Raw genomic sequence first — 56,262 nt, forward strand, 5'->3', positions numbered from 1 at the left:
CGCGGCGGAACACGGCCACCGACAGGTCGGGATCGGCCACGGTCAGCCAGGCGGTCAGCAGCGCCGGCATATCCTTCATCACCCCCTTGGTACGGGCGTAGACGGCGGCCTGGGCCACGAAGCGCGGGTCAACGGTCTTCGCCACGGCCAGCACCTCGGCCAACTGGGCCTCGGCCGTGCCGTAGAAGCCGTCATTCAGCGTGCCGGTGGCGGCCAGCTGGGCCAGCGTGTGCTCCGGACCATAGCTGTAGGCCGGCGCGCCCTCGCGGTTCCGCGTATCCGGCATCAGTTTCGCGATCATCGACGCGAACAGCTGCTTGTTGGCCATGGTCCTCGCTCCTCTCTCCTGGGGGCTGTCGCCCCAGGGGCCGCCGGCACATTCCGGCGGCCCCGATCCGATGCAGGGATATAGAGCAACGGCCGTGCCAGAGAGCGGCGATAGGATGAAGAAATTTTACATCATATTGATAATCAACGATTATTCATCGATCATTCAAAATCAGCTTCCGTAAAGCCTCTTTTGGTGATCAAGAAAATCGGATATTAAACGATACGACTTTATAAAAACGGATAAGTCCTGTGTCCCGCCCCCTCACCGTCATCGGTTTCCTGGGCTCCACCCTGGACGCCGCCAAGTTCGGGCCCAGCCGCTGGCAGAAATGGCGGCCCAGCGTGGGTATCTGCATGCATGAGGATTTGCGGGTGGACCGCTTCGTGCTGCTGCATGGGGAGCGGCACGGTCGCTTGGCCGAGCAGGTGGTGGAGGACATCCGCACCGTCTCCCCCGAGACGACGGTGGAACAGCGCACCCTGGGCTTCACCAACCCGTGGGACTTCGAGGAGGTCTACGGCAAGCTGCTGGACTTCGCCCGCGCCTTCCCCTTCGAGCCGGAGCAGGAGGACTATCTGGTCCACATCACCACCGGCACCCATGTCATCCAGATCTGCCTGTTCCTGCTGACGGAGGCGCGTTTCCTGCCCGGCCGCCTGCTGCAGACCCAACCCTCCCGGGGCGAGGGCCTCAACCCGGCGGGGGAGTGGAGCGCCATCGACCTGGACCTGTCGCGCTATGACAGCATCGCCACCCGGTTCGCGGCGGCGGCGGCGGAGGGCTCCTCCTTCCTGAAGTCCGGCATCGAGACGCGCAACGCCGCCTTCAACCGCATGGTGGATGAGATTGAGCGGGTGGCCCTGCGCAGCAAGGCGCCCCTGCTGCTGATGGGTCCCACCGGCGCCGGCAAGAGCCACCTGGCCCGCCGCGTCTATGAGCTGAAACGCCTGAAGCATCAGGTGGCGGGCCCGTTCGTGGAGGTCAACTGCGCCACTCTTCGCGGCGAGGGTGCCATGTCCGCCCTGTTCGGCCACCGCAAGGGCGCCTTCACCGGCGCCGTCAGCGACCGGCCCGGCCTGCTGCGCGCCGCCGACACCGGCATGCTGTTCCTGGATGAGATCGGGGAACTGGGCCTGGACGAGCAGGCCATGATCCTGCGCGCCATCGAGGACAAGCGCTTCCTGCCCGTGGGCTCGGACAAAGAGGTGGCGTCGGACTTCCAGCTGATCGCCGGCACCAACCGCGACTTAGGCTCCAGCGTGGCCAAAGGCGCCTTTCGCGACGACCTCTACGCCCGCCTGAACCTGTGGACCTTCACCCTGCCCGGCCTGGCCCAGCGGCGGGAGGATATCGAGCCCAACCTGGACTATGAACTGGACCGCCATGCCCAGCGCGACGGCCAGCGCGTGACCTTCAACAAGGAGGCGCGGGCGCGCTACCTGGCCTTCGCCACCGGTCCCGACGCGCCCTGGCCAGGCAACTTCCGCGATCTCGCCGCCAGCGTCACCCGCATGGCCACCTTGGCCCCCTCGGCCCGCATCGACCAGGACATGGTGGAGCAAGAGATCGCCCGTCTACGCCGCCTGTGGGGGCCCGCCGCGCCGGATGACGGCTTGGCCACCCTACTGGCCGCCGACATCCTAGCCACCCTCGACCCCTTCGACCGGGTGCAACTGGCCGAGGTTATCCGCGTCTGCCGCAACTGCCGCAGCCTATCGGAAGCCGGCCGCACCCTGTTCAGCGCGTCGCGCACCCGCCGCGCCTCATCGAACGACGCCGACCGGCTGCGGAAGTATCTGCAGCGGTTCGGGTTGGAGTGGGCGGCCCTGGGGGCGGACTGAGTCCGTCACCACGGCAGTTCCCGCCCGTCGTACGCCCAGAAGCGGCCGGTGTCGTCCGTGGTCAGGCGGTCCAGCATGTCCAGGATCTGCGATGCCGCCCGGTCCGGCTTGCGCACCTCCAGGCCGGTCTTGGCGAAGGGGGCCGACAGGGGCGTGTCCACGGTGCCGGGGTGGACGGCGACGCAGAGCGACAGGGGACGGGTGCGGGCCAACTCGATGGCCGCGGTGCGGACGATCTGGTTCAGCGCGGCCTTGCTGGCGCGATAGGCGTACCAGCCGCCGGCGCTGTTGTCGGCGATGGAGCCGACCTTGGCGGACAGGGCGGCGAAAACGCAGCGCCGGCTGGCCGGGAACAGGGGCAGCAGGTGCTTGGCCAGCAGCGCCGGGCCGATGGTGTTGACGGCGAAGGCGTGCGCCATGTGGGCGGGGTCCAGCTGGCGCCAGGTCTTCTCCGGGGCGAAGGGCTGATACGGCTCCGGCCCCGGCCCGTGCAGGAAACCCGTCGCGACGATGACGGTGCGCAGGGACAGGCCCGTGTCCCACACCCGCCGGGCCAGGGCGGCCACCGCGCATTCGTCGGTGATGTCGCAGGGCGGGTCCTCCCGCCTGCCGGTCAGGATCACATGGGCATGGGCGCCACGTTCCTCCAACGCGACGGCCAGGGCCCGGCCCAGCCCTCCTGCCCCGACCACTACAGCGCATCCGTCCGGCGCCGAACCGTTGTAGCCCATCATCCCGTCACCCTCACGCATCCCGACCACGCCACTAGGCCGCTGGCCCGGGTGGACCAGAGGTCGTGAGCGGTACGCGTAAGACGGCGAAAAGGATCAGTCCCTAGCCTTAAGGTGAGGTCGCCTGCGCCACCTGCGGGGCCAGCCCCCCGCCGACAACGGCCTAGCCGCCCTGCCGACGCCGACACGCTTGACGCCCTCGCCCTCTTCGACCGCATGCGGCTGGCCGAAGTCATCCGCGTTTGCCGCAGCCTGTCAGAAGGCCGGTCGCGCCCTGTTCAGCGCCTCGCACATCCGCCGCGCATCGTCGAATGACGCGGATCAGTTGCGGAAGTACCTGCAGCAATTTAGGCTGGAGTGGGCGGGTATCACGAGTTAAACGATCTTCAACAGGGCAAAGCAGTCATTTGAGCCTTCACGGCCCTGGGCTTGGTCTAATCCTCAGGGAGGCCGTCATACTCTCCTGTACCAAAGGGCTTTTCGTAGCGGCGGCAATAGCCTTGGTCACGCTGAGCAGCCCGGCATATTCCCAATCACCCGCGCCCTTTGTGCTTCCGGGATCTTCCCAGCAGGGAGCCATGGATTTCGCCTTCCGACCCCTGACCAGCGCTGCGGCCCTGATCCACGGTGATGGACACCTCATCCTGTCCATAAACAATAGCGTCCCCACCCCCTTGCGGGAGCGTCTTCACACTGTCGGCCACATGCCGGAACAGGTGGACACCATTCTTCTGAACTTCGCCCACCGGAATAATATCGATGGGCTGGTGCAAGATGGCGCCCGGGCCTTCCCTAATGCCATCATTTACGTGGATGCTTTTTGGCTTTCCGCTGGCGCTAACGACGGCCTCGTCGACGATACTGGACCGTGCCTATGTCCGCCGTGTGCTGGCTCCCTACCTGAACGTCGGCAAGGTGAACGCCTTCGATAAGGACATACTTATTCTTCCCCATATCACCGCCCATGCACGCCATGTCGCCAGCGAATTCACTGCTGGCAGCAGCAGCTTCCAAATGAACTTCCCCAAGCTTGGCATCGTCGGTAGCGACTTGTTCCTGGACGATTGAAAAAGGACCGATCCCACCGGACAGGCCCCTTCCCCGATCACTCCTTCAAATACTTGGCCAGCCAGTCCCCCACCTCCTGGTAGAAGTGCCGGCTGTCCTCGGGCTTGGTGATCCAGTGCCAGGCGTCGGGCCAGACCAGCAGCCGGCTGGGCACGTGCTGGTGCTGCAGCACCGCCCAGGCCTCCAGCGTGTTGCCCAGGGGCACGCGGTAGTCGCGCTCGCCGATGCTCATCAGCATGGGCGTCTTCCAGTTGGCGGCGTAGGTGATGGGGCTCTGCTCGCGCCAGATGGCGTTGCCTTCCCAGGGCGGGCCGCCGTTGTTGACCTCGCGGTTGTAAATGCCGTCGCTCTCGCCCCACTGGGTCAGCAAATCGACCTCACCGGCGTGGCTGACCAGGCAGCGGTAACGGGTGGTGGTCGCCTCCAGCCAGTTGGTCAGGTGGCCGCCATAGCTGGCGCCGCCGGCGCACTGGCGACTGGCGTCGATGAAGGGGAAGCGCCTGATGGCCTCGTCCGCCGCCTGGTTGATCTCATCGGCCGGGGTCTTCAGCGGGTCCAGCTTGATGGCCTGGGCGAAGGCCTCGCCGAAGCCGGTGGAACCGGTGTAGTCCGTCATCAGGACGACGGTGCCGCCCGCGCTGGCCGCCAGCAGGTGATAGTTCCAGCGCAGGCCGATCTGGTCCGGGTTGTTGCTGGCCGCCCCGCCGTGGATGAAGACGAACAGCGGGTACTTCTTGTTGGGATCGAAATGGGGCGGCAGCACGATCATGCTGTGGATGGTCCGCCCCTTGGCCGAGGTGACGGTGAAGTGCTGCGGCGGCTGCCAATCGATACCGGCGGCGACAGCGGTGTCGATGGTGGTCAGGTTGGTATGGCCCCCCTTCTCGCCTTCCATCCCGCTGGCCTTCCCATTGGGATCGATCTTCACGATCTCCGCCGGGTTCACCGAGCTGCCGTACTGGGCGATCAACTGGAGCTTGCCCGACTTGGGCAGGGACAGCGCGGTATAGCCGCCGACCTTGGGCTGGGCCACCAGGGCGGGTTTACCGCCCTCGGCCGGCACGCTGTACAGGTTCTCCGACGCGCCGTCGGGCGCCAGCAGATAGACGGTGCGGCTGTCGGGCGACAGGGCGTACTGCGTCGGTTGGCGGTCGAAGTCGCGCGCCACCAGGGTGGCGGCACCACCGGCCGGCCAGGCCACCCGGGAGAGGCGCGGCAGGTTGTACACCTCATCGTTCTGCGGCATGTGGGTGAAGTAGAGATTCTTGCCGTCCGGGCTGAAGGCCGCGTGGCCATAGCCGCCGGGCGCCGCCGTGATCTCTCGCGGCTCCGCCCCGCCCGCCGCCGGGATGCGGTAGAGATGATAGGGCACATGGGCGAAGGCGGCGTTCCAGCGCGCCTGCGTCGCCTCGAAGATGATCTCGCCGCCGTCCGGGCTCCAGATGGGGGACAGCGACACACTGCTCTCCCCCTGCATGCCGCTGAAGCCGTCGGTGTGGGCGAAAGCCGTGGGCGACAGGACGTCCCGGGCCACGGCACCCGGCTCCAGCCCCTGCACCATCACCGTCGGCTGCCGGTCGTCCAGCCATTCGTTCCAATAGCGCACCGGGAAATGCTCATAGGTGCGGACGTTGTATTTCCGCGCCTTGCGCTCCGCCGCGATCTTCTTGTTGGCCTCATCGTCCGTGGCGCCGGGAAAGACGCGGCTCTCGAACAGGATGGCCTTGCCGTCGGGGCGCCATTGGGGATGGCTGGCACCGGTGGAAACGGTGGTGACGCGCCGCGCCTCCCCGCCCTGGGCCAGGTCCAGCACGTAGATCTGCTCGACCTCATCGCCCTCCCGCTTGGCGGCGAAGGCCATGCTGCCGCTGTCGGGCGACCAGACGGGGTCGTTCTCGCCGCCCTTGGTGTTGGTCAGGCGCCGGGGGGCGGCGCTGCCGTCAGTCGGCACCAGCCACAGGTCGGTAACCGACTTGTCCTGCTCGTACGAGGGCTCGACCACGGAGAACAGCACCCACTTGCCGTTGGGACTGGTGATGGGCGCGCCCACGCGCTTCATCATCCACAAGGTCTCATGCGTGATCGGCTTCTTTTCAACCGTCTGCGCCGAGGCGCCCAAAGCGGTGAAGGCGCAACCAGCCAACAGCGCGCCCGCCAGCACGCGCGTCACAGAATGCCTCATTCCCATCCCTGCCTGTTTATGGTTCCCACGTTGGGGGTAACCATACCAGGGAGGTGAGGCTGTATCAAAATTTAAGCCTGGGTTAAGTCGTCGCGTCCAGACCACCTACTCGGTCCGATGCACGATGGCTTCGCGGTTCGCCTTCAACAACGCAATGAATTTGAGACGGATCGTGTCCATCAAGCTGTAAGGCAACAGCCCGTAGACAACGCTGGCTGCGTCGCCGGGACGTAGTGGCCGCAGATCGGGCCCCGGCCAGACAAAGCGGTTGGCTTCGGTAAGGACCACCCATGACCGCTCGCCATCCAAGCCCAATCGGTGCTTCGTGGCGGGTGGAATTTCAACTGCGTGATCGGGGTTGGAAGGGAATGAATGCGTGACCGGGAGAACCGTCACCACTTCATCGCCGTCCTGCGTGGTCGTCACAAGAATGACAGCACACGGCCGATCTTTGCTGCCTTCATCCTGGCCGCGCAAATACTCCCGTCGCCACAAATAACTGTAGCGCAGCACCAGCCCCTGCGTCGGTTTTGGAAAAGCCACAGATCAATGAGGATTTTCAGCGTCGAATGTCGCGGCCCGTGGGTCGGGACGCGAGCGCTCCAACGCCTCAATGTCGGCATCCGTGAAGTCACTCAGCGCGAGTACTTGCCGATCGCGTCGTTTGAGACGTGCATATTCCTCAGTGGAAATCAGAATGGTCGGCTCCCGGCCGTCACGGATGACCGCCACCGGTTCACGCTGGGCGATGTCCTGATAGCGCCCAATATCGCGCTGAAAGTCAGTCGCCGATACCTTTAGCATTTCCACCGCTCCCACCGCGTCGATCTGAGCAGTTTATGCAATTTGCCCATAACGAGCAAATGGGTGGGACGCCCTGAACAGTCAATCAGTCCGAAAGTCCGCCCCGCCTTAGACGGCGTTCACCGGCCGGCCGCCGGGCGCGCCGTACAGCTGGTGCGCCCGGGCCTCGAAGGCGGCGACCATGCGGCGCACGGCTTCGCCGAACAGGGCACCGATGATCTTCTGCAGGATGAGGTTGCGGAACTCGAAATCCACGTAGAAGTCCAGCAGGCAGCCGTCGGCGTGCGGCTCGAAGATCCAGTGGTTGTTCAGGTAGTGGAACGGACCCTCGGTATAGGCCACGTCGATGCGCCGGCCGGGCTCGCTCAGCACCACCTTGGAGGTGAAGCGCTCCCGCACCATCTTGAAGCCGATCACCAGGTCGGCCCAGAAGGTGTTGCCCTCGCGGCGACGGATGCGGGCCGCCACCGCCCAGGGCAGGAACTCCGGATACTTCTCCACGTCCGCCACCAGCTGGAACAGCTGTTCCGGCGTGTAGGGCAGGACGCGCTTCTCGGCATGCGTGGGCATGAGGCTTACTCGGCGGCGGCTTCGGCGGCAGCTACAGGCAGCGGACGGCCGGCCAGCTTGGCCTCGCGGGCTTCGCGCAGCTTGACGAAATCGTCGCCGGCGTGATGGCTGCTGCGGGTCAGCGGGGAGCTGGACACCATCAGGAAACCCTTGCCCCGGGCCATGGTTGCATAGCTGGCGAACTCATCCGGGGTAACGAAACGGTCCACCGGCGCATGCTTGGGCGTGGGCGCCAGGTACTGGCCGATGGTGATGAAATCCACATCCGCCGCGCGCAGGTCGTCCATGACCTGGCCCACCTCTTCCTTGGTCTCGCCCAGGCCGACCATGATACCGGACTTGGTGAAGATGCTGGGGTCCAGCTCGCGCACCCGCGACAGCAGCGACAGCGAGGTGAAATAGCGGGCGCCGGGGCGGATGCCCGGGTACAGGCGCGGCACCGTCTCCAGGTTATGGTTGAAGACGTCGGGGCGGGCCTCCACCACCGTCTCGATGGCGCCCTGCTTCTTCATGAAGTCGGGCGTCAGCACCTCGATGGTGGCCTCTGGCGCCTCGCGGCGGATGGCGCGGATGGTGCGGGCGAAATGCTCGGCACCGCCGTCGGGCAGGTCGTCGCGGTCGACGGAGGTGACCACGACGTGCTGCAGCTTCAGCCGCGCCACGGCCTCCGCCACGTTGTCGGGCTCATGCGGGTCCAGCAGGTCCGGGCGGCCGGTGGCCACGTTGCAGAAGGCGCAGGCGCGGGTGCAGACGGCGCCCAGGATCATGAAGGTGGCGTGGCGCTGCTTCCAGCATTCCCCAATGTTGGGGCACGCCGCCTCCTCACACACCGTGTTCAGCTTCAGGCCGCGCATCAGGTTGCGCGTCTCGTTGAACACGCCGCCGGCCGGGGCCTTCACCCGCAACCATTCCGGCTTGCGCTGAATGGGGTTGTCCGGGCGGTTCTGCTTTTCCGGATGGCGGATCTTGTCGGCGGTCATGGGCATGCAGCCTTTGAAACGAATGTTTCCTGAAACATAAGGGGGCCGGAGCGGAAGGCCAAGTGCGCCGGGCGAACCCCACGCATGCACCACCCGCCCCGGCCCCCAATATCAGAACCCCCAAGCCCCAGGCCTCACACCAACGGCATGAGGCGGAACCTCATGCCGTTGTAGGATGCGACTGCATCCGCCGGAAGTTTTCGGGGAACGCAGTGGACTGAAAACTGAGGAAGCCAAGCCCGCGGATGCGGGCGCCCGGCATCTGAGGGAATGCTTAATAATGAATCGCGCGGCCGTAGGCGGCCAGCACCAACTCATGCATCATTTCCGACAGGGTCGGGTGGGCGAAGATGGTGTGCATCAGCTCGGCCTCGGTGGTCTCCAGGGTCTTGCCGACGACGTAGCCCTGGATCAGCTCCGTCACCTCGGCCCCCACCATGTGGGCGCCCAGCAGCTCGCCGGTCTTGGCGTCGAACACCGTCTTCACCAGGCCCTCGGCCTCGCCCAGGGCGATGGCCTTGCCGTTGCCGATGAAGGGGAAGCGGCCGACCTTGATCTCATAGCCGGCGGCCTTGGCCTTGGCTTCGGTCAAGCCGACGCTGGCCACCTGCGGGTTGCAGTAGGTGCAGCCCGGGATGTTCAGCTTGTCCATCGGGTGGACGTCCTTCACGCCGGCGATCTTCTCCACGCAGATCACGCCTTCATGGCTGGCCTTGTGCGCCAGCCAGGGGGCGCCGGCCACGTCGCCGATGGCGTAGACGCCCGGCTCGTCCGTGCGCAGGTAGCCGTCGGTCACGATGTGACCGCGGTCCAGCTTCACCTTGGTGTTTTCCAGGCCGATGTTCTCGGTGTTGGCCTGGATGCCGACGGCGGTGATGACACGCTCCACCGTCAGGGTCTCCACCTTGCCGCCCACCTCGACATGGGCGGTGACCGTGGTGGCGCCCTTGTCCAGCTTGGTCACCTTGCCGCCGGTGATGATCTTCATGCCCTGCTTTTCGAACTGCTTGCGGGCGAAGGCGGAGATTTCCTCATCCTCCACCGGCAGGACGCGGTCCATGACCTCCACCACCGTCACCTCAGCACCCAGGGTGCGGAAGAAGCTGGCGAATTCGATGCCGATGGCGCCGGATCCCACGACCAGCAGCGACTTCGGCATGGTGTCGGGGACCAGCGCCTCCTTGTACGACCAGACGAACTTGCCGTCCGGCTCCAGGCCCGGCAGGGAACGGGCGCGGGCGCCCGTCGCGATGATGATGTGCTTGGCCGCCAGGGTCTGGCTGGCACCGTCCTTGGCGGTCACGGTGACCTTGCCGCCGCCGGCCAGCTTGCCGGTGCCGTCGAACACCGGCACCTTGTTCTTCTTCAGCAGGCCCTTGACGCCGGCCGACAGCTGGTTCGCCACCTGGCGGGAGCGCTTCACCACCTTGGGCAGGTCGAAGCCCACGCCGCTGACGGTCAAGCCGTAGGCGTCGGCGTGCTTCATGTAGCCGTAGATCTCGGCGGAGCGCAGCAGGGCCTTGGTCGGAATGCAGCCCCAGTTCAGGCAGATGCCACCCAGGTGTTCACGTTCCACCACCGCGGCCTTCAGCCCCAGCTGGGCGGCGCGGATGGCGGCGACATAACCGCCGGGGCCGGCGCCCAGGACCAGCACGTCGAATTCGGTATCGGCCATTTCGGTCTGTTCCCTTCAAAAGGCGCCGGGACCGCCCAACCCGTGGGGCGCTCGCCCTGCGCTTTTGGTCAACGACAGGAGAAGTCCCCGGAAGCGGCGGGCGCTTCCGGGGATGCGGCATCACAGCATCAGCGTGATGGGGTCCTCGATCAGCTTCTTCAGGACTTGCAGGTACTTCGCACCCACGGCCCCATCGACCGAGCGGTGGTCCACCGTCAGCGTCAGGCTCATGACCGTGGCCACGGCCAGGGCGTCGCCCTTCACCACCGGCCGCTTCTCACCGGCACCCACGGACAGGATGCAGCTCTGCGGCGGGTTGATGATGGAGGTGAAGCTCTTGATCCCGAACATGCCCAGGTTGGACACGCTGAAGGTGCCGCCCTGGAACTCCTCGGGCTTCAGCTTGCCTTCCTTGGCCTTGGCGGCCAGGGACTTCACCTCGGCGGAGATGGTGGCCAGGCCCTTCTGGTCGGCGTTCTTCACGATGGGGGTGATCAGGCCGCCGTCGGTGGCCACGGCCACGGAGACGTCCACGCCCTCGTACTGCAGGATGCCATCCTCATGCCAGGAGACGTTGGCCTCCGGCACCTTGCGCAGGGCGACGGCCACGGCCTTCACGACGAAGTCGTTGACCGACACCTTCTCGCCCGACTTCTCGTTCAGCTGGGCGCGCAGCGCCAGCAGGGCGTCGATCTCGCAATCGACCTGCAGGCCGAAGTGGGGGATGGTCTGCCAGGCCTCGGTCAGGCGCTTGGCGATGGTCTTGCGCATGCCGCTGTTGGGCAGGACCTTGTACTTCATGCCCAGCTTGTCGGCCAAAGCCTTGGCGTCGATGCCCTTCGGAGCAGCGGCCGGAGCCGGCGCGGCGGCGGCCGGAGCGGTGGGGGCAGCGGCGGCGACCGGGGCGGCCTTGGCGGCCCCACCCTTCAAGGCGGCTTCCACGTCGGCCTTCACGATGCGGCCGGACGGGCCGGTGCCGGAGACCTTGGCCAGGTCCAGGCCGGACTGGGCGGCCATGCGGCGGGCCAGCGGGCTCGCGAACACGCGCTTGCCGTCATGCGCCGGAGCGGCGGCCGGAGCCGGAGCGGCGGCGGACGGGGCGGCCTCGCTCTTGGCCGGGGCCGGGGCGGCGGCTTCGGTCTTGGCCGCCGTGGGGGCAGGCGCCGGCGTAGCGGCGGCCTTGGGCGCGGCGTTCAGGGCGTCGGCGCTCTCGCCTTCCTCCAGCAGAACGGCGATCTTGGCGTTCACCGCCACGCCCTCAGTGCCCTCGGGCACCAGGATTTTGCCCAGCGTGCCCTCGTCCACGGCCTCCACTTCCATGGTGGCCTTGTCGGTCTCGATCTCGGCGATGACGTCACCGGCCTTGATCGTGTCGCCTTCCTTCTTCACCCACTTGGCCAGCTTGCCCTCGGTCATCGTGGGCGACAGGGCCGGCATCAGGATATCGATCGGCATGGGTTTGATCTCCCCCAGGGGGCCGTGGCGTCAGGCCAGGCGCCCCAAATCTCTGACGGATGCGGCAGAAGGCGCCCCTTCCCATGACAGGGTCGGGGCGCCTTCCCGGCCGGTTCAGCGGTACAGCACGGCCTTGGCGGCGGTGACGACGTCATCCACCTGCGGCAGGGCCAGCTTTTCCAGGTTGGCGGCGTAGGGCATGGGCACGTCCTTGCCGTGCACGCGCACCACGGGCGCATCCAGGTAGTCGAAGGCGTGTTCCATCATCACCGCAGACATTTCCGCGCCGATGCCGGCGAAGGGCCAGCCCTCTTCCACCGAGACCAGGCGGTTGGTCTTCTTCACGCTTTCCACGATGGTGTGGACGTCCAGGGGACGGATGCTGCGCAGGTTGATGACCTCGGCGCTGATCCCCTGCTCCGCCAGCTTGTCGGCGGCGGCCAGGGCCATGCCCACCTGCAGCGAGAAGGCGGTGATGGTCACGTCCGTGCCGGCGCGCTCGATCTTGGCGCGGCCGATCGGGATGATGAAGTCCGGATCGGTCGGCACCTCGAAGCTGTGGCCGTACAGGATTTCGTTTTCCAGGAAGACCACGGGGTTCGGGTCCCGGATGGCGGCCTTCAGCAGGCCCTTGGCGTCGGCGGCGCTATAGGGCGACACCACCTTCAGGCCCGGAATGTGCGCGTACCAGCTGCTGTATTCCTGGCTGTGCTGCGCGGCCACGCGGGCGGCGGCGCCGTTGGGGCCACGGAACACGATGGGGCAGCCCATCTGGCCGCCGGACATGTACAGCGTCTTGGCGGCGGAGTTGATGATGTGGTCGATGGCCTGCATCGAGAAGTTGAAGGTCATGAACTCCACGACCGGGCGCAGGCCGCCGAACGCCGCACCCACCGCCAGGCCGGCGAAGCCGTGCTCGGTGATGGGGGTGTCGATCACGCGGTCGGGGCCGAACTCCTGCAGCAGGCCCTGGGTCACCTTGTAGGCGCCCTGGTACTCGGCCACTTCCTCGCCCATGACGAAGACGCTGCCGTCCTTGCGCATCTCCTCGGCCATGGCGTCGCGCAGGGCCTCGCGCACCGTCATGGTCTGGGTATTCTTGAAGAAGCGGTCCTCGTCCGACGGTGGCGGGGCCACCGGGGCCTTCACCGCCGGGGCGGCGGGGGCTGCCTTGGACGCCTCCTCCTTCGGGGTGACGGCGGCCTCGCCCTGGGCGGGCTCGGTCTTGGGCGCGGACGGTGTGTTGGAGGCGCCCTTGGCGGCGCTCACGTCGCTGGCGCTCTCGCCTTCACCGGCCAGCAGGGCGATGGCGGTGTTCACGGCCACGTTCTCGGTGCCTTCCGGCACCAGGATCTTGGCCAGGGTGCCTTCGTCGACCGCTTCCACTTCCATGGTGGCCTTGTCGGTCTCGATCTCGGCGATGACGTCACCGGCCTTGATCGTGTCGCCTTCCTTCTTCACCCACTTGGCCAGCTTGCCTTCGGTCATGGTGGGGGACAGGGCCGGCATCAGGATATCGATGGGCATTTTCTTATTCTCCGGCCAGCGATCAGGCTTCGACGAGGATATCGGTCCACAGCTCCGACGCGTCGGGCTCGGGGCTGCTGGTCGCGAAGTCGGCGGCCTCGGTGACGACGGCCTTCACATCGCGGTCGATGACCTTCAGGCTTTCCTCGTCGGCGTAGCCCTTGGTGAACAGCAGCGACTTCAGGTGGTCGATGCAGTCATATTCCGACCGCATCTTGTTGACCTCTTCCTTCGTGCGGTATTTGGCCGGGTCGGACATGGAGTGGCCGCGGTAGCGGTAGGTCTTCATCTCCAGGATCATGGGGCCGTTGCCGCCACGGACGTAAGCCACGGCCTCGTCGGCGGCCTTCTTGATCTCCAGCACGTCCATGCCGTTGACCTGCTTGCCCGGGATGCCGTAGGCGCTGCCGCGCAGGTACAGCTCACCCGCCGAGGCGCGCTGCTGCGAGGTGCCCATGGCGTACTTGTTGTTCTCGATGACGTAGATCACCGGAAGCTTCCACAGGGCGGCCATGTTGAAGGACTCATAGACCTGGCCCTGGTTGACGGCGCCGTCACCCAGGTAGCAGACGTCGATGCAGCCGTCCTTCTTGTACTTGTGGGCGAAGGCCAGACCCGTGCCGATGGGGGTCTGGGCGCCGACGATGCCGTGGCCGCCGTAGAAGTTCTTCTCGCGCGAGAACATGTGCATCGAGCCGCCCTTCCCCTTGGAATAGCCGCCCGCGCGCCCGGTCAGTTCCGCCATCACGCCCTTGGCGTCCATGCCGCAGGCCAGCATGTGGCCATGGTCACGGTAGCTGGTGATGACGCTGTCGCCCGGCAGCTGCGCCGCCTGCATGCCCACCACCACGGCCTCCTGGCCGATGTAGAGGTGGCAGAAGCCGCCGATGAGGCCCATGCCGTACAGCTGACCGGCCTTCTCCTCGAAGCGGCGGATCAGCAACATCTCCTTGTAGTAGTGGAGGAGCTCCTCCTGGGTCGGCTCCGGCGCTGCGTTCTCAGCGGGCTTGGCACGGCGTCTGGTGGTCGTGGCCACTGGCGTCTCCCTTCTCAAGCGTGGGCGTTTAGCGTCGCAATTCCCTTGGGGGGCAGCCCCGGGGCATTCCGGGCCGGGTCGGCCGGCACGGCATCACTGCTAACCGCAAGTGCAGCGCAACGCAAGGAGTGTGCACTGCAATACATTGCTGCAAAAGGATTATTTACGATTAACCGGATTTAAGCTAATCGGTGGATTATCAGCGGTTTACGGCGTTTTGGCCGGCGCGTCCTTATCTTCATGCGGGGCAGGCTTGCCCGGAAGAAGGATCACGAGGTCATCCGGACGGGAGAAATCCAGCACCTTGCGGGACTCCTCCTCCAGCATGTCGGGGTCCAGATTGTCGGGGTGCAGCAGGCGCGCGCGCCGCTCCATGGCCTCGCGTTCCGCGCGAACCTGGTCCAGCTGGGCCTTGGCCTGTGTCACCTGGGTCTGCAACTGGGTCAGCGCCATCAGCCCGCGTTCGCCCTGCACCGTGTGGTAGGCGAAATATGCGACAACGGACGCCCCCACCACCGGTGCGACCACCTGGCGTAGGGCGCGGTTCAATGCGGTACGGAAAGAACGGGCGCCAATCATGGGGGCCATGGTTCCACAAGGGTTCCGCAACCGTCAAATGGAAAGCGGCGTCTAGTCTGTATGCCGTATTTAATTCACGTGAATACCAACCGCCGGTCGACGTTAAATCACGACTTCACAAAGAAAAAGGGGTGGAAGCCACGCCTCCACCCCCACTTTCCGCCTATTCCGGACGATACCGGAACGATGCCCGGTTTCAGCCGCGCTTCAGGGCGCCACGGCCCGGGAACACGGCCGCCAGGTCCAGCGCCTCTTCGATACGAATCAGCTGGTTGTACTTGGCGATCCGGTCGGAACGCGACAGCGAGCCGGTCTTGATCTGGCCGCAGTTGGTGGCGACGGCCAGGTCGGCGATGGTGGCGTCCTCGGTCTCGCCCGAGCGGTGCGACATCACGGCGGTGTAGCCGTTGCTCTGGGCGATGCGCACGGCCTCCAGCGTCTCGGTCAGGCTGCCGATCTGGTTGACCTTCACCAGGATGGAGTTGGCGACCCCCTTCTTGATGCCATCGGTCAGGCGGGCCGGGTTGGTGACGAACAGGTCATCGCCCACCAGCTGCACCTTGGACCCGATGGCGTCGGTCAGGGCCTTCCAGCCGGCCCAGTCGTCCTCGGCCATGCCGTCCTCGATGCTGACGATGGGATAGCGGCCCACCAGGTCGGTCCAGTAGCGGACCATGGCGTCCGGATCGAGGGTCTTGTTCTCGCCGGCCAGCACGTACTTGCCGTCTTTGAAGAACTCGGTGGAGGCGGCGTCCAGGGCCAGCACCACGTCGTCGCCGGGCTTGTAGCCGGCGGCCTCGACGGCCTTCATGATGAAGGACAGGGCTTCGTCGGTGGAGGCGAGGTTGGGGGCGAAGCCACCCTCGTCACCCACGGCGGTGTTGTGGCCGGCGTCCTTCAGCTTCTTCTTCAGGGCGTGGAAGATCTCGGCGCCGATGCGGATGGCGTCGGCGCAGCTCTCCGCGCCCACCGGCATCACCATGAATTCCTGGATGTCGATGGGGTTGTCGGCGTGGGCGCCGCCGTTGATGATGTTCATCATCGGCACCGGCAGGATGCGGGCGTTGGTGCCGCCGACATAGCGGTAGAGCGGCAGGTCCAGCTCGGCCGCCGACGCCTTGGCCACGGCCAGCGACACGCCCAGGATGGCGTTGGCGCCCAGGCGGGCCTTGTTGGGGGTGCCGTCCAGCTCGATCATGGCGGTGTCGATGGCCACTTGGTCGGTGGACTCCAGGCCGCCGATGGTGTCGAAGATCTCGCTGTTGATCAATTCGACCGCCTTCAGCACGCCCTTGCCCAGGTACTTGCTCTTGTCGCCATCGCGCAGCTCAACGGCCTCATGGGCACCGGTCGAGGCGCCGGAGGGCACGGCGGCGCGGCCGAAGGCGCCGGACTCCAGCCGAACGTCAACCTCCACGGTCGGGTTGCCCCGGCTGTCGAGAATCTGGCGGCCCTGAATATCGATGATCGCGGACATGGGTTCTTCCCTTTATGCGTCGTGACGGCGAATGCGTCGTGGCGGGACGGTGCCCGTCATAGCCTTTAGGGCCGGCCCCAGGCAAGACCGGCAGGCGCGGTATCGCCTATGACGATTTGAAGGCTGCGGTTGTGAGGCGGACGCGCATCGGCGGCTGTGAAGCGGCAGGCGCCCATCCAGCCATTAAAGACAAGCACAGCAACAGCGCCATCTTCTCAACCTATACAGACGCCGCAGCCCTTTGCCTGCTGAAAGCGAGCGCCAGTCCGGAGGGACACGACTTCAATGGCCGAACATTGGCAAACGTCGCGACAGAATTTCACATGAGCGGCACTCTCCGTCGGCTCAAGGTTCATCGAAAAGTCCCGCCCACTAGCCCGAAATGAAACACCGGCGGCAGGTGGCCCCGCCGCCGGTGTCCGGTATTCATACGCACGCGCCTGAAGCCGCCGATCAGAAGATCGGGTTGGCCTTGGCGATGCGGTCGATGGCGACCATGGTTTCCAGCAGGGCCGGCAGGTCCTTCAGCTTGACCATGTTGGGGCCGTCGCTGGGGGCGCAATCGGGGTTCTCATGGGTTTCCATGAAGACGGCGGCGACACCCACGGCCAGGGCGGCGCGGGCCAGCACTGGCACGAACTCACGCTGGCCGCCGCTGGTGGTGCCCTGCCCGCCCGGCTGCTGCACGGAATGGGTGGCGTCCATCACCACCGGATAGCCCGTCTGCGCCATGATGGGCAGGCTGCGCATGTCGCTGACCAGGGTGTTGTAGCCGAAGCTGGCGCCACGCTCGCACAGCAGGATGTTCTCGTTGCCGGTGGAGGCGATCTTGGCCGCCACGTTCTTCATGTCCCACGGCGCCAGGAACTGCCCCTTCTTCACGTTGATGACCTTGCCGGTTTCGCCGGCGGCCAGCAGCAGGTCGGTCTGACGGCAGAGGAAGGCCGGGATCTGCAGCACGTCCACCACCTCGGCCACGGGGGCGCACTGTTCCGCCGTGTGCACATCGGTCAAGACCGGGCAGCCGAACTTCTCCCGCACCTCGGCCAGGATGGGCAGGCTCTTTTCCATGCCCAGGCCGCGCGCGGTGCTGACCGACGTGCGGTTGGCCTTGTCGAAGCTGGTCTTGTAGACGAGGCCGATGCCCAGCTTGGCGGTGATCTCCACCAGGGCGTGGCTCATCTCCAGCGCGTGCTCGCGGCTTTCCAGCTGGCAGGGGCCGGCGATCAGCATGAAGGGCTTGTCGTTGGCCACGTCCAGGGCGCCGATGCGGACGGTGCGGATGTCGGTCATCTCGATAATGCTCCCTAAACCAAAAGGGCCGCCGCTGACGATGCGGCGGCCCCTGGGGACTGATACGGGCGTTGCCGCTTAAACCAGCCGGCTCTGCGCGATGGCGGCGCTGATGAAGCTGGTGAACAGCGGGTGCGGCTCGAACGGCTTGGACTTCAGTTCCGGGTGGAACTGCACGCCGATGAACCAGGGATGCGACGGGATCTCGACGATCTCCGGCAGCTCGCCGTCGGGCGACAGGCCGGAGAACTTCAGACCCACCTTCTCCAGCTGGTCCTTGTAGGTGATGTTCACCTCATACCGGTGGCGGTGACGCTCCTCGATATGGTTGGCGCCATAGACCTCCGCGACCTTGGTACCCGGCAGCAGCTGGCAGGGATAGGCGCCCAGCCGCATGGTGCCACCCAGGTCGCCCTCGGCGCCGCGCTTCTCCATCTCGTTGCCGCGCACCCATTCGGTCATCAGGCCGACCACGGGATGCTTGTACTTGTGGCCGAACTCGGAGGAACCGGCGTCCTCCAGGCCCGCCAGGTGGCGGCTGGCCTCGATGACCGCCATCTGCATGCCGAAGCAGATGCCGAAATAGGGCACGTTACGCTCACGCGCGAATTGGGCCGCGCGGATCTTGCCTTCGGACCCGCGCTCGCCGAAGCCGCCGGGAACCAGGATGCCGTGCACCCCTTCCAGCCGCTGCACGGCGCCGCCGCCCTCGAAGATTTCGCTATCGATCCAATCCAGCTTGACCTTGACGTTGTTGGCGATGCCGCCGTGCGTCAGAGCCTCGGCCAGCGACTTGTAGCTGTCCAGCAGGCTGGTGTACTTGCCGACCACGGCGATGGTGACCTCACCCTCCGGCTGGCGGACGCGGGCGGCGATCTCCTTCCAGCGGGAGAGATCCGGCGCCTCATCGGCCGGCAGGCCGAAGTAGCGCAGCACCTGCTCGTCGAAGCCCTGCTCGTGATAGCTGACCGGCACGTGGTAGATGGTGTCCACGTCCAGGGCGGCGATCACGCGCTCCTGCCGGATGTTGCAGAACAGGGCGATCTTGCGGCGCTCATTCTCCGGGATGGGACGGTCGGAACGGCACAGCAGGATGGACGGCTGGATGCCGACCGACAGCAGCTCTTTCACCGAGTGCTGGGTGGGCTTGGTCTTCAGCTCACCCGCCGACGGGATGTAGGGCAGCAGGGTCAGGTGGATGAACAGCGCCCGCTCTGGCCCCAAATCGTTGCCCAGCTGGCGGATGGCCTCCAGGAACGGGGTGCTCTCGATGTCGCCGACGGTGCCGCCGATCTCGCACAGGATGAAGTCCTCATCCTTCACGTCGCCCAGGATGAACTCCTTGATGGCGTCGGTGACGTGGGGGATCACCTGCACGGTGGCGCCCAGGTAGTCGCCGCGGCGCTCCTTGGCGATCACGTTGGAATAGATGCGACCGGTGGTGATGTTGTCCGTCTGCCGGGCCGAGACGCCGGTGAAGCGCTCGTAATGGCCCAGATCCAGGTCGGTCTCGGCACCATCGTCGGTCACGAACACCTCACCGTGCTGGTAGGGGCTCATGGTGCCGGGGTCGACGTTCAGGTAGGGGTCGAGCTTGCGCAGGCGGACCTTGTAGCCACGGGCCTGGAGCAAAGCACCCAGAGCGGCCGACGCCAGTCCCTTACCCAAGGAAGAGACCACGCCGCCGGTGATGAAAATGAAGCGCGTCATGGAAGCCTAGTTTAGCTAAAGGCCGCATGTCGGGCCAACGCGAATGCGCCGGCCCCCCGAATTGAAAGAGGCGGCTTTCGCCGCCTCCGTTAGTGTCGCCCGCCTTTACTGGCCGGTCGGAACTTTGGGCTCGCCAGAGGCGGGAGCCGGGGAGGTGGTCGCCGGCGCCGGCTGCTGCGCCGCCGGAGCGCCCGAGGGAGCCGCCGGCTGGTCACCGGAGGGGACCGCGCCAGGCGTGGCGGCCGGAGCGGGCGTGGCCGGAGCGGGTGCCGCGGCGGCCGGCAGCTTGTCGAACACCGAATCGTGGTGCGTGGCCGCGCGGTTCAGCAGGGCCAGCACCAGGCTGGTCACCAGGAAGGCGCCGAAGAGGATGGAGGTGGTGCGGGTCAGCAGGTTGGCGCTGCCCCGGGCCGTCATGAAGCCGCCCATGGTGCCGCCGCCCATGCCCAGCCCGCCACCTTCAGAGCGCTGGACCAGGACGACACCGACCAGCGCGATGCCGATCAGAATGTGCAAAACCAGGACGACGGTGGACATCGAAGCAGCAATCCTATCCAGCAGGCCAAACAATGGTTATGGCAAAACATGAAATAGCCGGCCGCCCCGTCCGGGGGCGGCCGACCTGCTCGCGCATCTCTTTACCCAGTCCGAACCCGGGGCGCTAGCGGCAAGTTTCCGCGATGGCCCAGAATTCGTCCGCCTTCAAGCTGGCGCCGCCAACCAGGGCTCCGTCCACATCATCGATGTGCAACAGGCTGGCCGCGTTGTCCGGCTTAACGGAACCGCCATATAAGATGCGCACCGCGTCCGGCTGATCAACCAGCGTTGCGAGACGGCGCCTGATCATGGAATGCATGGCTGCCACGTCCTTGGGCGTGGGCGTGCGCCCCGTGCCAATAGCCCAGACGGGCTCATAGGCCACCACAGTGTTAGCCGCCGTGGCGCCTTCGGGCATGGAATTGTCCACCATGCGGGCAATGACGTCCATGGCGCGGCCGGCGTCGCGCTCCGCCTCCGTCTCACCCACGCAGACGATGGCGACCAGGCCGGCGCGGTGGGCGGCGGCGGCCTTGGCCCTCACCTCCACGCTCTGCTCGCCATGGCCCTGCCGTCGCTCGGAATGGCCGACGATGACGTACCGGCAGCCGGCGTCGGCCAGCATGGGGGCCCCGATGTCCCCGGTGTGGGCCCCCGAATCCTTGCCATGGCAATCCTGGCCGCCGACGCTGACCGGCGCGTCGGACACGGCTTGGACCACGGTGTGGATCAGGGTGGCGGGCGGGCACAACAGCATGTCGAAAGCGACGTCACCCGCCCCCAGCATGCGGCCGGCGAGGTCGGAGGCCAATGCCGTCCCCCCTTCCCTCAGGCCATGCATCTTCCAATTACCGACAATGAATTTGCGGCGCATTTCCTTTGTTCTCCCCGAGTTTAACGCACTCAAAAGGGAAGCATCCGCGCGGGGGCCTTTTAGGTTTGGGTGGCCCGCCTTGTCACGGTCGTCCCTGTCGTCATGCTGTAACAGTCATGGGCCGCCATTTCCATGATTCAGGCCGTGACAAGACCGTGAGTCGGCAGGGTCCGGCCCATGCGCGTCGCCCGCCCAACCATCTATTGCCGCCCCCGCCCCCTGCTTCTATGATGCCGCGCCCTGATGGGAGGGTGGGATATCCAGGGCCCAGGCCCCGTTCCCACTGACAAGCAATTCGCAAGACGCAGCAGGCACATGCTTCAGTTCATCCGCAAATTCTCGGGCTCGTGGTTCTCCAAGATCCTGTTCGTGTTCCTGATCATCAGTTTCGGGATCTGGGGCGTGGGCCGGGTGGGCACCACCGTCAGTGACCAAGCTGTGGCCCGGGTCGGCAGCACCGAGATCACTCCCCAGGATGTGGACCGCGCCTTCCGCCAGCAGGTGAGCCGGCTGCGCCAGACCATGGGGCCGGAGCTGACGGCCGAGCAGGCCAAGCAGATGGGCCTGATGCGCGCGGCGCTGCAGGACGAGATCCAGCGCGCCCTGATCAAGCAGGCGACGCACGACTTCGGCCTGCGCGTCTCGGAACAGGCGGCGGCGCAGAAGATCGCCGAGATGCCGGTGTTCAAGGACAAGTCCGGCCAGTTCGATCCCCTGCTGATGCGGGCCCTGCTGCGCCAGAACCAGCTGACCGAGGAAGAGATCGTCGGCGAGGTGCGCGAGGACATGGCCCGCACCGAGGTGACGGAGGCCCTGGCCGCCGGCATCCGCGTGCCCCAGACCCTGGCCCGCCACCTGGTGCGCTATCGCGGCGAGCAGCGCGGGGCGGAGACGCTGTTCGTGGCCGACAAGGCCATGCCGGACCCGGGCACGCCCGACCAGGCGGCGCTGGAGGCCTTCCACAAGGCCCAGGCCGTCCGCTACACCGCCCCGGAATACCGGGCCCTGACCGTGGTCACCCTGTCCACCGACGCCATCGCCAAGACCGAGGAGGTCAGCGATGAGGACCTGAAGAAGGCCTATGACGCCCGGTCCAAGGAATTCGTGAAGCCGGAACGCCGCGACCTGGACCAGGTGCTGGTCGACACCAAGGAACAGGCGGACAAGGTGGCGCAGGCCGCCGCCGGCGGAAAGTCGCTGGCCGACGCCGCCAAGGCCGCCGGCGTGTCCATGCTGCCGCTGGCCAACATCACCAAGGCGGACCTTCCGGCCGAGTTGCAGGACATCGCCTTCTCCCTGCCCCAGGGCAAGGTGTCGGCCCCGGTGAAGAGCGGCTTCGGCTGGCACGTCGTCGCCGTCACCAAGATCGTCCCCGGCAGCACCCAGACCCTGGACCAGGTGAAGGCCCAATTGGTGGAGCAGGTGAAGGCCGAACGCGCCACCGACCAGCTGTACGACCTGTCGAACAAGCTGGACGACGCCATCTCCGGCGGCGCCTCGCTGGAAGAGGCCGCCAAGAAGGTGGACGCGGCGGTGACCAAGATCGCCGCCGTGGACCGCGAGGGCAAGGATCCCGCCGGCAAGCCGGTGGCCGGCCTGGCCGCCCCCATCGCCAAGGTGGTGCAGACCGCCTTCGGCCTGGCCTCGGGCGACAACAGCAGCACCACGGAAGGCGAGCGCAACAAGAGCTACTTCGCCGTGCGCGTGGACAGCGTGCAGGCCCCGGCGCTGAAGCCGCTGGACCAGGTGAAGGACCAGGTGATCGCCGACTGGAAATCGTCCAAACGCGACGAGGCCGCCAAGGCCAAGGCCAAGGACATCGTGGAGAAGCTGAAGGCCGGCGCCACGCCGGAGCAGGTGGCCAAGGAGACGGGGGCCGTCTACACCCGCCAGCCGCCCGTGGGCCGCACCCCGCCCAAGGATAGCCCCCTAACGCCGGAACTGGTGGACGCCCTGTTCACCCTGAAGCCGGGCGAGGTCACCACCGGCGCCGCCGCCGACGGCCAGATGGTGGTGCGCCTGGCGGCATTGGTGCCCATGCCGGAACCGCTGCTGGCCGACCGCGCCACGGTGGCCGCCAAGCAGCTGCGCGACGGCGTGGCCGGCGACCTCTACGTCCAGTTCCTGGACGCCCTGCGCCAGCGCTATCGCATCACCGAGAACCGGACGCTGCTGCAGCGCCTTGAACACCAGGAGTAAGGCGTCGTGACCCCCTTCCCCGATGAGACGGCCTTCGGCACGGCATACGCCGCGGGCCAGGCGCAGGTCGTCTGGACGCGGCTGGTCAGCGACCTGGAGACGCCCGTCGCCGCCATGCTGAAGCTGGCGCAAGGGCGCCCGTTTTCTTTCCTGCTGGAATCGGTCACCGGCGGCTCCGTCCGCGGCCGCTATTCCCTGATCGGGCTGAAGCCCGACCTGATCTGGAAGAGCAAGGGGACCCAGGCCTGGATCAACCGCCGCGCCGCCACCGACCTTGCGTCGTTCGAGCCGCTGTCCGCCGCCCCGCTGGACGCCCTGGCCGACGTGCTGGAGGAGAGCCGCATCGACCTGCCGGCGCACCTCCCGCCCATGTCGGCCGGCCTGTTCGGCTATCTCGGCTACGACATGGTCCGGCTGATGGAAAAGCTGCCGGAGAAGAACCGGGACGCACTGGGGGTGGAGGACGCCGTCCTCATCCGCCCCACCATCATGGCCATCTTCGACAGCATTGAGAACGTGGTCACCCTGGTGACCCCGGTGCGGCCGCAGGCGGGGGTTTCGGCGGAGGCGGCCTACCTCGCCGCCAAGGAGCGCCTGGCCGACGCCATGGCGGATCTGGACCGGCCCTTGCCGGTGGGGCATGACGCGGGCAGTGAGATCGAGGCCCTGCCCGACCCATCCTCCAACATCAGCCGCGCCGACTACCACGCTATGGTGGAGAAGGCGAAGGAGTACATCCGCGCCGGCGACATCTTCCAGGTGGTGCCCAGCCAGCGCTTCTCCGTCCCCTTCGCCCTGCCGCCCTTCGCGCTGTACCGCGCGCTGCGCCGCATCAACCCCTCGCCCTTCCTGTTCTTCCTGGATTTCGGCGACCTGTCGGTCGTGGGCTCCAGCCCGGAGATTCTGGTGCGGTTGCGCGACGACACCGTCACCATCCGCCCCATCGCCGGCACCCGCCGGCGCGGCAAGACCCCGGCGGAAGACAAGGAGTTGGAGGCCGATCTGCTGGCCGATCCCAAGGAGCTGTCAGAGCACCTGATGCTGCTGGATTTGGGCCGCAACGACGTGGGCCGGGTGGCCGAGGTGGGCACGGTCACGGTAACCGAGCGCTTCACCATCGAGCACTATTCCCACGTGATGCACATCGTCTCCAACGTTGAGGGCAAGCTGGACAAGTCCCGCTTCAATGCCATCAACGCCCTGGTGGGCGGCTTCCCCGCCGGCACGGTCTCCGGCGCGCCCAAGGTGCGCGCCATGGAGATCATCGAGGAGTTGGAAGGCACCCGCCGCGGCATCTACGGCGGCTGCATCGGCTATTTCGCCGCCAACGGCACCATGGACACCTGCATCGCGCTCCGGACCGCCGTCATCAAGGACGGCGTCATGCACGTCCAGGCGGGCGGTGGTGTGGTGGCGGACAGCGATCCGGAAGCCGAATACCAGGAGACCGTGAACAAGGCCAAGGCCCTGTTCAAGGCCGCCGAGGAAGCCGTGCGCTACGCCCAGGAAAAGCGCTCGACGCGGAACATCTGAGGCTTAGGTTCAGTGTTTTTGGAAAGGGCGGTCCCAACGGGCCGCCCTTTCTCGTTCAAGTCGCCGCCAACGCCGCCAGCGCGCCCTTCAACGGCCCAGCCAGGACCGGATCGGCGGCGATGGCCGGGGCATCGAGGGTGGTGTTGAGCAAGGGCAAAGCGACACAGGCCGCCTCCACCAGGTCGGCCGACATGGTCACGAGGATTTCACGGAGCGCATCCTGGGCATGGTGCGCGCGCGGGCTGGCGTTGATCAGGGCCACGCGCTTGCCGGGGAACTCCACGCCGCTGACCAGCCAATCCAGCGCATTCTTCAGCACGCCAGGCACACCGTGGGCGTATTCCGGGCAGGCGATCAGCAGGGCATCGGCCGCCTGCACGGAAGCGCGCAGGTCCTGGGCGATGGGCGGCACGCGAGCGGCATCCACGGTGTCGTCCAGGTCGGGATTGTAGTGCGGCAGGTTGGCCATGCCGTCGTAGAGGCGGACCTCCACCCCTGCCGGAGCCAGCAGGGCCGCCGCCTTGAGCACGGCGGTGTTGGACGAGGCCGCCCGCAAGCTGCCGGACAGGGCCAGGATACGCATGGTGCCGCTCAAGCGAACTGTCAGGCAGGGCCGATGAAGTCGAAGCCGGCGTCCTCGACGGCATCCTTCACCTGGTCGCCGTCGGCGGGACCGGTGACGGTCACCACGCCCGCCTCCACATCCACGGCGACCTCGGCCGACGGCGCCACGGCCTGGATGGCCTTGGTCACCGAGCGGGCGCATCCCTGGCAGGTCATGCCGTCGATTCGATAAGAGGCGCTCATCTCATTCTCCAACTGCCGGAAGTCCGTCGCATCTCGTTGGCTTAACTAAGGACTTCACGGTGCGCGGCTTATTTATGACTTCGTTTTTAGGTGCCGCCGGGCGTGGCCGCTATGACGGCCGTCAATGGCACCAGGGTGAACCCCTTGGCCGCCAAGGTGGGCAACCAATGCTCCAGGGCGGTCAGGGTCACGTCATGCGGGTGGCCGATGGCGACGGCGGTGCCGTGGCGGCGCGCCACCTCCTCCACTTTGGCCAGCATGGCCTGCACCGCCTTGGGCGACTGGTCGTCGTCCAGGAAGACGTCGCGGCTGACCAGGGGCAGGCGGTAGCGCGCGGCCAGTTCGGGCCCCTTGGTGTCCGGGGTGGTGCGGCTGTCCAGGAACATCAGGCCCCGGCGGGACAGTTCCGCCAGCACAATGGACAGCTTGCCCTCATTGGCCGTGAAGCGGCTGCCCATGTGGTTGTTGATGCCGACATAGCCGTCGAACGACGCGAGGTCGGCCTCCAGCCGCCGCTGCACCTCTTCGTCACTCAGGTTCACGGTCAAGGCGCCCGGGCCGGGATCGGCCTTGCCCACCGGCTCCATGGGCACATGCACGATCAGTTCATGCCCCGCCGCCTTGGCGGCCCGGGTCTGGTCGGCCAGGTCGTGGGCATAGGGCAGCCAGGCGGTGGTGACCGGACCCGGTAACGCCACGGCGCGGGTGGAGCGCGGCCGGTCCACCCCCAGGTCGTCGATCACCAGCACGATGCGGGCATGCGCCGCCCCCGGCGCCGGAGCCGCCATCTGGGGCGACGGCACGGCGTTGCGCCGCCAAGCAGCCCCGGCCTTACCCGGCTCCGCCTTCGGCGGTTCGGTCTTGGGAGGAGAAGCCGGCGGCACCGGCGCCTCGGCATGCTGTTCCGGCGGCGGCACGGTTGGAACCGGCGGCGCGCTGGGCAAACGGGGGCTGGTCTTACCCGTCCCCGATGGCGGCGGTGCCGTCGCTACCGTGGGCTTGTGTGGGTGGCGGTTGCCCAGCACATAGGCGCCCAGCAGGGCCACGATGGCCGTCAGGCCGACGATACCGGCCAGCTGCGCCCGGGTCAGGCTGATCCTGGCGCCCTTGCGCCGCCGGGCGAGCGGGCGCTTGGGGGTCTTTTGTCCCGGCCGTCCCAAAGGCGGCGGCGGGGTGACGCGGCGAGGCATCAGCGAGACCGTCTGTTATGAAGAACGGATACGGTGGAAACGGTCATGACTGTCCCCTTCGCGCGGATGGCCGGTTGTGGTTGAGGGCCGGCCACCAGTACTGCTACAGCCCCGCTGATGCTGGCAATCTCCTAGGTGGGGTATGCCGCCTAACACACCCACATGTCGGCATATGCCGCTTATCGGACCCGCGCCCAATCCGGTTGCCCTGCGCGCGGCCTCGGGACTAGTGTAGGCCACCTTTGGCCACGTCCAATTCCCCCTAAACGGGTTCCCAGATCATGCTGCTGCTCATCGATAATTACGATAGCTTCACGTACAATCTCGTCCATTACATCGGCGAGCTGGGCGCCGACGTGGCCGTTTGGCGTAACAACGCGCTGAGCGTGGACGACGCGCTGGCCCTGAAGCCGGAGGCCATCGTCCTCTCCCCCGGCCCTTGTGATCCCGACAAGGCCGGCATCTGCCTGCCCCTGATCACCGCCGCCGCGGAACGGCGCATCCCCCTGTTCGGCGTCTGCCTGGGCCACCAGGCCATCGGCCAGGCCTTCGGCGGCCGCGTCATCCGCGCGCCGGTGCCCATGCATGGCAAGGTCAGCCAGGTCACTCACCAGGGCGAAGGCGTCATGAAGACCCTGCCCACGCCCTTCGCCGCCACCCGCTACCACTCCCTGATCGTGGAGCGGGAGACCCTGCCGGCGGAGCTGGAATCGGTCGCCTGGATCGCCGGTGGCCCCGAGGATCAGATGATCATGGCGCTGCGCCACCGCACTTTGCCCATCCATGGCGTGCAGTTCCATCCCGAGAGCATCGCCTCCGACCACGGCCACCAGATCCTGGCGAACTTCCTCGATTTCGCCGGCGTGGCACGCAAGGCCGTCAAGAAGACCGGCCTGGCGGCATGAGCGGTGACATCGGGGACATGAAGGCGCTGCTCGGCCGCGTGGCCGAGGGCAAGCGCCTGTCGGAGGATCAGGCCCTGGCCGCCTTCGACATCATCATGTCCGGCAACGCAACCCCATCGCAGATGGGGGGCTTTCTCATGGCGCTGCGCGTGCGCGGCGAAACGGTGGATGAGATCACGGGCGCGGTGCGGGCCTTGCGCGGTCGCGCCGCCCGCATCGACTGCCCGCCGGGCACCATCGACACCTGCGGCACCGGCGGCGACGCCAGCGGCACCTACAACATCTCCACCACCGTCGCCTTCGTCCTGGCCGCCTGTGGCGTGCCGGTGGCCAAGCACGGCAACCGCGCCCTGTCCTCCAAGTCCGGCGCCGCCGACGTGCTGGGCCAGCTGGGCGTGAACGTGGAGGCGGAGCTGGAGGCCGTGCGCGCCGCCCTGTGGCAGGACGGTATCACCTTCCTGATGGCCACCCGCCACCACGGCGCCATGCGCAACGTGGGTCCGACGCGGGTGGAGCTGGGCACCCGCACCATCTTCAACCTGACCGGCCCCCTATCCAACCCGGCGGGCGCCAAGCGCCAGCTGATGGGCGTGTTCGCCGAGCGCTGGGTGGAACCGCTGGCCCAGGTGCTGAACCGCCTGGGCACGGAGGTCGCCTGGGTGGTCAGCGGCGAGGACGGGCTGGATGAGATCACCACCACCGGCGCCACCCACGTGGCGGAGCTGCGCCACGGCGCCATCCGCCGCTTCCAGGTGACGCCGGACGACGCCGGCCTGCTCCGCGCCCGGCCCCAGGACATCCGGGGCGGCGACGCGGTGGAGAACGCCCGTGCCCTGCGCGCCGTGCTGGCGGGGGAAAAGGGCGCCTATCGTGACATTGTGCTGATCAACGCGGCCGCCGCCTTGATCGTCGCCGACAAGGCCACCACCTTGCCTGATGGCGTGGCTCAGGCGGCCCAGGCCCTGGACGACGGCCGCGCCGCCGCCAAGCTGGCGGCCCTGGCCCATCATTGCCCCCTGCCGCCCCCCGTGGCGGAAGAGCCCCTTGCCGCCCCCGGCGGCGGAAGAGATTGAAGGAGCGCGCGCATGAGCGACGCAGCAGACGTCCTGGCCCGGATTTGCGCCGACAAGCGTGAGCATATCGCCGCCCGCAAAGCCGCCCGCCCCCTGGCCGAGGTGGAACAGGCGGCGCGCGACGCCGGCCCCACCCGGGGCTTCGCCCGGGCCTTGCAGGCCAAGGTCGACGCCGGCCTCTACGCCCTCATCGCCGAAATCAAGAAGGCCAGCCCCAGCAAGGGCCTGATCCGGGAGGATTTCGATCCCCCCGCCCTGGCCCGGGCCTATCAGGAAGGCGGGGCCGCCTGCCTGTCGGTGTTGACCGACGTGCCCTATTTCCAGGGGGCGGACGAGTACCTGGTGGCGGCGCGCGCCGCCTGCGACCTGCCGGTGCTGCGCAAGGACTTCATGCTGGACACCTATCAGGTGGCCGAGGCCCGCGCCCTGGGGGCCGACTGCATCCTGCTGATCATGGCGGCGCTGGACGACGCCCAGGCGCTGGAGCTGTATGGCGCCGCCACCGGATGGGGCATGGACGTGCTGGTCGAGGTGCACGACATCGAGGAGATGCGCCGCGCCCTGGCCCTGCCCGGCGGTCTGCTGGGCGTGAACAACCGTAATCTCAAGACCCTGTCCATCGATCTCGCCACCACCGAGATGCTGGCCGGCATGGTTCCCCCCGGCCGCCACCTGGTGGCGGAAAGCGGCCTTTATCATCCCCAGGACCTGCTGCGCATGGAAATCGTGGGCGCCCGCCGCTTCCTGGTGGGTGAGTCGCTGATGCGCCAGGCCGACGTGGCGGCCGCCACCCGCGCCCTGCTGGGCCTGGACCAGGCGGTGGCCTGAGATGGCCGAGACCAGCGGCCTCACCCATTTCGACGCCGCCGGCCGGGCGGTGATGGTCGACGTTTCCGACAAGGCGGAGACGGAGCGCCTGGCGACCGCCCGCGGCCGCGTGACCATGAAGGCGGAGACCCTGGCCCTGATCCAGGCGGGCCAGATGGGCAAGGGCGATGTCTTGGGCGTGGCGCGGCTGGCCGGCATCATGGCGGCCAAGCGCACCCCCGACCTGATCCCCCTCTGCCACCCGCTGGCCCTGACCAAGGTGACGGTGGACCTGACCTGCCTGCCTGAGGACAACGCCGTGGAGATCGAGGCCACGGCCAAGCTGAAGGGCCGCACCGGCGTGGAGATGGAGGCGCTGACCGCCGTCAGCGTCGCCGCCCTGACGCTGTACGACATGTGCAAGGCGGTGGATAAAGGCATGGTCATCGCCGATATCCGCCTGATCGCCAAGGACGGTGGCAAGAGCGGCCCCTACCGTGCGGAAAACTCCTGACCTGCAGGCCATCCATGATCCCCGTTGATGAAGCGCTGGCCCGCATCCTCTCGCAGTTCCAGCCCCTGGGCGGCGAACTGGTGGGGGTGGGCGAGGCGCTGGGCCGCGTGCTGGCGGCCGATGTCGTGGCCCGGGTGACGCAGCCGCCGGCCGCCGTCTCCGCCATGGACGGCTGGGCGGTGCGGGGGCCGGACCTGGGCACTCTGCCCGTCACCCTCGCCCGGATCGGCGAGGCGCCGGCCGGTCGGCCGTTCGCCGGCGCGGTGGGCCCGGGCCAGGCCGTGCGCCTGTTCACCGGCAGCGTCATGCCCGAGGGCGCCGACACCGTGGCGCTGCAGGAGGACTGCGACGACCTGGGCGACAGCGTGCGGGTGCGCGAAGGCAGGCCCGGCCGCTGGGTGCGCGCCGCCGGCCTGGACTTCACCGCCGGAACCGTGGGCCTGAAGGCCGGCCGCCGCCTGACCGTGCGCGACCTGGCCCTGGCCGCCGCCATGAACCACCCCTTCCTCACCGTGCACCGCCGCCCCCGCGTCGCCATCCTGGCCACGGGCGACGAGGTGGTGATGCCGGGGGAGCCGCTAGGCCCCGGCCAGATCGTCAGCAGCAATGGCCTGGCCCTGGCCGCCCTGGTGCGGCGCCATGGCGGCATCCCGGTCAACCTGGGCATCGCCCCCGATGACGCCGACGCCCTGGCCACCCTGGCGCGGGGGGCCACCGGCTGCGATCTGCTGGTCACCACCGGCGGCGCCTCCGTCGGCGAATACGATCTGGTGCGCGGCGCGCTGGGCGGCGAGGGGCTTGAACTCGACTTCTGGAAGATCGCCATGCGGCCGGGCAAGCCGCTGATGTTCGGCCGCCTGGGCGGCACACCCCTGCTGGGCTTGCCGGGCAACCCCGTCTCCAGCCTGGTGTGCGCCATCCTGTTCCTGGTGCCGGCGCTGCGCCGGATGCGAGGGCTGGCCCCGGCCGAGTTGCCCAGGGCGCGGGCCGTGCTGGCCACCCCCCTGCCCGCCAACGACCGCCGGCAGGATTATCTGCGTGCCGCCCTGGTGCCCGGCGATGGCGCGTTGCCCGGCGTGGCGACCTTCAGCCAGCAGGACAGCTCCATGCTGAGTCGCCTAGCGGCGGCGGATTGCCTGATCGTCCGCCCGCCCCATGCCCCCGCCGCCGAGGCCGGCACGGTGGTGGATATCGTCCCACTGGACGAGATTTAAGGTCCCGAGCCCCGAACCCGCCCTAAATCTGTCATCGTCTGATGGTTTTTCATCGCTGACCCTTGACGTGGGCCGTGAACCAAAATAGAACATGGCCAGTACGTTTCGGGTTTGTTCCATATCTAGCGGCTCGACACAGCGAAGGGGGCGATATGCTGACGCGGAAGCAACAGGAGCTGCTGCTGTACATCCACCAGCATCTGGGTGAAGGCGGCGTCTCCCCCTCATTCGATGAGATGAAGGATGCCTTGGGCCTCAAGTCCAAGTCCGGCATCCATCGGCTGATCACCGGACTGGAGGAGCGTGGCTTCATCCGCCGCCTGCCCCACCGCGCCCGGGCGCTGGAGGTGCTGCGCCTGCCGGAGACGACGCCGGCACCCAAGAAGGCCGCCGCCGCGGCGCCGGCGGACGTGGAACCCCGCTTCAAGCCCAATGTCATCAAGGCGGACTTCCAGGCGGGCCTGCCCGGCCGGGATGCCGGCGATGCCATCGGCGCCGTCAGCCTGCCGCTGTACGGCCGCATCGCCGCCGGCCTGCCCATCGAAGCGCTGCGTGACAGTGGCAGCACCATCGACATCCCCGTCTCCATGCTGGGCATCGGCGAGCACTACGCCCTGGAAGTGGCGGGCGACAGCATGGTGGAGGCTGGCATTCATGACGGTGACACCGTCATCATCCAACGCTGCGAAACGGCGGAGAACGGCGCCATCGTCGTCGCCTTGGTCGACGCAGCCGAGGTGACGCTGAAGCGCCTGCGCCGCAAGAACAACTCCATCGCGCTGGAGCCCGCCAACCCCACCTATGAAACGCGGGTGTTCGGTGCCGACCGGGTGCGGGTTCAGGGCCGCCTGGTCGGCCTGTTCCGCCGCTATTGACCAGACATCCTGGACTAGACAGCGGCCCTGGCCACCTCAGTCCCAGGGCCGTTTGCTTTGCGGGTCGTGTACCGTCTCGATGCGTACACCGCCGCGTTCGAAGTACAGGGCATGGGCGCCGCAGGCGGCCAGCACGTCAGGGCCGATGACGCGGGGGGCGTCGCAGCCGGCCGCCGGCACGCGGGAGATCACCAGGTCGGCGTTGTCGCAATCCTCCGCCAGGGCGTCGCGGGTCCAGGCGATGGCCACCAACCGGCCTTCGGGCGCCGCCGGATCGCGCCGGTCCAGGACGATAGAGATCGGGGTGGTAGAGGCATCCCAGGCTGTCGCAGCGCAGGCTGCCGTCATCCGTGCCCACGGTGGGCCAGGCGGGCGGGCGCCCCTCCCCGCCATCGCGCTTGCCCCAGGTCTCCACCTCGAAGCCGCCACCGCGCGAGGACGACAGCCACAGCTTGCCGCCGCCGTCACGCACCGCCACCATGGTGCCGCCGCCCGACACCACCATGTCCGGCCGGGGCGTCAACGGCGCCAGCACGCAGCCGAGCGCGATGGGCGCCAAGCCGATCAGGCGCCAGCGGCGGCGCCACAGCATGAGCCACAGGCCGCCGCCCACCATCAGGCCGAAGGCCAGGTCGGACAGGGCGGCGCCGTGCAGCGCGGCCCCCGGCAAGGCGGCGGTGACGCGCGCGGTCCACAGGATGCCCTCGCAGCCCCAGCCGATCATGTCGATGATCCAGCCCTCCAGATGGAAGGGCATGGCGACATAGGCCAGCAGGCACAGCGGCATGATCCACAGCTCGGTGATGGGAATGCCGATCAGGTTGGCCAGCACGCCGTAATTGGCCACCTGCTGGAAGTGGTAGAGGCAGAACGGCATGGTGGCGATGGTGGAGATGATGGAGGTCAGGCACAGCCCGCCCACGAACAGCAGGGCGCGCCGTGGCCAGCCGCCCTCCTTGCGCCAGCGGTTCATCGGCTCGCGCAGCACCTCGTAGGCGCTGATCAGCGCCAGCACGGCGCCGAAGCTCATCTGGAAACTGGGGCCGGGCAACTGCTCCGGCTGGTACAGCAGGCAGAGGATGCCGGCAACGGCGATGGCCCGGGGGCTCAGGACCGAACGGTCGGCCAGGATGGCCACCATGGCCAGCGCCGTCATGAGGACGGAGCGCAAGGTGGGCACCTGCGCCCCGACCAGCATCATGTAGGCGAGCGTCGCCAGGATGGCGAAGGCGGCGGCGTACTTCTTGATGGGATGGCGCAACGCCACGCCCTCCCACAGCGCCAGGGCCGCGCGGGCGAAGAAATAGAACAGCGCCGCCACCAGGCTGATGTGCAGTCCGGAGATGGACAGGATGTGCTGCAGGCCCGAGACGCGCATGGCCTGCAGGTCATCCGGGGGAATGCCCGTCTGCTCCCCATTCAGCAGCGCGATGGCGATCATGGCGGGCGCGCCCGTCAGGCGCTCGGCCACGCGGCTGGCGATCAGCTCGCGCAAGGCCACCACCCGGTCGTTGACCCAACCGATCCAACCCACCGGCGCCGGCGCCACCACCTCCGGCGTCTTGAAGGCGAAACCCACCGCCCCGATGCCCTGGTAGAAGGCGGAGCGGCGGAAATCGTAGGCGCCCGGCTCCGGGCTGTCGGGCGGTGGGCGCAGGGCCGCCAGGATGCGCACCCGCGTGCCCGCCGGTGGCGCAGCATCGGTGGGGCGCAGGCGGATGCGTACGGCGGGCGGAGTCAAATCCGGCGCCTGGCGGGGGATGCGCGGGTCGGCCAGGGTGACGCGTACACCCTTGTCCAGACGCTCCACATTGGCGACGCGGCCTTCCACCGGCACGGGGCCCAGGGGTCGCTGCAGGATGGGGGTCCTCAGCCAGGTGGTGCGCGCCTCCACCGCCGTGAACCCCATCCCCAAGGCCAGCAGCGCGCCCAGCGTCAGACGCAGGGGCAGCCGGTCGCCGGCCAGCAGGTACAGGCCGAAGACGCCCAGGGTGAACAGCAGACCCGACCAGGGCGGCGGCTCTCCCGGCATGGCGAAGTAAAGGGCGATGCCGGCGCCCAGGAAAACAGGAACCCAAAGGACCCAACGTTCCCGCTCTTCCACCAAATTGACATACGCTGATGTGACAATGCTGGCTAACGCGGCGAGCGCACGATGTGTGATCCGCATCACATCTGAAGGGGGTGGGTCGGCGCCAAATTCGCTCCGCCCAGTAGCTAAATAGGACCCATTCGACAAGTCCGGGGCCTCACCGTCCCAGTCCTCTCCAGCGGGGTCTGCCTCAGGGTGCATCTTCGTTCCGGGTGTGCTATCTCAGCGGCTTCCGCATCCTGGTGATGCGCCCTTGGCGGCTATCCTGCCGCCGGATCTGATCACCAGCTATCTCGATATTCGCGTCGCGCCGTCAACCTTTGGATGAGGCCCTTCCAAGGCGCCCGTTCCAGACACCCCGACGGGGCGCCGCCCGCCGCATGCCGGAGAGTGCGTTTCCCATGAGTGTCGTCACCCGTTTCGCCCCGTCCCCCACCGGCTACCTGCACATCGGCGGCGCCCGTACCGCCCTGTTCAACTGGCTGTACGCCCGCCATCACAGCGGCACCTTCCTGCTGCGCATCGAGGACACGGACCGGGCACGGTCCACGCAAGCGGCGGTGGACGCCATCATCGACGGCCTCAGCTGGCTGGGCCTGACCTGGGATGGCGACGCCGTCAGCCAGTTCGAGCGGCGGGAGCGCCATGCCGAGGTGGCGCGCACCATGCTGGCCCAGGGACATGCCTATCATTGCTACTGCTCCCCGGAAGAGCTGGAGACGATGCGGGAGCAGCAAAAGGCCGCCGGCCTGCCCGTGCGCTACGACGGCCGCTGGCGCGACCGCGACCCGTCGGAGGCGCCGGCCGGGATCGCCCCCGTCATCCGACTGAAGGCCCCGCGTGAGGGGGAGACGGTCCTGCAGGACAAGGTGCAGGGCGAGGTGCGGGTGCAGAACAGCCAGCTGGACGACATGGTCCTGCTGCGGGCCGATGGCACGCCCACCTACATGCTGTCGGTGGTGGTGGACGACCAGGACATGGGCGTGACCCAGGTGATCCGCGGCGACGACCACCTGACCAACACCTTCCGCCAGCTGCAGATCTACCAGGCCATGGGCTGGACGCCGCCGGACTTCGCCCACATCCCGCTGATCCACGGGCCGGATGGCGCCAAGCTCAGCAAGCGCCACGGCGCCTTGGGCGCCGAAGCCTACCGCGACCTGGGCTACCTGCCGGAGGCGCTGCGCAACTACCTGCTGCGCCTGGGCTGGAGCCACGGCGATGACGAGATCATCAGCACCGAGGACGCCGTCGCCTGGTTCAACCTGGAAGGCATCGGCCGTTCCCCGTCGCGCATGGACTACGCGAAGCTGGACAATCTGAACGGCCATTACATCCGCCAGGCGGACGATGCCCGCCTGGTGGATCTGATCAGCCCCCGATTGGTCACGGCGCTGGGGCGAGAGCTGGGCGACAATGACCGCGACCTGTTGCGCCGCGCCATGCCCGGTCTGAAGGCGCGTGCCAAGACCCTGGTGGAACTTGCCGCCGGCGCGCAGTTTTATATCACGGCCCGCCCCCTTCCGCTGGACGAGAAGGCTACCCAACTCTTGTCCGACGAGGCCCGGGCCCAGCTGGCGACCATGGCCGGCCGCTTCAAGGACGCGTCCGACTGGACCGCGGCGACCCTGGAAGGGATCGTGCGCGCCTACGCCGAGGAAACGGGCCTGAAGCTGGGCAAACTGGCCCAGCCATTGCGCGCCGCACTCTCCGGCTCCACCGTCTCGCCGCCGATCTTCGAAGTGGCGGAAGTGCTGGGCCAGGCTGAAACCCTGGCCCGTATCAGTGATGTCGCAGGGGGTGCCTGAGCCCTCCTGGCGTCATTGCCTTCGGCGGTGCGGAACACTACACTCCGCACCGCGTCATAAAGACCAATAAGGGGCAGAGGGCCCCACTCCGTATAAACAAGGACGTGCCGAAATGAGCGATACGACGACACCGGCGGCCGGAAAGAAAACGGTCACCCTCACCGACAACCAAACCGGTAAGTCTTACGAATTCCCCGTCATGCACGGCACGACCGGCCCTGACGTGATCGATATCCGCAAGCTCTACGGCGACACCGGGTACTTCACGTACGACCCGGGCTTCACCTCGACCGGCAGCTGCGAGTCCAAGATCACCTTCATCGACGGCGACAAGGGTGTTTTGCTGCACCGCGGCTACCCCATCGAGCAGCTGGCCGAGAAAAGCGACTTCATGGAAGTCTGCTATCTGATGCTGCACGGCGAGTTGCCGAACGCCAAGGAAAAGAGCGAGTTCGAGCGCTCCATCACCTACCACACCATGGTGCATGAGCAGCTGTCGCAGTTCTTCCGCGGCTTCCGTCGCGACGCCCACCCGATGGCCGTCATGTGCGGCGTGGTCGGCGCCCTGTCCGCCTTCTACCACGACAGCACCGACATCGAGGATCCGCGCCAGCGCATGGTGGCCTCGCACCGCCTCATCGCGAAGATGCCGACCCTGGCCGCCATGGCCTACAAGTACTCGATCGGCCAGCCCTTCGTGTATCCGCGCAACGACCTGGGCTATGCTGAGAACTTCCTCAACATGACCTTCGGCGTCCCGTGCGAGCCGTACAAGATCAACCCGGTCATCGCCAAGGCGATGGACAAGATCTTCATCCTGCACGCCGACCACGAGCAGAACGCCTCCACCTCCACGGTGCGCCTGTCCGGTTCCTCTGGCGCCAATCCCTTCGCCTGCATCGCCGCCGGCATCGCCTGTCTGTGGGGCCCCGCCCACGGCGGCGCCAACGAGGCCGTGCTGAAGATGCTGGGTGAGATCGGCCACAAGGACCGGATCCCCGAGTTCATCGCCCGCGCCAAGGACAAGAACGACAGCTTCCGCCTGATGGGCTTCGGTCACCGGGTCTACAAGAACTACGACCCGCGCGCCAAGGTCATGCAGCAGACCTGCAAGGAAGTTCTCGCCGAACTGGGCATCAAGGACGACCCCTTGCTGGACATCGCGGTGGAGCTGGAGCGCATCGCGCTGGAAGACCCGTACTTCGTCGAGAAGAAGCTGTACCCGAACGTCGACTTCTACTCGGGCATCATCCTCAAGGCCATCGGCTTCCCCACCAGCATGTTCACCGTGCTGTTCGCCCTGGCCCGCACCGTGGGCTGGATCGCCCAGTGGCAGGAAATGATCGCCGACACCTCGCAGAAGATCGGCCGTCCGCGTCAGCTGTACACCGGCGCCACGACGCGCGACTATGTCCCGGTCGAGCAGCGCTAAGGCATAGGCGGACAGGACCATGGCGGAGCGGGTTCATCCCAGCGATGGCGATAACGGGACGGGCGGCGGCCGGTCCCACCCCCGCGCCCGCATCCTGCCCGCCCGTTCCTTGGAAGGCCACCTGCCGGCCAATGACAACCCCGTGCCCCCCGGCCGGCGGTTGAAGCGGCTGGCGTGGGTGACCTTCGCCACCCTGGGCGTGGGCCTGGGCATCGCGGCCACCGTGGTGTCCCTGCTTCACTGAGGACGATGGCGAAGATCTTCCGCTGATCTTGGAAAGGGCCGTCCGGCAACCGGGCGGCCTTTCCCTTTGCCGGGTTTCCGGATCCCGCGCGGCCATTCCAGCAATGCCAGCATCGCCAGCAACGCCATCGCCCCTTCTGTCCCGAACCATGGAACCACGCCAGGTTAGTCATGACCCAGACCGTCCATAGCGAATGGGGCCCGGCGGGGGTGGAGGCGCTGAAGCACCAAGTGACGGTGCTGGTCATCGTCGACGTGCTGTCCTTTTCCACCGCCGTCGACGTGGCCGTGGGGCGGGGTGCCGTCATCCTGCCCTTCCCCTATGGCGACGCAGCGGCCGCCCGGGCTGCCGCCGATGATGCAGGCGCCCAGCTGGCGTCCCCGCGCGACGCCGGCAGCCAGCTCAGCCTTTCCCCCGCTCGCTGGCCACCATCCCCGCCGGCACGCGGCTGATGCTGCCCTCCCCCAACGGCTCCCGCCTCTCCTTGGCGGGCGGCACCACGGCCGTGCTGGCCGGCTGCCTGCGCAACGCGACGGCTGTCGCCCGCCGCGCCCGACTGCTCGCCGATGGCGGCGACATCGCCATCATCCCTGCGGGAGAGCGTTGGCCGGACGGTACCCTGCGTCCGGCGGTGGAGGACTTGCTGGGGGCTGGCGCCATCATCGAGGCCTTGGACTTGGCGCCGTCACCCGAAGCGCGCGTGGCGCGCGACGCTTACCGGGCCACAGGCCCCGACCTGGCCGGGATCATCCGGAGTGGCAGATCCGGCCAGGAACTGATCGGCTGGGGCTATGCCGATGACGTGGAACTTGCCGTTGAACTGGACGCCAGCACCACGGCACCGACCTTGCGCGACGGGGCCTATCGGGCATCGTAGGCCCCCTCCATCGCCCGGGACAGCACCTCGAAGATGCGCGGGTTGTCGCACTGGGCGACGTTGAAGCGCAGGAAGCCGTCGGCGGTATTGGTCAGGCTGAAGACGTCGCCGGGCGCCAGCACCACGCCCTGGTCCAATGCCGTGCGGGCGAGCGCCACGGACGAAAGGCCCGGCGGCAGGGCCGCCCACAGGAACATGCCGCCTCGCGGTTCCGCCCAGGGCTTGAGGCCGCTGGCCTCCAACCGGCGCAGCGTACGCCCCATGGCACCGGCCAGGCGCGCGCGTACGCCCTCCATATGCCGGCGATAGCTGCCGTCGGTCAGCAGCTGGTGGACGATGCGGGGGTTGGTCGTGGCGTTGCCGAAGGCGGTCGCCAGCTTCACGTCGGCGATGCCCTGGATCCAGTCCCCCCGCGCCACGACATAGCCGCAGCGTACCGCCGCCGACAGCGTCTTGGAAAAGCTGCCGATGTGGATCACCCGCTCCAGCCCATCAAAGGCGGCCAGCCGGGGCGACGGCTCCGCCTCGAAATCGCTGAAGATGTCGTCCTCGACGATCAGGATGTCATGGGCCGCCGCCAGGGTCAGCAGCTTGTGCGCCACCGGCGCGGTCAGGCTGGTCCCGGTGGGATTGTGCAGGGCGGCGTTGGTGATGTAGAGGCGCGGCCGATGGGTCGCCGCCGCCTGGGCGAAGACCGCCAGATCCGGTCCCGTGGGAGTGTAGGGCACGGGCACGGCGCGGGCACGGTGGGCCGCCACCACGGTCTTGAAGTTGTAGTAGCAAGGGTCGTCCAGCAGCACGACGTCCCCCGGCTCCAGCAGGTAGCGGCAGACCAGGTCGATGGCCTGGCTGCCGCTGTCGGTCAGCAGGATCTGGTCGGCCGCAGCCGCGATGCCGCGGGCGGTGAAACGGTCGGCCAAGTGGCGCCGCAGGGCCGGATAGCCCAGGGGGTTGTCGTAGTCCAAGAGGGCTGCCGACGGCGCCCGCGCCAAGGCGCGGAAGGCGCGACGAATGGCCGGTTCCGGCATCCAGTCGGCGGGCAACCAGCCGCACCCGGGTTTCAGCACGCCCTCACCCGGCTCCAGCGCCTGGCGCATCAGCCACAGCGGGTCCACCGCCCGGTCCGGTGGCGGCTCCGCCCCGGCCAGCGCCGTGCCCATGAGCGCCAAGGGGGCGGCCCGCTTGGCGACGTAGAAGCCGGAGCCTGGCCGCGCCACCAGCACGCCCTCCGCCACCAGGCGATCGTATGCCTCCACCACTGTGGATTTGGAGACACCCAACCGCTCCGCCAGCGCGCGGATGGAGGGAGCGCGGGCCCCGGCCGCCAGCAGCCGGCCGTCCACCCGGGCGTGGATATCGGCCATGACCGTTCCCACTAGGGTCAGGCCAGCGGATGTCTCTGTCGACTGTATCGCCATTTGAACCAGTACAGTTTAGTCAAACCGTACTGCACCATACCTTGTGACCGTTCCCGGCGGAAGGCAGCATCGGCATCGTCACGAAACCAGGATGCCCCGCCATGACGGACACCACCGTCCCCACCGCCCTCACGACGGCCCCGGCGCGCCAGCCGGCCGCCGGCTTCATCTACGGCCTGATCGGCGTCGTCATCTTCAGCGGCAGCCTGCCGGTGACCAAGATCGGCCTGGCGGGGCTGGACGCCAATTTCCTCAGCCTGGCGCGGGCGGCTCTGGCCGGCATCATCGCCGTGGGTCTGCTGGCCCTGTTGCGCCCCCGTCGGCCCATGGTGCGCGACCTTCCCGGTCTGGCCGTCGTCGCCGGCGGCGCCGTGGTGGGTTTCCCCCTGCTGTCAGCCCTGGCCCTGCACCGGATGCCCAGCACGCACGCCATCGTCTTCAGCGGCTTGCTGCCCATCTCCACCGCCGTCTTCGGCGCGCTGCGCGGCGGCGATCGGCCCCGGGCGTCCTTTTGGCTGTTCTCCTGCGCCGGCGCGGCGGCCATCGCCGCCTACGCCCTGGCGCCCGCCCTGCTGCAGGGCGGCTTCCACCTGGCCCCCGGCGATGGCCTCATGATCCTGGCTGTGGCCGTCTGCGGCCTGGCCTATGCGGAGGGGGCGCGGCTATCGCGTCACCTGGGCGGCTGGCCCGTCATCTGCTGGGCGCTGGTCTTGTCCCTGCCCCTGATGGCGCCGCTGGCCTGGGCCACCTTTCCCGCCGATTGGCAAGCGGTACCGTCAAGCGCCTGGCTGGCGCTGGGCTATGTCACCCTGTTCAGCATGCTGATCGGCTTCTTCTTCTGGTACCACGGCCTGGGCCTGGGAGGCACGGCGGCGGTGGGTCAGATCCAGCTGCTGCAACCCTTCTGCAGCTTCGGCCTTGCGGCCCTGCTGCTGGGCGAGCCGGTGGGGCCGGCCGTCCTGGGCACGGCCCTGGTGGTGGTGCTGTGCGTGGCCGGCGCCCGGCGCGCGGTTTAGGGCGCCCTCAAGCGGCGGGCCGATCGCTCAGACCAAGCCCGCCTGCTCCGCCTCGCGGGCGCGGGCGTGGATGACGCGCATGACCACCTCGGCCGCGCGGCGGCTGGGTGGGGTGTCGCCCTGCCCCAGCCAGGCGGCCACCTCGGCCACGCCCTCGATCTGTTCCTGGCGGGCGGCGGGATCGTCCAGCAGACGGCCCAGGGCCTCCGCCAGGCGGGACGGCCGGCACTCCTCCTGCAACAGTTCCGGCACCAGCATGCGGTTCAGCATGATGTTGACCAGATTGACGAAACGCACCTTGATCAGGCCGCGATAGAGACGATAGGTCAGCGGGTGGATGCGATAGGCGACAACGGCCGGCAGCCGGGCCAGCGCCAGTTCCAGCGCCACCGTGCCGGAGGCGGCCAAGGCCGCCTCGCTGGCGGCGAAAGCGTCGTACTTGTCCTGGTCGCCCTCCACCACCACGGCGGGCAGCGGCCAGTTCTTCACCGCCTCCTCCACCAGGGCCTTGGTGGCGGGGACCGTGGGCACGGCCGCCACCACGCGCGGCAGGCGCGGCGCCAGGATGTCCAGCGCGCCTCTGAAATCAGGCAGCAACTTGGTCACCTCGCTGCGGCGGCTGCCCGGCAGGATGGTGACGATCCGGGTGTCGGATTCCAGGTTGTGCTTGGCGCGGAAGCGGTCGGCGTCGCCGGCGTCGGCGCCGCTTTCCACGATGGGATGGCCCACGAAGCTGCAGTCCAGGCCCACCTTCTCGAAATAGGGGGGCTCGAACGGCAGCAGCGCCAGCAGATGGTCCAGGAACTTGGCGATCTTGGCGGCGCGGCCGGGACGCCAAGCCCAGACGGTGGGCGCCACGTAATGGATCAGGGGAATGTCCGGGTCGGCCTTCTTGACCCGGCGCGCCACGCGGAAGCAGAAGTCCGGCGCGTCGATGGTCACCACCGCCGCCGGCTTCATGTCCAGGATGGCCTGTTCCGTCTGCTTCATACGCCGCAGCAGGCTGGGCAGCTTGGGCAGCAGTTCCGCCAGGCCGAACAGGGCCAATTCCTCCATGGGGAACAGGCTTTTCAGGCCCTGCGCCTTCATGCGCTCCCCACCGATGCCGGCGAAGCGGATGGCGCCAAACGTTTCCTGCTTCAGGGCCAGCATCAGCCGGCCGCCCAGCACGTCGCCCGACGGTTCCCCCGCGACGAGGAAGACCAAAGGCACATCCTCGTTCATACCGCCTCCGTAACGATACCGGTGACGAACAGGCCGGCGGCATCCGCCGCCTGGGCCACCTGTTCGGCGCCCAAGGTCAGGGTGCCGCCCGCCTCCACCGCGATGCCGCGGAAGCCATGGGCCGCCGCCTTCCGCACCGTTGTAACGCCGATGGTGGGCAGATCCAGGCGGATGTCCTGCTGGGGTTTACGCATTTTGACCAGGATGGGCCCCGGCCCTTCACGGCGCAGGCCGCCGCAGCGCTCGATCAGGGCGTCGGTGCCCTCGATGGCTTCCACGCCCAGCACCAACCCCTGCTGCACCACCACCGCCTGCCCCACGTCCAGCAGGCCCAGGGTGCGCGCCACGGCCACGCCATGATGGATGTCGGCCTCGGCCGCGGCGTCGGGAACCAGGGCGCCCATGGGGCCGGCGCGGCTCAGCAGCCCTTGCACCAGGGCCTGCACGGCCACGACGGTGAACCCCTCTTCCTCCAGCGTCGCCACCAAGGCGCGCAGGATGCCGTCGTCACCCAGGGCCTTCGCGCCGATGCGGGCGAAGAACTTGGCCGCGAACCAGTCGGGGCGCATTTCGGCCAGGCTGGGCCGGCGCACCCGGCCGGCCAGCACGATCTCGCCCACGCCTTCGGCGCGCAGCCGATCCAGGATGGCGCCGGCGGCGCCGATGCGAAAAGCCGCCTGGGGCACATCCGCCGGCACGATCGCGTCCTGGCCTTCCAGCGTCACGACGAAGACCGGGCGCCCCAGCGCGCGGCAGGTGTCGACCAACCGGCCGGGCAGGTCCCCCCACCCGCCAGTATCCCCAGTTTTACAGGGGTGTCCGGCATCAGCGCGGCTGGCACAAGGCGCGGCCGCCACGGCCGCGGATAAAGTCCAGCACCTCCCCCACCACGGGGGCCGGGTCGGCGCTTTCCACCGCCGCCATGCGGTCCGCCAAGGTGCCGTCGTGGCTGAAGATGTTGTCGAAGGCGGTGCGCAAGGCGTTCACATCCTCCTTGGAGAATCCGCGGCGTGTCAGGCCGACCAGGTTCAACCCGGCCAGGAAGGCGCGGTCGCCCTTCACCAGGCCGTAAGGGATGACGTCGCTTTCCACGCCCGACATGCCGCCGATCATGGCGTGGGCGCCGATGCGCACCCACTGATGCACCGCCGACAGCCCGCCCAGGATGGCGTTGTTCCCCACCTCGACATGGCCACCCAGGGTGGCGTTGTTGGCCAGGATGACGTTGTCGCCCACGATGCAGTCGTGCGCCACATGGGACGAGGCCATGAACAGGCAGCCGTCGCCCACACGGGTCACCATGCCGCCGCCTTCCGTGCCGATGTGCATGGTCACATGCTCACGGATGCGGTTGTTGCGGCCCACGATCAGTTCCGCCGGCTCCCCCTTGAACTTCAGGTCCTGGGGCGCATGGCCGATGGAGGCGAAGGGGAAGATGACGGTGTTGGCGCCCACCTGGGTGCGGCCTTCCACCACCACATGGCTTTTCAGCTCCACCCCATCACCCAGGGCGACATGGGGACCGACCACGCAGAAGGGGCCGATCTTGACCCCGGCGCCGATCTGGGCGCCGGGATCGACCACGGCGGTCGGGTGGATCACGGTCTCGCTCATCACGGATAAGGCCTAGCTGTCCATCACGATCATGGCGGCGTAGGTGGCCTCGGCGCACAGCTGGCCGTCCACCCAGGCCTCACCCTTGAACTTCCACACGTTGCGGCGGTTCTGGATCTTCTGGACCTTGATCTCGACGCGGTCGCCCGGCACCACTGGGCGGCGGAACTTCGCCTCCTCGATGGACATGAAGTAGACCAGCTTGCCTTCCGCCGATTCACCCAGCGTGTGCATGACCAGCACGGCCGAGGTCTGGGCCATCGCCTCCACGATCATGACGCCCGGCATGACGGGCTTCTGCGGGAAGTGGCCGGTGAAGAACGGCTCGTTGATCGTGACGTTCTTGATGCCCGTGCAGCTCTCACCCGTGATGATGTCGACGATCTTGTCGATCAACAGCATGGGATAGCGATGCGGGATCATCTGCATGATCCGCAGGATGTCCAGGTCGGGCACCTTGCCAGGAACCTTCTGCTCTTCAGTCGTCACGTCCATCACCTTCATTCCTACCCCGCACCAGGCGGCCCAGCGCGGCTACCTGGCGCAACCATTGCCGCATGGGCACGGCCGGCGATCCGCCGACCTTTTCCCCCGGCCCCACATCCCGCATGACACCGCTTTGCGCCGCGATCTGCGCGCCGGCCCCAATCTTCAAATGCCCCGTCACGCCGGCCTGTGCCGCCAGCACGACATGATGATCCAGCTTGGTGCTGCCCGATATCCCCGCCTGGGCCACGATGACGCAGCCGGCACCGAGGTGCACGTTGTGCCCGATTTGCACCAAATTATCAATCATACAGCCCCGGCCGATCACGGTATCGGGCCCCGCCCCCCGGTCCACCGTGGCGTTGGCGCCGATTTCCACGTCGTCCTCGATCAGCACGCGCCCCATCTGCGGCACGCGCACATGCCCCGCCAGATCCATGGCGAAGCCGAAGCCGTCCTGGCCGATGCGGGCGCCGGGATAAATGGTCACCCGCGATCCCAGGACGCAGTGGGTCAGCGAGGCGTTGGCGCCGATGACGGTGTCGTCCCCCAGCCGCACGTTCACGCCGATGGTGGCGTTGGGCCCGATACGGCAGCGTGCGCCGATGACGGCCCCCGCCTCGACCACGGCGCCCGCAGCGATGTCCGTCCCCTCGCCCACCTCGGCGGTCGGGTCGACATGCGCGCCGGGACTGACCTTCCCGGACGGCGCGGCCGCCGGATAAAAGGCCTGCGCGCACAGGGCGTAGGCCTTGTAGGGGTTGCGCGACAGCAGGAGCGCCACATCCGCCGGCGCCTTGGAGGCGAGCGCCGGGTGAACCACCACCGCGCCGGCCCGGGTGGCGCTGAAGGCGGCCACGTACTTCTTGTTGTCCAGGAAGCTCAGTTGGCCCGGCTCCGCCGCGTCCAGGGCCGCGACATCGCTCAGGACCAGGTCCGGATCGCAGCCCGGCGCCACCTCGGCGCCGGAGCGGCGCGCCAGCTCGGCAAGGGTATAGGGCCCGGCCCGGTTGAAGAAACGGGGATCGGCCATGGGAACGGCACCTTTCAACGGCAGCGACCGCGCCCGGACGCGTCATCCCCCGATGGAGGCGCCCGGGAACCGGTCAGTTCGGAACGTTGACCGTGATCTGCGGCAACGTGGCGTTCAAACGTGACAACACGGTGTTGGTTATGTCCAACGCGTCGTCCGCCATGTAGATGATGTTGGACCGCGGAATGACCAGCGTGAAGCCATTCTCGCGCGCCACCTCGCCCACCACGCGCACCATGTTGTCGCGCAGCTGGGCGCTGGCGGCGGCGAAGGCATTGTCCAACTGGCGCTTGCGTTCCTGCAGGCGCCGCTGCACCTCCGCCACCTGCTGTTCGAAGTCCTTGCGCTTGGCGTCGAAATCTTCCTGGCCCAGCTTGGTCCGCTGGCTGGCCAATTCCTTTTCCGCCTGCCGCAGGAACTGTTCCTGCTGCGACTGTTCCGCCTGGAACTTCTGCGTCTGCTCGCTGTCCTGGCGCTTCATGCTCTGCATGGCGGAGCACTTTTCCAGCAGGAACTGCACGTCGACCACGGCGATGGACGTGACCGGCTTCTGCGGGCTGTCGCTGGCCACGGGCTTGGCCGGCGCCTTGGCCGGGACCGCCGCCAGGGCGGCATCCACGGGCTGCGTGCCCCCGAAACCAAGAACGAGGGCCGCCAAGGCGGCCCTCGCATGGGAAAGGCAAACGGTCGGGGGTGTGGTGCGGCGTGCGAACGCCATCATGTCCCGTCCCTTCGTTCTTAGAACTGCGAACCGAAGCTGAAGCGGAACTGCTGGACGCGGTCGTAGCTCTTCTTCATCCACGGATAGGCCAAGTCGATGCGGATGGGGCCGAAGGGCGACTTCCACGACACGCCCACGCCCGAAGAGGCGCGGAACGCGAACTCATCATGGAAATCGTCACCAGGCAACGGCGACTTACCGCTCTGGTCCAGGGCACCGATATCGGTGAAGACGTGGAAGTCCACGCCCAGTTCCTCCGGCAGGCCCAGCGGGAAGGTGACTTCCGACGTGCCACGCACCAGCCGCTTGCCGCCCAGGGCGTCGTTGCCACCGTTGCTGCTGAACGCGCGGGGACCGACGCCGGCCACCTGGAAGCCGCGCAGGGTATCGCCACCCAGGAAGAAGCGGTCCTGAATGCGCACGAATTCGCCGCCCAAGCCCAGGATATAGCCGACCTCGCCCTCGATCTTCAGCACCACGTTGCTGAACAGCGGGAAGTAGATGCCGGAGGTCAGGCGGTTGCGCAGGAAGTGCACGCTGCCGCCCAGGCCCGCCACCTGGTTGGTGACGGTGAAGTAGTAGCCGGAGGTGGGCTTCAGGCGGCTGTCGCGGGCGTCGAACGTCAGGGCCGACTGGATGGACGAGGTGGTCGTCGCACCCACCTGTTCCTGCACGAAGCGCGTGGTTTCATACGTGATGTCGCTGATCCGGGTATGGGACAGCGTGTAAGTCACCAGTTCGCGCAAGCGGTCGGAGATGGGGAAGCCGGCACGGATGTCGAAGCCCGTGCTGGACATGTCGTAGCTGTAGGACTCTTCCGTCGTGTTGGCGTTGCGGTTAGGTGCGGAACAGGTCGGTACCCACGGCCAGATCCCGGTTCATGAAATAGGGATCGGTGTAGGAGATGGTGAATTCCTTGGAGTAGTAGGACCACATCGTCGAGAAACGGATGTCTTGGCCCGTACCCAGGAAGTTGCGCTGGCGGATCGAGAAGTCGATCAGCGCGCCTTCGGTGGTGGAGTAGCCCAGGCCCACCTGGATTTCGCCGGTGGACTGCTCGCTGAGGTCGACCGTCAGGACCGCCTGGTCGGGCGTGCTGCCCTCGCTCGGCTTGATCTTGACCTCGTCGAAGAAGCCCAGGTCCTTCACGCGCTGCTCGGAGCGCTTGACCTTGGAGGCGTTGAAGGGGTCGCCTTCGGCCAGCAGCAGCTCGCGCCGCACCACCTTGTCCAGGGTGATGAGGTTGCCGTTGATGTCGATGCGCTCCACGAACACGCGCGGGCTGGGATTGATCTCGAAGTGCAGGTCGACGGTCTGCGTGTCGGCGTGGCGTTCCTCATTGGGGTCCACCTGCACGAACGCGTACTGCTGGTCGCCCAGCTTGTCCTGCAGCTTGTTGATCGTGCTTTCGATCTTGTCGGCGTTGAACCAGTCGCCTTCCTTGGTCTCGATCACCTCCCGCAGGGGGGCCAGATCGATGTCCTTGATGGCGCTGGTCAGTTCGATCTTGCCGAACTTGTATCGCTTGCCTTCGTCCAGGGCCATGGTGATGAAGAACTTGTCACGATCCGGCGTCAGTTCCGCGACCGACGACATCACGCGGAAGTCGGGATAGCCGTTGCGGAAGTAGAAGCGGCGGATCTGTTCCTTGTCGTAGGCCAGACGATCGGGATCGTAGGTGTCGTCGCTGGACAGGAAACGCCACCAGCGCAATTCCTTGGTCACCATGACGTCGCGCAGCTCGCTGTCGTCATAAATGTTGTTGTTGATGAAGCTGATCAGCTGCACGCCGGTCAGCGGGCCTTCGTCGATCTCGAACACCAAGTCGACGCGGTTCTGTTCCAGCTGGACGATCTTGGGTTCGATGCGGGCGGCGAAGCGGCCGTTGCGGCGATAAACGTCCAGCATGCGCTGCACGTCCTGCTGCACGCGGGACCGGGTGAACACCAGGCGCGAACGCAGCTGTACCTCGGACTGCAGATCCTCGGTCTTGACGCGCTTATTCCCTTCGAAGACCACGCGGTTGATGATCGGGTTCTCGACCACGGCCACCACCAGGGTGTCGCCGTCGCGACGCAGGGTCACGTCGGCGAACAGGCCGGTGGCGAACAGGGCCTTCAGCGACTCATCGATCTTGTCCGGATTGAAGGCATCGCCCTGGGACACCACCAGATAAGAGCGGACCGTGGCCTGCTCGATACGCTGGGTGCCTTCGACGCGGATGTCCTTGATGACGCCACCGGACAGGATCTCCTGAGCCCAGGCACCGGACGAAAGAGCGACAGCTGACGTTGCGGTGGTGCCGGCGATAGCCAGGCACAGCGCCGCTACTCTCGAAACCGAACCCAATTATTTCCCCCGGTCAAACTTTGGAAATCAGAGACTTAACGAAACTGCCCACACCAAAGTGGATCAGATCGTTCCAAGTGGCGAAAATCATGAGACTAAGTACCAAAGCCAGGCCGATCCGGAAACCATATTCCTGAGCGCGCTCGCCCAGGGGACGGCCCCGCAAAGCTTCCAGGCCATAGTACATAAGATGCCCGCCGTCCAGCATGGGGACGGGGAAGAGGTTGATCAGGCCCAGGTTCACCGACAGCACGGTCATGAACCAGATGACCTGGACCAGGCCCAACTGGGCCATCTGGCCGGACATCTGCACGATGCGCAACGGCCCACCCAGATCCTCGGTGCCATGGCTGCCTGCGATCATTTGGCCCACCGCGTCCAGCGTGCCGGTGATCAGGGCCCAGGTGGCCTTGCCCGCCGCCCATACGGCGTTCAGCGGATCGCGGCGGTGGTATTCGTCCTGGCCGCGGATGACGCCCAGGCGGCCGATGCGGCTCTTGTTGCCGAAGCGGTCTTCCAACTCCACGGCGCGCGGCGTGACCCGCAGGTCCATCTGCGCGTCGCCGCGCTGCACCTTCACGTCCAGGGTCACGTCCGGATTGATGGCGATGATCTGCTGCAGATCCTCGAACCGTTCGATCTTGTGGCCGCCCAGTTCCAGCACACGGTCGCCCGCCTGCAGGCCGGCCACGGCGGCGGCGCTGTCGGGCTCCACCTGTTGCAGCACGGCGGGCGTGTAGGGCTGGCCGTAGAACATGAACAGCAGCGACAGGGCCACGATGGCGAAGAGGAAATTCGCCATGGGGCCCGCCACCACGATGGCGGCGCGCTGGCCCACCCGCTTGTAGTGGAAGGACACGGCGCGCTCTTCCGGCGTCATGGAGCGGGTCTCGGCGCCGGGCCGGCTGGCGGCGTCGGCGTCACCAAACATCTTCACATAGCCGCCCAGGGGGATCAGGCTGAACTTCCAGCGCGTGCCGGCGCGGTCGTTGAAACCCCAGATTTCCGGGCCGAAGCCGATGGAGAACACATCCACCCGCACGCCGTTGCGGCGCGCGATGTAGTAATGGCCGAACTCGTGCACGAACACGAGGACGGTCAAGACCACCAGGAAGGTGCCCCCATAGGTGCTGGCGTAGTTCACGATCTGATGCATCGTCCCAAACTCCAATAACACCCCCTCCTTCAGGGCTCCCCCGCCTTACCCCGCCTTCCGGCGCGGAAACTGGGACACGCATATGAAGAGGGCCTGTTTGCCTGACCGCGATGGTGCGCCCCGCTGGTGAACAAAACATCACCGTCAGCGGCTCCGCGATCCGGCCGGCAGGCCCCGGTCATCCTTGAACGGCCGGGACCCCCATTTCCTATCGCGCCTGAATCGCTTCAGCCGCAACCCGCCGCGCAACGGTATCGACTTCGCGCACATCGTCCAGTGAATTAAGGCGGGAGTGCGGCACCGTCGTCATCGTGTGTTCGACGATACGCTCAATATCGAGGAAGCCGACGCGGCCGTCCAGGAAGGCGGCCACGGCCACCTCGTTGGCGGCGTTCATGACGCAGGCGGCGCAACCACCGGCGCGCATGGCCTCGCGCGCCAGACGCAGGGCCGGGAACTTCTCCGGATCGGGCGCATGGAACTCCAGGTGGCCTGCGGTCACCAGGTTCAAGCGGTCGCCCGGGGTGGCGATGCGGCACGGCCAGCCCAGCGCCACGGCGATGGGCGTCCGCATGTCGGGCGTGCCCAGCTGCGCCAGGACGGAGCCGTCGACGTATTCCACCAGGCTGTGCACCACCGACTGGGGGTGGACCAGCACGTCGATCTTGTCCTCGGGCATGCCGAACAAATGGTGGGCCTCGATGACCTCCAGCCCCTTGTTCATCATGGTGGCGCTGTCGACCGAGATCTTGGCGCCCATGTCCCAGGTGGGGTGGGCCACCGCCTCCTTCACCGTGGCGCGGGCCATGTCCTCGCGCGTCTTGTTGCGGAAGGGGCCACCCGAGGCCGTCAGGATCAGGCGGCTGACGCCCTCCACCCGTTCGGAGTCGAAGACCTGGAAGATGGCGCTGTGCTCGCTGTCCACCGGCAGCAGGGTGGCGCCGTGGCGCTTCACCTCGGCCATCATCAGCGAGCCGGCACAGACCAGCACTTCCTTGTTGGCGAAGGCCACGGTGGCGCCGCGGCGGGCGGCGGCCAGCGTCGGCTCCATGCCGGCGGCGCCGACGATGGCGGCCATGACCCAATCCGCGGGCCGCGCGGCGGCGTCCACCACCGCCTGGGACCCCGCGGCGACCTCGATGCCCGTGCCGGACAGCGCGTCCTTCAGGGCGGCATAGTGGCCCTCGTCCGCCACCACGGCGGCCTTGGCGCGCAGCTCCTTGGCCTGCCGGGCCAGCAAATCCACGTTCTTGCGGGCCACCAGCGCCTCGACCTGGTACTTCTCCGGATCGGCCGCGACCAGTTCCACCGTGTTGCAGCCCACCGAGCCGGTGGAGCCCAGGATGGTCACCGTGCGCGCGGCGGGCACGGCGGCGGCCGCCTCGGATGACGCCGCTTGGGGCGCCACAACGGCCTGCAGGGAACTCACCACCATGACCCATTCTCCCCAATCAGGGCGTGGAACAGCGCGAACACCGGCGCCGCCATGACCAGCCCATCAATACGATCCAGCAATCCGCCGTGCCCGGGGATCAGCGAGCCGCTGTCCTTCACGTCGCACCGGCGCTTCATATATGATTCGAACAGGTCGCCCGCCTGTCCCACCACCGCGATGACGGCCGCCACCAGGGCGCCGGCGCCGGGCGAGGAAACGGTCGCCAGCGGCGACAGGGCCAAGCCTACCAAAGCCGCGGCCGCCATGCCGCCCAAAAGGCCAGCCCAGGTCTTCTTGGGGCTGATGCGCGGCGCCAGCTTGGGTCCGCCGATGGCCCGGCCGGCGGCGTAGGCGCCGATGTCGGTGGCCCAGATGGCCAGCAGCAGGAACAGGAACAGCCAGGGGGCGTCGGGCCCCGCCCGGTTGCGGATCCAGTCCAGCGCCAGGCAGCCGCCGCCGACATAGGGCACGATCAGCGCGAACAGGATGGGTGCCGGCAGCCGGCCCCCCTGCTTCCCACCTTCCGTTTCTGGCGCGCGGGGATAACCACCGGCGGCGGCCCACCACAGCAGCGCCGTCTGCGCCGCCAGCAGGACCAAGCCGTAGAACGGCCCAGCCACGAACTCGCCGCTGAGGGTGACCAGGATGGTCATGAGCCCCATGGCCGTGGCCCAAGGCTGACGTCCCGGCACCACCAGGCGCAGCCATTCCAGGCCGGCGATGACGGCGACCGCCACCAGTACCGCCTGGAAAACAATTCCGCCCAGCCATACGGCCACCAGGACCGGGGGGCCCAGGAGCAAGGCGGAGAAGATACGGGTCTTCAGATCACCCGGCAGCTTGGCCAACAGCCCTTCAGCGCGTTCCAACCGTTGCCCCATACCGGCGGTCGCGCCGATGGAATTCCTGGATGGCGTCATCCAATTCCTGGCGACCGAAGTCCGGCCACAGCGTTTCCACGAACACCAGCTCCGCATAGGCCATCTGCCACAGCAGGAAATTGCTGATGCGCTTTTCCCCGCTGGTGCGGATCACCAGATCCGGATCGGGGATGTCCCGGGTATAGAGCGAGGCGCCCAGGCTTTCCACCGTCACCTGGTCGGGTGTCAGACGCCCGGCCCCCACCTCTTCCGCCAAGTGGCGGGCGGCGTTGGCGATTTCCTGGCGCGATCCATAGCTGAGCGCCATCACCAAGGTCAGGCCGGTGTTGTTCGCCGTCAGGGTCTCCGCGTTCCGGATCAGCGTGACGATGTCGGGCGCCAGGCGCGACCGGTCGCCAATGATGCGCAGCCGCACCCCGTTCTTGTGCAGGGTGGCGATCTCCCCCCGCAGGTAGAACCGCAGCAGGTGCATCAGCTCGCTGACCTCACCCTCGGGCCGGCTCCAGTTCTCCGACGAGAAGCTGAACAGCGTCAGGTAGGACACGCCCAGTTCCCGCGCCGCCTCCAGCACCCGTCGCACCGCCTCCACCCCCTTCTTGTGACCCGCGGTGCGGGGCAGCCCCCGGCGCGTCGCCCAGCGCCCATTGCCATCCATGATGATGGCGATATGGGCGGGTGGGCGGACGTTCAGGGGCACTGCGGCACCGGACATGGGACTCTCGGGGAAACAGGAACCGGGACGGTCAAAATGAAAGCGAACCTGGGACGCCACCTCAAATTTGGGTGATGTCCTTTTCCTTGGCCGCGAACGCCTCATCGATCTTCTTGATGTGGGCGTCGGTCAGGGCCTGCACCTTGTCCGACCACGTCTTGTGCTCGTCCTCGGACAGGTCGCCATCCTTCTGGGCGCGCTTCAGCATGTCCATGCCGTCGCGGCGCACGTTGCGCACGGCCACGCGGGCCTGCTCGGCGTACTTGTTGGCCACCTTCACCAGCTCCTGGCGGCGCTCCTGGTTCAGGTCCGGGATGGGCACGCGGATGGTGTTGCCGTCGGTCTGCGGGTTCAGGCCCAGGCCGGCCTCGCGGATGGCCTTCTCGGTGGCCTTCACCATGCCGCGATCCCACACCTGCACGGTGATCAGCCGGGGCTCCGGCACGCTGACGGTCGCGACCTGGTTCAGGGGCATGCTGGAGCCATAGGCTTCCACCATCACCGGTTCCAGCAGGCTGGCCGACGCCCGGCCAGTGCGCAAGCCCGCGAATTCCTTGCGCAAGCTCTCGACGGCGCCATCCATGCGCCGGGTGATGTCATCCATTGAGGGAGCGGCCACGTTCAAGCCTCTTCTTCCGTAATGATCGTGAAATGACCCCGCCCGTCCATGACTTCGGCGAAACCGCCTTCCTGATGGATGGAAAAGACGAGGATAGGAATGTTGTTCTCACGCGCCAGCGAAATCGCCGTCGCGTCCATGACCTGCAGGTCGTGGGACAGCACGTGCAGATAGCTCAAGGAACTCAGGCGCTCGGCCGTCGGATCCTTCTTCGGATCGGCGGTGTAGACGCCATCCACCTTGGTACCCTTCAGCAGGGCCTCGCAGCCCATTTCCGAGGCGCGCAAGGCCGCGGCCGTGTCGGTGGTGAAGAAGGGGTTGCCGGTGCCGGCGGCGAAAATCACCACCCGGCCCTTTTCCATGTGGCGCACGGCGCGGCGGCGGATAAAGGGCTCGCACACGCTGGCCATGGGGATGGCCGACTGCACGCGGGTGGGCACGTCGATGCGTTCCAGGGCGCTCTGCATGGCCAGCGCGTTCATCACGGTGGCCAGCATGCCCATGTTGTCAGCCGTGGCGCGTTCCATGCCCGACGCGGCGCCGGAGACGCCGCGGAAGATGTTGCCGCCGCCGATGACCAGGCAAACCTCGACCCCCATCTGGACGACGGTCTTCACCTCGTTGGCGACACGGTTGACGACCTTCTGGTCGAGACCGAATTCACGGTCCCCCATCAGCGCCTCGCCCGAGATTTTCAACAGTACGCGTTTGTATCGGGCAGCCACGGGGTCAGGTCCTCTCGCCAGTTGGTGGGCCCGGCGGCAAGCCGGGTTGGGAAGCCACGAGTGTCCGGGGTCAGATCCGGGTTAGCTCTACTGCAAACTTGCCCCCGCCGCCAAGTCTGGCGTTGCAGGGAAGGCGCGCAAGGGAACCCGGAAATTGAGCCGAAATCGGGGCGCACGAAAAAGGCGGCGCCGGATCGGGCACCGGTGGCCACTCTACTCATTCGAAAATATCGGGAAAATCGCCATCCGGCCCTGACACAGAAAAGGTGCCGGGGATGGCCGGAGCGCCCGGACGATGGGGCACCCAAGAAACCGGCGCGTCCATCGCTGGACGCGCCGGCCTTACTCAACTCAACGAGGCTGACGGATCAGCGCGCCATCGAGGCCACTTCGGCCGCGAAATCGCTCTCTTCCTTCTCGATGCCGTCGCCCAGCACGAAGCGCACGAAGCCGGTCAGCTTCACCGGGGCGCCCACGTCCTTGGCGGCGTTCTCGACGACCTTGCGGATCTTGGTCTCCTGGTCGATCACGTAGACCTGCTCCAGCAGCACCACTTCCTCGTAGTACTTGCGCAGGCGGCCTTCCACCATCTTGGCGATGATGTCCTCGGCCTTGCCCGAGGCGCGGGCCTGGTCGGCCAGCACGTTGCGCTCACGGTCCAGGGCGGCGGTGTCGACGTCGGCGATGTCCAAGGCTTCCGGACGGGCGGCGGCGATGTGCATGGCGATCTGGCGGCCCAGCTCCTGCAGCTTGGCCTTGTCGCCGGTCGACTCCAGGGCCACCAGCACGCCGATCTTGCCCAGGCCGCCGGTCAGGGCGTTGTGGACGTAGGTGGCGACGACGCCGTCGGTGACCGACAGGCGGGCGGCGCGGCGCAGGTTCATGTTCTCGCCGATGGTGGCGACCAGATGGGTCAGCTCTTCAGCGACGGTGCGGCCGTTGCCGAAAGCCTGACCCTTCAGGGACTCGACGTCGGCATCGGCCAGGGCCAGCTTGGTCACGCCGGACACCAGGGCCTGGAACAGGTCGTTGCGGGCGACGAAGTCGGTCTCGGCGTTGATCTCGACGGCGGCGCCGACGGTGCCCTGGGAGGCGACACCGACCAGGCCCTCGGCGGCGACGCGGCCGGCCTTCTTGGCGGCGGCGGCCAGGCCCTTCTTGCGCAGCCAGTCGACGGCGCCCTCGATGTCGCCAGCGACCTCGTTCAGGGCCTTCTTGCAGTCCATCATGCCGGCGCCGGTCTTCTCGCGCAGCTCCTTAACGAGCGCAGCCGTAATCTCAGCCATCTTCGCCTCTCTCATCGCGTCAGGGCGGACGGACGTCCGCAGGGATTTTGGTCAAGGGAAACGGAGGGACGTCGCCGTCCGCATCCGGAAATTCGTGGGGTCGCCACCCCAGCGGGCGCCACCCATATGACAGCCGCCCCGAAGCGGGGCGGCGGTCGGGCGGGGATGGGGTGCTTTCAGGCCGTCCAGGAGCACCGGACAGCCCAGAGCCCCCCTGCCCCCGGACAGCAACGCGGCCGAACCGGCACCTCCTTCACGGAAGTCCCGGCCCGGCCGTTCGCTTAAGCCTTAGGCCTCGGCCGCGACTTCGGCTTCCTCGGCGGGGATCTCTTCCACCGGTGCCTCTTCCGAAGCGCCGACGTCGATGCCCGAGGCGGCCATCTCAGCGTGCAGGCCGTCCAGCACGGCGCCGGAGATCAGCTCGCAGTACAGCTCGATGGCGCGCAGGGCGTCGTCGTTGCCGGGGATGGGGAAGGTCACGCCGTCGGGGTTGCTGTTGCTGTCCAGCACGGCCACCACGGGGATGCCCAGCTTGTTGGCTTCCTGAACGGCCAGCGACTCCTTGTTGGTGTCGATGATGACCAGGATGTCCGGCAGGCCGCCCATCTCCTTGATGCCGCCCAGCGCCCGCTCCAGCTTGTCGCGGTCACGGGTGCGGTTCAGCAGTTCCTTCTTGGTCAGGCCGGCGATCTGGCCGCCCAACAGCTCATCCATCTCGCGCAGGCGCTTAATGGACTGGGAGATGGTCTTCCAGTTGGTCAGCATGCCGCCGAGCCAACGGTGGTTGACGTAGTACTGGCCGCAACGACCAGCAGCCTCGGCCACCTTCTCCTGGGCCTGGCGCTTGGTGCCGACGAACAGGACGCGGCCGCCGCCGGCAACCACGTCACGCACGGCCTGCATGGCGCGGTGCAGCATGGGCACCGACTGCTCCAGGTCGATGATGTGCACGCCGTTGCGCACGCCGAAGAGGTACGGGGCCATCTTCGGGTTCCAGCGACGGGTGTGGTGACCGAAATGCACGCCGGCTTCCAGCAGCTGGCGCATGGTGAAGGTAGGCATAGCCATGAAACGGAACCTTTCTCCGGTTTGGCCTCCGTGGGCAATGCCCCTTGGCCACCTGGCCTCAGGACACCGGAAGCGGACCGCCCAGATAATAAGGACGCCCCGCAAGCCCACGTGTGGGATTGACGATGGCCGGTGTGATACTCCGCCGCCCCGGCGATTTCAACCCCGAAGCGCGGGCGTCGGCTCTGCTTGAACGAAAAGGGTCCCCCGCGCCGCGCGCTTGGCAGCCGGCGGGGCCCGCGCCTATGGTGCGCCCCATGTTCGCCCCCACCGAAACGC

At 67.5% G+C, this 56,262-nt stretch carries 55 protein-coding genes (2 of these 55 only partly in view); 17 read left to right on the forward strand and 38 right to left on the reverse strand.

The genetic code is table 11. The annotated features are described in order from the left end of the window. Positions 1-328: the start of a vWA domain-containing protein gene (locus UAA55_RS24090; protein WP_322955948.1), read on the reverse strand. 1,232 nt of this gene lie to the left of the window's left edge; 328 of the gene's 1,560 nt are visible here — the first part of the coding sequence; the start codon lies at positions 326-328; its stop codon lies off the left edge, out of view. A gap of 251 nt (positions 329-579) precedes the next feature. Between UAA55_RS24090 and rtcR the strand changes: the two genes are divergently transcribed. After that, complete coding sequence (gene rtcR, locus UAA55_RS24095; RefSeq protein ID WP_322955950.1) at positions 580-2,172, forward strand: RNA repair transcriptional activator RtcR; 1,593 nt, start codon at positions 580-582, stop codon at positions 2,170-2,172. A gap of 5 nt (positions 2,173-2,177) precedes the next feature. On the opposite strand, the gene UAA55_RS24100 is transcribed toward rtcR, so the two are convergent. Then, the gene (locus UAA55_RS24100; RefSeq protein ID WP_322955951.1) at positions 2,178-2,924 is read right to left on the reverse strand and encodes an SDR family NAD(P)-dependent oxidoreductase; all 747 of its coding nucleotides are present in this window, start codon (positions 2,922-2,924) and stop codon (positions 2,178-2,180) included. A 738-nt stretch (positions 2,925-3,662) separates the two neighbouring features. On the opposite strand from UAA55_RS24100, the gene UAA55_RS24105 reads away from it, so the two are divergent. Then, positions 3,663-3,971, forward strand: a complete 309-nt coding sequence (locus tag UAA55_RS24105) for a hypothetical protein (RefSeq protein ID WP_322955952.1) — start codon at positions 3,663-3,665, stop codon at positions 3,969-3,971. 37 nt (positions 3,972-4,008) lie between these two features. Here UAA55_RS24105 and UAA55_RS24110 read toward each other — a convergent pair whose 3' ends face one another. The 15 genes from UAA55_RS24110 to tpiA form a co-directional block, all read right to left on the reverse strand. After that, positions 4,009-6,153, reverse strand: coding sequence for a S9 family peptidase (locus UAA55_RS24110; protein ID WP_322955953.1), 2,145 nt, complete (start codon positions 6,151-6,153; stop codon positions 4,009-4,011). Between the two features lie 105 nt (positions 6,154-6,258). After that, complete coding sequence (locus UAA55_RS24115) at positions 6,259-6,666, reverse strand: hypothetical protein (RefSeq protein ID WP_322955955.1); 408 nt, start codon at positions 6,664-6,666, stop codon at positions 6,259-6,261. Between the two features lie 33 nt (positions 6,667-6,699). Next, on the reverse strand, positions 6,700-6,957 hold the full coding sequence (locus UAA55_RS24120) for a type II toxin-antitoxin system Phd/YefM family antitoxin (protein ID WP_145616306.1): 258 nt from the start codon (positions 6,955-6,957) through the stop codon (positions 6,700-6,702). Between the two features lie 108 nt (positions 6,958-7,065). Next, a complete protein-coding gene (locus UAA55_RS24125; protein WP_145616304.1) occupies positions 7,066-7,527 on the reverse strand; it encodes a type II toxin-antitoxin system RatA family toxin in 462 nt (153 codons plus the stop codon). Between the two features lie 5 nt (positions 7,528-7,532). After that, the gene (lipA, locus tag UAA55_RS24130; RefSeq protein ID WP_322955957.1) at positions 7,533-8,513 is read right to left on the reverse strand and encodes a lipoyl synthase; all 981 of its coding nucleotides are present in this window, start codon (positions 8,511-8,513) and stop codon (positions 7,533-7,535) included. A gap of 268 nt (positions 8,514-8,781) precedes the next feature. Next, positions 8,782-10,182: a dihydrolipoyl dehydrogenase gene (gene lpdA, locus UAA55_RS24135; RefSeq protein ID WP_322955958.1), complete on the reverse strand. Its 1,401-nt coding sequence runs from the start codon at positions 10,180-10,182 to the stop codon at positions 8,782-8,784. 120 nt (positions 10,183-10,302) lie between these two features. Continuing rightward, complete coding sequence (locus tag UAA55_RS24140; protein WP_322955959.1) at positions 10,303-11,637, reverse strand: pyruvate dehydrogenase complex dihydrolipoamide acetyltransferase; 1,335 nt, start codon at positions 11,635-11,637, stop codon at positions 10,303-10,305. A gap of 114 nt (positions 11,638-11,751) precedes the next feature. Beyond that, on the reverse strand, positions 11,752-13,164 hold the full coding sequence (locus UAA55_RS24145) for a pyruvate dehydrogenase complex E1 component subunit beta (RefSeq protein ID WP_145609314.1): 1,413 nt from the start codon (positions 13,162-13,164) through the stop codon (positions 11,752-11,754). Between the two features lie 22 nt (positions 13,165-13,186). Then, positions 13,187-14,200, reverse strand: coding sequence for a pyruvate dehydrogenase (acetyl-transferring) E1 component subunit alpha (pdhA, locus tag UAA55_RS24150; protein ID WP_322955960.1), 1,014 nt, complete (start codon positions 14,198-14,200; stop codon positions 13,187-13,189). Positions 14,201-14,407: 207 nt separating this feature from the next. Then, a complete protein-coding gene (locus UAA55_RS24155; RefSeq protein WP_145751234.1) occupies positions 14,408-14,779 on the reverse strand; it encodes an FtsB family cell division protein in 372 nt (123 codons plus the stop codon). Between the two features lie 196 nt (positions 14,780-14,975). Further along, positions 14,976-16,256 (reverse strand): phosphopyruvate hydratase, encoded by a 1,281-nt coding sequence (eno, locus tag UAA55_RS24160; RefSeq protein ID WP_322955961.1) that lies wholly within the window; start codon positions 16,254-16,256, stop codon positions 14,976-14,978. Positions 16,257-16,709: 453 nt separating this feature from the next. Further along, entirely contained in the window at positions 16,710-17,549 is an 840-nt protein-coding gene (gene kdsA / locus UAA55_RS24165; protein WP_322955962.1) for a 3-deoxy-8-phosphooctulonate synthase, read from the reverse strand. A gap of 78 nt (positions 17,550-17,627) precedes the next feature. Next, entirely contained in the window at positions 17,628-19,259 is a 1,632-nt protein-coding gene (locus tag UAA55_RS24170; RefSeq protein WP_145609308.1) for a CTP synthase, read from the reverse strand. A 105-nt stretch (positions 19,260-19,364) separates the two neighbouring features. Further along, positions 19,365-19,796: a preprotein translocase subunit SecG gene (gene secG / locus UAA55_RS24175; RefSeq protein WP_322955963.1), complete on the reverse strand. Its 432-nt coding sequence runs from the start codon at positions 19,794-19,796 to the stop codon at positions 19,365-19,367. Positions 19,797-19,920: 124 nt separating this feature from the next. After that, positions 19,921-20,670 carry a triose-phosphate isomerase gene (gene tpiA / locus UAA55_RS24180; RefSeq protein ID WP_322955965.1) on the reverse strand — a complete coding sequence of 250 codons (750 nt, stop codon included), beginning with the start codon at positions 20,668-20,670 and terminating at the stop codon, positions 19,921-19,923. Positions 20,671-20,985: 315 nt separating this feature from the next. Between tpiA and UAA55_RS24185 the strand changes: the two genes are divergently transcribed. Both UAA55_RS24185 and trpE read left to right on the forward strand, forming a co-directional pair. Further along, a complete protein-coding gene (locus UAA55_RS24185) occupies positions 20,986-22,869 on the forward strand; it encodes a peptidylprolyl isomerase (RefSeq protein WP_322955966.1) in 1,884 nt (627 codons plus the stop codon). A gap of 6 nt (positions 22,870-22,875) precedes the next feature. Then, positions 22,876-24,402, forward strand: a complete 1,527-nt coding sequence (trpE, locus tag UAA55_RS24190; RefSeq protein WP_322955968.1) for an anthranilate synthase component I — start codon at positions 22,876-22,878, stop codon at positions 24,400-24,402. 55 nt (positions 24,403-24,457) lie between these two features. On the opposite strand, the gene UAA55_RS24195 is transcribed toward trpE, so the two are convergent. The 3 genes from UAA55_RS24195 to UAA55_RS24205 all read right to left on the reverse strand — a co-directional run bounded on the left by UAA55_RS24195 (position 24,458) and on the right by UAA55_RS24205 (position 26,399). Continuing rightward, positions 24,458-24,985, reverse strand: a complete 528-nt coding sequence (locus tag UAA55_RS24195) for an NADPH-dependent FMN reductase (protein ID WP_322955970.1) — start codon at positions 24,983-24,985, stop codon at positions 24,458-24,460. Between the two features lie 20 nt (positions 24,986-25,005). Next, positions 25,006-25,209, reverse strand: a complete 204-nt coding sequence (locus UAA55_RS24200) for a heavy-metal-associated domain-containing protein (protein ID WP_322955972.1) — start codon at positions 25,207-25,209, stop codon at positions 25,006-25,008. A gap of 86 nt (positions 25,210-25,295) precedes the next feature. Next, complete coding sequence (locus tag UAA55_RS24205; RefSeq protein WP_322955974.1) at positions 25,296-26,399, reverse strand: divergent polysaccharide deacetylase family protein; 1,104 nt, start codon at positions 26,397-26,399, stop codon at positions 25,296-25,298. Between the two features lie 281 nt (positions 26,400-26,680). On the opposite strand from UAA55_RS24205, the gene UAA55_RS24210 reads away from it, so the two are divergent. The 6 genes from UAA55_RS24210 to lexA all read left to right on the forward strand — a co-directional run bounded on the left by UAA55_RS24210 (position 26,681) and on the right by lexA (position 31,787). After that, positions 26,681-27,304 (forward strand): anthranilate synthase component II, encoded by a 624-nt coding sequence (locus UAA55_RS24210; RefSeq protein ID WP_322955976.1) that lies wholly within the window; start codon positions 26,681-26,683, stop codon positions 27,302-27,304. Further along, a complete protein-coding gene (gene trpD / locus UAA55_RS24215; RefSeq protein ID WP_322955978.1) occupies positions 27,301-28,377 on the forward strand; it encodes an anthranilate phosphoribosyltransferase in 1,077 nt (358 codons plus the stop codon). The genes UAA55_RS24210 and trpD overlap by 4 nt, the downstream gene beginning before the upstream one ends. Positions 28,378-28,389: 12 nt before the next feature. Continuing rightward, entirely contained in the window at positions 28,390-29,205 is an 816-nt protein-coding gene (gene trpC, locus UAA55_RS24220) for an indole-3-glycerol phosphate synthase TrpC (protein WP_322955980.1), read from the forward strand. 1 nt (position 29,206) lies between these two features. After that, the gene (gene moaC, locus UAA55_RS24225; protein ID WP_322955982.1) at positions 29,207-29,698 is read left to right on the forward strand and encodes a cyclic pyranopterin monophosphate synthase MoaC; all 492 of its coding nucleotides are present in this window, start codon (positions 29,207-29,209) and stop codon (positions 29,696-29,698) included. A gap of 14 nt (positions 29,699-29,712) precedes the next feature. Then, positions 29,713-30,912, forward strand: coding sequence for a molybdopterin molybdotransferase MoeA (locus UAA55_RS24230; RefSeq protein WP_322955984.1), 1,200 nt, complete (start codon positions 29,713-29,715; stop codon positions 30,910-30,912). A 152-nt stretch (positions 30,913-31,064) separates the two neighbouring features. Next, a complete protein-coding gene (lexA, locus tag UAA55_RS24235; RefSeq protein ID WP_322955986.1) occupies positions 31,065-31,787 on the forward strand; it encodes a transcriptional repressor LexA in 723 nt (240 codons plus the stop codon). Positions 31,788-31,923: 136 nt separating this feature from the next. On the opposite strand, the gene UAA55_RS24240 is transcribed toward lexA, so the two are convergent. Next, complete coding sequence (locus UAA55_RS24240) at positions 31,924-33,891, reverse strand: ComEC/Rec2 family competence protein (protein ID WP_322955988.1); 1,968 nt, start codon at positions 33,889-33,891, stop codon at positions 31,924-31,926. Between the two features lie 389 nt (positions 33,892-34,280). Between UAA55_RS24240 and gltX the strand changes: the two genes are divergently transcribed. The 5 genes from gltX to UAA55_RS24265 all read left to right on the forward strand — a co-directional run bounded on the left by gltX (position 34,281) and on the right by UAA55_RS24265 (position 38,240). Next, positions 34,281-35,687, forward strand: coding sequence for a glutamate--tRNA ligase (gene gltX, locus UAA55_RS24245; RefSeq protein WP_322955990.1), 1,407 nt, complete (start codon positions 34,281-34,283; stop codon positions 35,685-35,687). 112 nt (positions 35,688-35,799) lie between these two features. Beyond that, on the forward strand, positions 35,800-37,119 hold the full coding sequence (gene gltA / locus UAA55_RS24250) for a citrate synthase (RefSeq protein ID WP_145751251.1): 1,320 nt from the start codon (positions 35,800-35,802) through the stop codon (positions 37,117-37,119). A 19-nt stretch (positions 37,120-37,138) separates the two neighbouring features. Beyond that, the gene (locus UAA55_RS24255) at positions 37,139-37,363 is read left to right on the forward strand and encodes a hypothetical protein (protein WP_322955993.1); all 225 of its coding nucleotides are present in this window, start codon (positions 37,139-37,141) and stop codon (positions 37,361-37,363) included. A gap of 170 nt (positions 37,364-37,533) precedes the next feature. After that, positions 37,534-37,815 carry a hypothetical protein gene (locus UAA55_RS24260; RefSeq protein WP_322955995.1) on the forward strand — a complete coding sequence of 94 codons (282 nt, stop codon included), beginning with the start codon at positions 37,534-37,536 and terminating at the stop codon, positions 37,813-37,815. After that, the gene (locus UAA55_RS24265) at positions 37,815-38,240 is read left to right on the forward strand and encodes a 2-phosphosulfolactate phosphatase (protein ID WP_322955997.1); all 426 of its coding nucleotides are present in this window, start codon (positions 37,815-37,817) and stop codon (positions 38,238-38,240) included. The genes UAA55_RS24260 and UAA55_RS24265 overlap by 1 nt, the downstream gene beginning before the upstream one ends. On the opposite strand, the gene UAA55_RS24270 is transcribed toward UAA55_RS24265, so the two are convergent. Beyond that, on the reverse strand, positions 38,225-39,604 hold the full coding sequence (locus UAA55_RS24270) for an aminotransferase-like domain-containing protein (protein ID WP_322955999.1): 1,380 nt from the start codon (positions 39,602-39,604) through the stop codon (positions 38,225-38,227). The two genes, UAA55_RS24265 and UAA55_RS24270, sit on opposite strands and share 16 nt — an antisense overlap. 155 nt (positions 39,605-39,759) lie before the next feature. Between UAA55_RS24270 and UAA55_RS24275 the strand changes: the two genes are divergently transcribed. Further along, a complete protein-coding gene (locus UAA55_RS24275; protein ID WP_322956001.1) occupies positions 39,760-40,674 on the forward strand; it encodes a DMT family transporter in 915 nt (304 codons plus the stop codon). 27 nt (positions 40,675-40,701) lie between these two features. Here the strand turns inward: UAA55_RS24275 and lpxB are convergent, their stop codons facing one another. The 16 genes from lpxB to rpsB form a co-directional block, all read right to left on the reverse strand. Continuing rightward, the gene (lpxB, locus tag UAA55_RS24280; RefSeq protein WP_322956002.1) at positions 40,702-41,898 is read right to left on the reverse strand and encodes a lipid-A-disaccharide synthase; all 1,197 of its coding nucleotides are present in this window, start codon (positions 41,896-41,898) and stop codon (positions 40,702-40,704) included. Further along, the gene (locus UAA55_RS24285) at positions 41,895-42,665 is read right to left on the reverse strand and encodes an LpxI family protein (RefSeq protein WP_322956004.1); all 771 of its coding nucleotides are present in this window, start codon (positions 42,663-42,665) and stop codon (positions 41,895-41,897) included. Before UAA55_RS24285 ends, lpxB begins: the two co-directional genes overlap by 4 nt. Positions 42,666-42,723: 58 nt before the next feature. Beyond that, positions 42,724-43,512 carry an acyl-ACP--UDP-N-acetylglucosamine O-acyltransferase gene (gene lpxA / locus UAA55_RS24290; protein ID WP_322956006.1) on the reverse strand — a complete coding sequence of 263 codons (789 nt, stop codon included), beginning with the start codon at positions 43,510-43,512 and terminating at the stop codon, positions 42,724-42,726. A gap of 12 nt (positions 43,513-43,524) precedes the next feature. Beyond that, on the reverse strand, positions 43,525-44,007 hold the full coding sequence (gene fabZ, locus UAA55_RS24295; protein WP_004273206.1) for a 3-hydroxyacyl-ACP dehydratase FabZ: 483 nt from the start codon (positions 44,005-44,007) through the stop codon (positions 43,525-43,527). After that, entirely contained in the window at positions 43,991-45,031 is a 1,041-nt protein-coding gene (lpxD, locus tag UAA55_RS24300) for a UDP-3-O-(3-hydroxymyristoyl)glucosamine N-acyltransferase (protein ID WP_322956008.1), read from the reverse strand. The genes fabZ and lpxD overlap by 17 nt, the downstream gene beginning before the upstream one ends. 73 nt (positions 45,032-45,104) lie before the next feature. Continuing rightward, a complete protein-coding gene (locus UAA55_RS24305; RefSeq protein ID WP_322956009.1) occupies positions 45,105-45,689 on the reverse strand; it encodes an OmpH/Skp family outer membrane protein in 585 nt (194 codons plus the stop codon). Positions 45,690-45,769: 80 nt separating this feature from the next. Beyond that, positions 45,770-46,549: a BamA/TamA family outer membrane protein gene (locus tag UAA55_RS24310; protein ID WP_322956010.1), complete on the reverse strand. Its 780-nt coding sequence runs from the start codon at positions 46,547-46,549 to the stop codon at positions 45,770-45,772. A gap of 40 nt (positions 46,550-46,589) precedes the next feature. Next, positions 46,590-48,101, reverse strand: coding sequence for an outer membrane protein assembly factor BamA (bamA, locus tag UAA55_RS24315; RefSeq protein WP_322956011.1), 1,512 nt, complete (start codon positions 48,099-48,101; stop codon positions 46,590-46,592). Positions 48,102-48,114: 13 nt separating this feature from the next. Then, entirely contained in the window at positions 48,115-49,257 is a 1,143-nt protein-coding gene (gene rseP / locus UAA55_RS24320; RefSeq protein WP_322956013.1) for an RIP metalloprotease RseP, read from the reverse strand. Between the two features lie 208 nt (positions 49,258-49,465). Beyond that, positions 49,466-50,692 carry a 1-deoxy-D-xylulose-5-phosphate reductoisomerase gene (locus tag UAA55_RS24325; RefSeq protein WP_322956015.1) on the reverse strand — a complete coding sequence of 409 codons (1,227 nt, stop codon included), beginning with the start codon at positions 50,690-50,692 and terminating at the stop codon, positions 49,466-49,468. Next, a complete protein-coding gene (locus UAA55_RS24330; protein WP_322956017.1) occupies positions 50,683-51,612 on the reverse strand; it encodes a phosphatidate cytidylyltransferase in 930 nt (309 codons plus the stop codon). The genes UAA55_RS24325 and UAA55_RS24330 overlap by 10 nt, the downstream gene beginning before the upstream one ends. Beyond that, on the reverse strand, positions 51,548-52,285 hold the full coding sequence (locus UAA55_RS24335; RefSeq protein ID WP_322956019.1) for an isoprenyl transferase: 738 nt from the start codon (positions 52,283-52,285) through the stop codon (positions 51,548-51,550). The genes UAA55_RS24330 and UAA55_RS24335 overlap by 65 nt, the downstream gene beginning before the upstream one ends. Before the next feature lie 61 nt (positions 52,286-52,346). Then, entirely contained in the window at positions 52,347-52,889 is a 543-nt protein-coding gene (frr, locus tag UAA55_RS24340; RefSeq protein ID WP_322956020.1) for a ribosome recycling factor, read from the reverse strand. Positions 52,890-52,906: 17 nt separating this feature from the next. Then, positions 52,907-53,629, reverse strand: coding sequence for a UMP kinase (gene pyrH, locus UAA55_RS24345; RefSeq protein WP_416235222.1), 723 nt, complete (start codon positions 53,627-53,629; stop codon positions 52,907-52,909). 368 nt (positions 53,630-53,997) lie between these two features. Continuing rightward, entirely contained in the window at positions 53,998-54,915 is a 918-nt protein-coding gene (gene tsf / locus UAA55_RS24350) for a translation elongation factor Ts (protein WP_040843522.1), read from the reverse strand. Between the two features lie 288 nt (positions 54,916-55,203). Next, a complete protein-coding gene (gene rpsB / locus UAA55_RS24355; RefSeq protein ID WP_322956022.1) occupies positions 55,204-55,983 on the reverse strand; it encodes a 30S ribosomal protein S2 in 780 nt (259 codons plus the stop codon). Positions 55,984-56,240: 257 nt separating this feature from the next. Between rpsB and UAA55_RS24360 the strand changes: the two genes are divergently transcribed. After that, positions 56,241-56,262 carry the start of a hypothetical protein gene (locus tag UAA55_RS24360; RefSeq protein ID WP_322956023.1) on the forward strand. 563 nt of this gene lie beyond the right edge of the window, so the window shows 22 of its 585 coding nt (coding positions 1-22); its start codon is at positions 56,241-56,243; its stop codon lies beyond the right edge, outside the window.

Source organism: Nitrospirillum guanabarense, from assembly GCF_034653355.1.
Taxonomy (GTDB): Bacteria; Pseudomonadota; Alphaproteobacteria; order Azospirillales; family Azospirillaceae; genus Nitrospirillum.

Excerpts from the sequence above, each read along its gene's own strand:
- UAA55_RS24170 (WP_145609308.1), bottom strand. The coding sequence starts at position 19,259 with ATGACGCGCTTCATTTTCATCACCGGCGGCGTGGTCTCTTCCTTGGGT.
- UAA55_RS24200 (WP_322955972.1), bottom strand. The coding sequence starts at position 25,209 with ATGAGCGCCTCTTATCGAATCGACGGCATGACCTGCCAGGGATGCGCC.
- frr (WP_322956020.1), bottom strand. The coding sequence starts at position 52,889 with ATGGATGACATCACCCGGCGCATGGATGGCGCCGTCGAGAGCTTGCGC.
- UAA55_RS24120 (WP_145616306.1), bottom strand. The coding sequence starts at position 6,957 with ATGCTAAAGGTATCGGCGACTGACTTTCAGCGCGATATTGGGCGCTAT.
- UAA55_RS24325 (WP_322956015.1), bottom strand. The coding sequence starts at position 50,692 with ATGGTGGTGAGTTCCCTGCAGGCCGTTGTGGCGCCCCAAGCGGCGTCA.
- UAA55_RS24140 (WP_322955959.1), bottom strand. The coding sequence starts at position 11,637 with ATGCCGATCGATATCCTGATGCCGGCCCTGTCGCCCACGATGACCGAG.
- UAA55_RS24265 (WP_322955997.1), top strand. The coding sequence starts at position 37,815 with ATGCTGCCCTCCCCCAACGGCTCCCGCCTCTCCTTGGCGGGCGGCACC.
- tsf (WP_040843522.1), bottom strand. The coding sequence starts at position 54,915 with ATGGCTGAGATTACGGCTGCGCTCGTTAAGGAGCTGCGCGAGAAGACC.
- kdsA (WP_322955962.1), bottom strand. The coding sequence starts at position 17,549 with ATGACCGACATCCGCACCGTCCGCATCGGCGCCCTGGACGTGGCCAAC.
- gltA (WP_145751251.1), top strand. The coding sequence starts at position 35,800 with ATGAGCGATACGACGACACCGGCGGCCGGAAAGAAAACGGTCACCCTC.
- trpC (WP_322955980.1), top strand. The coding sequence starts at position 28,390 with ATGAGCGACGCAGCAGACGTCCTGGCCCGGATTTGCGCCGACAAGCGT.
- UAA55_RS24255 (WP_322955993.1), top strand. The coding sequence starts at position 37,139 with ATGGCGGAGCGGGTTCATCCCAGCGATGGCGATAACGGGACGGGCGGC.
- lpxD (WP_322956008.1), bottom strand. The coding sequence starts at position 45,031 with ATGGCCGATCCCCGTTTCTTCAACCGGGCCGGGCCCTATACCCTTGCC.
- UAA55_RS24260 (WP_322955995.1), top strand. The coding sequence starts at position 37,534 with ATGACCCAGACCGTCCATAGCGAATGGGGCCCGGCGGGGGTGGAGGCG.
- UAA55_RS24105 (WP_322955952.1), top strand. The coding sequence starts at position 3,663 with ATGGGCTGGTGCAAGATGGCGCCCGGGCCTTCCCTAATGCCATCATTT.
- lexA (WP_322955986.1), top strand. The coding sequence starts at position 31,065 with ATGCTGACGCGGAAGCAACAGGAGCTGCTGCTGTACATCCACCAGCAT.
- eno (WP_322955961.1), bottom strand. The coding sequence starts at position 16,256 with ATGTCCGCGATCATCGATATTCAGGGCCGCCAGATTCTCGACAGCCGG.
- lpxA (WP_322956006.1), bottom strand. The coding sequence starts at position 43,512 with ATGAGCGAGACCGTGATCCACCCGACCGCCGTGGTCGATCCCGGCGCC.
- UAA55_RS24155 (WP_145751234.1), bottom strand. The coding sequence starts at position 14,779 with ATGATTGGCGCCCGTTCTTTCCGTACCGCATTGAACCGCGCCCTACGC.
- lpdA (WP_322955958.1), bottom strand. The coding sequence starts at position 10,182 with ATGGCCGATACCGAATTCGACGTGCTGGTCCTGGGCGCCGGCCCCGGC.
- UAA55_RS24270 (WP_322955999.1), bottom strand. The coding sequence starts at position 39,604 with ATGGCCGATATCCACGCCCGGGTGGACGGCCGGCTGCTGGCGGCCGGG.
- rseP (WP_322956013.1), bottom strand. The coding sequence starts at position 49,257 with ATGCATCAGATCGTGAACTACGCCAGCACCTATGGGGGCACCTTCCTG.
- UAA55_RS24275 (WP_322956001.1), top strand. The coding sequence starts at position 39,760 with ATGACGGACACCACCGTCCCCACCGCCCTCACGACGGCCCCGGCGCGC.
- UAA55_RS24210 (WP_322955976.1), top strand. The coding sequence starts at position 26,681 with ATGCTGCTGCTCATCGATAATTACGATAGCTTCACGTACAATCTCGTC.
- UAA55_RS24335 (WP_322956019.1), bottom strand. The coding sequence starts at position 52,285 with ATGTCCGGTGCCGCAGTGCCCCTGAACGTCCGCCCACCCGCCCATATC.
- lipA (WP_322955957.1), bottom strand. The coding sequence starts at position 8,513 with ATGCCCATGACCGCCGACAAGATCCGCCATCCGGAAAAGCAGAACCGC.
- lpxB (WP_322956002.1), bottom strand. The coding sequence starts at position 41,898 with ATGAACGAGGATGTGCCTTTGGTCTTCCTCGTCGCGGGGGAACCGTCG.
- UAA55_RS24310 (WP_322956010.1), bottom strand. The coding sequence starts at position 46,549 with ATGTCCAGCACGGGCTTCGACATCCGTGCCGGCTTCCCCATCTCCGAC.
- UAA55_RS24195 (WP_322955970.1), bottom strand. The coding sequence starts at position 24,985 with ATGCGTATCCTGGCCCTGTCCGGCAGCTTGCGGGCGGCCTCGTCCAAC.
- UAA55_RS24110 (WP_322955953.1), bottom strand. The coding sequence starts at position 6,153 with ATGAGGCATTCTGTGACGCGCGTGCTGGCGGGCGCGCTGTTGGCTGGT.
- rpsB (WP_322956022.1), bottom strand. The coding sequence starts at position 55,983 with ATGGCTATGCCTACCTTCACCATGCGCCAGCTGCTGGAAGCCGGCGTG.
- secG (WP_322955963.1), bottom strand. The coding sequence starts at position 19,796 with ATGTCCACCGTCGTCCTGGTTTTGCACATTCTGATCGGCATCGCGCTG.
- UAA55_RS24185 (WP_322955966.1), top strand. The coding sequence starts at position 20,986 with ATGCTTCAGTTCATCCGCAAATTCTCGGGCTCGTGGTTCTCCAAGATC.
- UAA55_RS24205 (WP_322955974.1), bottom strand. The coding sequence starts at position 26,399 with ATGCCTCGCCGCGTCACCCCGCCGCCGCCTTTGGGACGGCCGGGACAA.
- trpD (WP_322955978.1), top strand. The coding sequence starts at position 27,301 with ATGAGCGGTGACATCGGGGACATGAAGGCGCTGCTCGGCCGCGTGGCC.
- UAA55_RS24100 (WP_322955951.1), bottom strand. The coding sequence starts at position 2,924 with ATGCGTGAGGGTGACGGGATGATGGGCTACAACGGTTCGGCGCCGGAC.
- fabZ (WP_004273206.1), bottom strand. The coding sequence starts at position 44,007 with ATGGACGTGACGACTGAAGAGCAGAAGGTTCCTGGCAAGGTGCCCGAC.
- gltX (WP_322955990.1), top strand. The coding sequence starts at position 34,281 with ATGAGTGTCGTCACCCGTTTCGCCCCGTCCCCCACCGGCTACCTGCAC.
- moaC (WP_322955982.1), top strand. The coding sequence starts at position 29,207 with ATGGCCGAGACCAGCGGCCTCACCCATTTCGACGCCGCCGGCCGGGCG.
- tpiA (WP_322955965.1), bottom strand. The coding sequence starts at position 20,670 with ATGCGCCGCAAATTCATTGTCGGTAATTGGAAGATGCATGGCCTGAGG.
- UAA55_RS24145 (WP_145609314.1), bottom strand. The coding sequence starts at position 13,164 with ATGCCCATCGATATCCTGATGCCGGCCCTGTCCCCCACCATGACCGAA.
- UAA55_RS24125 (WP_145616304.1), bottom strand. The coding sequence starts at position 7,527 with ATGCCCACGCATGCCGAGAAGCGCGTCCTGCCCTACACGCCGGAACAG.
- UAA55_RS24230 (WP_322955984.1), top strand. The coding sequence starts at position 29,713 with ATGATCCCCGTTGATGAAGCGCTGGCCCGCATCCTCTCGCAGTTCCAG.
- UAA55_RS24330 (WP_322956017.1), bottom strand. The coding sequence starts at position 51,612 with ATGACGCCATCCAGGAATTCCATCGGCGCGACCGCCGGTATGGGGCAA.